Annotated in this window: 50 protein-coding genes and 1 pseudogene (1 of these 51 running past the window's edge); 22 read left to right on the forward strand and 29 right to left on the reverse strand. The window is 74.2% G+C overall.

Annotated features, from left to right (window positions below):
* From VG276_23030 to VG276_23110, 17 genes are all read right to left on the reverse strand, one after another.
* Positions 1–153 (reverse strand): Clp protease N-terminal domain-containing protein (locus VG276_23030; protein HEV8652183.1); only part of this gene is annotated, 153 nt, incomplete at its 3' end.
* Positions 154–396: 243 nt separating this feature from the next.
* Positions 397–1,917: a lysine--tRNA ligase gene (lysS, locus tag VG276_23035; GenBank protein HEV8652184.1), complete on the reverse strand. Its 1,521-nt coding sequence runs from the start codon at positions 1,915–1,917 to the stop codon at positions 397–399.
* A 751-nt stretch (positions 1,918–2,668) separates the two neighbouring features.
* Positions 2,669–3,289 (reverse strand): hypothetical protein, encoded by a 621-nt coding sequence (locus VG276_23040; GenBank protein HEV8652185.1) that lies wholly within the window; start codon positions 3,287–3,289, stop codon positions 2,669–2,671.
* A gap of 4 nt (positions 3,290–3,293) precedes the next feature.
* Positions 3,294–4,109: a type III pantothenate kinase gene (locus VG276_23045; protein HEV8652186.1), complete on the reverse strand. Its 816-nt coding sequence runs from the start codon at positions 4,107–4,109 to the stop codon at positions 3,294–3,296.
* Between the two features lie 174 nt (positions 4,110–4,283).
* Positions 4,284–5,123 (reverse strand): pantoate--beta-alanine ligase, encoded by an 840-nt coding sequence (gene panC, locus VG276_23050; GenBank protein HEV8652187.1) that lies wholly within the window; start codon positions 5,121–5,123, stop codon positions 4,284–4,286.
* Complete coding sequence (locus VG276_23055; protein ID HEV8652188.1) at positions 5,098–6,051, reverse strand: DUF2520 domain-containing protein; 954 nt, start codon at positions 6,049–6,051, stop codon at positions 5,098–5,100. Before VG276_23055 ends, panC begins: the two co-directional genes overlap by 26 nt.
* Positions 6,052–6,077: 26 nt before the next feature.
* A complete protein-coding gene (locus VG276_23060; protein ID HEV8652189.1) occupies positions 6,078–6,890 on the reverse strand; it encodes a methyltransferase domain-containing protein in 813 nt (270 codons plus the stop codon).
* Positions 6,891–7,385: a 2-amino-4-hydroxy-6-hydroxymethyldihydropteridine diphosphokinase gene (folK, locus tag VG276_23065; protein ID HEV8652190.1), complete on the reverse strand. Its 495-nt coding sequence runs from the start codon at positions 7,383–7,385 to the stop codon at positions 6,891–6,893. It lies immediately after the preceding gene.
* Between the two features lie 97 nt (positions 7,386–7,482).
* Complete coding sequence (gene folB, locus VG276_23070) at positions 7,483–7,908, reverse strand: dihydroneopterin aldolase (GenBank protein HEV8652191.1); 426 nt, start codon at positions 7,906–7,908, stop codon at positions 7,483–7,485.
* Positions 7,905–8,315 carry a nuclear transport factor 2 family protein gene (locus tag VG276_23075; GenBank protein ID HEV8652192.1) on the reverse strand — a complete coding sequence of 137 codons (411 nt, stop codon included), beginning with the start codon at positions 8,313–8,315 and terminating at the stop codon, positions 7,905–7,907. Before VG276_23075 ends, folB begins: the two co-directional genes overlap by 4 nt.
* A gap of 84 nt (positions 8,316–8,399) precedes the next feature.
* Positions 8,400–9,299, reverse strand: coding sequence for a dihydropteroate synthase (gene folP / locus VG276_23080; protein HEV8652193.1), 900 nt, complete (start codon positions 9,297–9,299; stop codon positions 8,400–8,402).
* 197 nt (positions 9,300–9,496) lie between these two features.
* Positions 9,497–10,147 (reverse strand): GTP cyclohydrolase I FolE, encoded by a 651-nt coding sequence (gene folE / locus VG276_23085; GenBank protein ID HEV8652194.1) that lies wholly within the window; start codon positions 10,145–10,147, stop codon positions 9,497–9,499.
* Positions 10,148–10,346: 199 nt separating this feature from the next.
* A complete protein-coding gene (gene ftsH / locus VG276_23090) occupies positions 10,347–12,236 on the reverse strand; it encodes an ATP-dependent zinc metalloprotease FtsH (protein ID HEV8652195.1) in 1,890 nt (629 codons plus the stop codon).
* A gap of 341 nt (positions 12,237–12,577) precedes the next feature.
* Complete coding sequence (hpt, locus tag VG276_23095; protein HEV8652196.1) at positions 12,578–13,123, reverse strand: hypoxanthine phosphoribosyltransferase; 546 nt, start codon at positions 13,121–13,123, stop codon at positions 12,578–12,580.
* A 105-nt stretch (positions 13,124–13,228) separates the two neighbouring features.
* Positions 13,229–14,407 carry a tRNA lysidine(34) synthetase TilS gene (gene tilS, locus VG276_23100; protein ID HEV8652197.1) on the reverse strand — a complete coding sequence of 393 codons (1,179 nt, stop codon included), beginning with the start codon at positions 14,405–14,407 and terminating at the stop codon, positions 13,229–13,231.
* A gap of 13 nt (positions 14,408–14,420) precedes the next feature.
* On the reverse strand, positions 14,421–15,506 hold the full coding sequence (locus VG276_23105) for a zinc-dependent metalloprotease (GenBank protein HEV8652198.1): 1,086 nt from the start codon (positions 15,504–15,506) through the stop codon (positions 14,421–14,423).
* A 152-nt stretch (positions 15,507–15,658) separates the two neighbouring features.
* Positions 15,659–16,288 (reverse strand): plastocyanin/azurin family copper-binding protein, encoded by a 630-nt coding sequence (locus VG276_23110; protein ID HEV8652199.1) that lies wholly within the window; start codon positions 16,286–16,288, stop codon positions 15,659–15,661.
* Between the two features lie 545 nt (positions 16,289–16,833).
* On the opposite strand from VG276_23110, the gene VG276_23115 reads away from it, so the two are divergent.
* Both VG276_23115 and VG276_23120 read left to right on the forward strand, forming a co-directional pair.
* Positions 16,834–19,107, forward strand: a complete 2,274-nt coding sequence (locus VG276_23115) for an ATP-binding protein (GenBank protein HEV8652200.1) — start codon at positions 16,834–16,836, stop codon at positions 19,105–19,107.
* Positions 19,108–19,184: 77 nt separating this feature from the next.
* Positions 19,185–19,436: a hypothetical protein gene (locus tag VG276_23120; protein ID HEV8652201.1), complete on the forward strand. Its 252-nt coding sequence runs from the start codon at positions 19,185–19,187 to the stop codon at positions 19,434–19,436.
* A 90-nt stretch (positions 19,437–19,526) separates the two neighbouring features.
* Here VG276_23120 and VG276_23125 read toward each other — a convergent pair whose 3' ends face one another.
* Both VG276_23125 and VG276_23130 read right to left on the reverse strand, forming a co-directional pair.
* Positions 19,527–20,291 (reverse strand): 3-oxoacyl-ACP reductase, encoded by a 765-nt coding sequence (locus VG276_23125; GenBank protein ID HEV8652202.1) that lies wholly within the window; start codon positions 20,289–20,291, stop codon positions 19,527–19,529.
* Positions 20,292–20,374: 83 nt separating this feature from the next.
* On the reverse strand, positions 20,375–21,805 hold the full coding sequence (locus tag VG276_23130) for a glutamine synthetase family protein (GenBank protein ID HEV8652203.1): 1,431 nt from the start codon (positions 21,803–21,805) through the stop codon (positions 20,375–20,377).
* Positions 21,806–22,064: 259 nt separating this feature from the next.
* Here VG276_23130 and VG276_23135 point away from each other — a divergent pair, with 259 nt between their 5' ends.
* Together VG276_23135 and VG276_23140 are read left to right on the forward strand one after the other, a co-directional pair.
* Positions 22,065–23,576, forward strand: coding sequence for an acyl-CoA synthetase (locus VG276_23135; GenBank protein ID HEV8652204.1), 1,512 nt, complete (start codon positions 22,065–22,067; stop codon positions 23,574–23,576).
* A 136-nt stretch (positions 23,577–23,712) separates the two neighbouring features.
* On the forward strand, positions 23,713–24,480 hold the full coding sequence (locus VG276_23140; GenBank protein ID HEV8652205.1) for a 3-hydroxybutyrate dehydrogenase: 768 nt from the start codon (positions 23,713–23,715) through the stop codon (positions 24,478–24,480).
* On the opposite strand, the gene VG276_23145 is transcribed toward VG276_23140, so the two are convergent.
* Positions 24,449–25,870, reverse strand: coding sequence for an MFS transporter (locus VG276_23145; GenBank protein HEV8652206.1), 1,422 nt, complete (start codon positions 25,868–25,870; stop codon positions 24,449–24,451). The genes VG276_23140 and VG276_23145 overlap by 32 nt on opposite strands.
* A gap of 305 nt (positions 25,871–26,175) precedes the next feature.
* On the opposite strand from VG276_23145, the gene VG276_23150 reads away from it, so the two are divergent.
* Positions 26,176–27,177, forward strand: a complete 1,002-nt coding sequence (locus VG276_23150; GenBank protein HEV8652207.1) for a lysylphosphatidylglycerol synthase transmembrane domain-containing protein — start codon at positions 26,176–26,178, stop codon at positions 27,175–27,177.
* 226 nt (positions 27,178–27,403) lie between these two features.
* On the opposite strand, the gene VG276_23155 is transcribed toward VG276_23150, so the two are convergent.
* On the reverse strand, positions 27,404–28,336 hold the full coding sequence (locus tag VG276_23155; protein ID HEV8652208.1) for a serine/threonine-protein kinase: 933 nt from the start codon (positions 28,334–28,336) through the stop codon (positions 27,404–27,406).
* Positions 28,337–28,679: 343 nt separating this feature from the next.
* Positions 28,680–30,521, reverse strand: coding sequence for an ABC transporter ATP-binding protein (locus VG276_23160; protein HEV8652209.1), 1,842 nt, complete (start codon positions 30,519–30,521; stop codon positions 28,680–28,682).
* Positions 30,522–30,918: 397 nt separating this feature from the next.
* On the opposite strand from VG276_23160, the gene VG276_23165 reads away from it, so the two are divergent.
* Positions 30,919–31,905: a cyclic nucleotide-binding domain-containing protein gene (locus VG276_23165; protein HEV8652210.1), complete on the forward strand. Its 987-nt coding sequence runs from the start codon at positions 30,919–30,921 to the stop codon at positions 31,903–31,905.
* A gap of 166 nt (positions 31,906–32,071) precedes the next feature.
* A pseudogene (locus VG276_23170) lies at positions 32,072–33,091 on the forward strand (adenylate/guanylate cyclase domain-containing protein).
* Positions 33,092–34,439: 1,348 nt separating this feature from the next.
* On the opposite strand, the gene VG276_23175 reads toward VG276_23170, so the two are convergent.
* The 3 genes from VG276_23175 to VG276_23185 all read right to left on the reverse strand — a co-directional run bounded on the left by VG276_23175 (position 34,440) and on the right by VG276_23185 (position 37,500).
* Positions 34,440–35,675: an MSMEG_0565 family glycosyltransferase gene (locus VG276_23175; protein ID HEV8652211.1), complete on the reverse strand. Its 1,236-nt coding sequence runs from the start codon at positions 35,673–35,675 to the stop codon at positions 34,440–34,442.
* Positions 35,676–35,800: 125 nt separating this feature from the next.
* A complete protein-coding gene (locus VG276_23180) occupies positions 35,801–37,363 on the reverse strand; it encodes a protein FdrA (GenBank protein HEV8652212.1) in 1,563 nt (520 codons plus the stop codon).
* A complete protein-coding gene (locus VG276_23185) occupies positions 37,360–37,500 on the reverse strand; it encodes a hypothetical protein (GenBank protein ID HEV8652213.1) in 141 nt (46 codons plus the stop codon). The genes VG276_23180 and VG276_23185 overlap by 4 nt, the downstream gene beginning before the upstream one ends.
* Before the next feature lie 148 nt (positions 37,501–37,648).
* On the opposite strand from VG276_23185, the gene VG276_23190 reads away from it, so the two are divergent.
* The 4 genes from VG276_23190 to VG276_23205 all read left to right on the forward strand — a co-directional run bounded on the left by VG276_23190 (position 37,649) and on the right by VG276_23205 (position 40,953).
* Positions 37,649–38,317 carry a hypothetical protein gene (locus VG276_23190; protein ID HEV8652214.1) on the forward strand — a complete coding sequence of 223 codons (669 nt, stop codon included), beginning with the start codon at positions 37,649–37,651 and terminating at the stop codon, positions 38,315–38,317.
* Positions 38,318–38,452: 135 nt separating this feature from the next.
* Positions 38,453–39,313 carry an amidohydrolase family protein gene (locus VG276_23195; protein HEV8652215.1) on the forward strand — a complete coding sequence of 287 codons (861 nt, stop codon included), beginning with the start codon at positions 38,453–38,455 and terminating at the stop codon, positions 39,311–39,313.
* Complete coding sequence (locus VG276_23200) at positions 39,297–40,472, forward strand: MSMEG_0568 family radical SAM protein (GenBank protein HEV8652216.1); 1,176 nt, start codon at positions 39,297–39,299, stop codon at positions 40,470–40,472. Before VG276_23195 ends, VG276_23200 begins: the two co-directional genes overlap by 17 nt.
* Complete coding sequence (locus VG276_23205; GenBank protein ID HEV8652217.1) at positions 40,426–40,953, forward strand: MSMEG_0567/Sll0786 family nitrogen starvation N-acetyltransferase; 528 nt, start codon at positions 40,426–40,428, stop codon at positions 40,951–40,953. Before VG276_23200 ends, VG276_23205 begins: the two co-directional genes overlap by 47 nt.
* 43 nt (positions 40,954–40,996) lie before the next feature.
* On the opposite strand, the gene VG276_23210 is transcribed toward VG276_23205, so the two are convergent.
* Positions 40,997–41,971: an AIR synthase related protein gene (locus VG276_23210; GenBank protein ID HEV8652218.1), complete on the reverse strand. Its 975-nt coding sequence runs from the start codon at positions 41,969–41,971 to the stop codon at positions 40,997–40,999.
* An 89-nt stretch (positions 41,972–42,060) separates the two neighbouring features.
* On the opposite strand from VG276_23210, the gene VG276_23215 reads away from it, so the two are divergent.
* The 7 genes from VG276_23215 to VG276_23245 all read left to right on the forward strand — a co-directional run bounded on the left by VG276_23215 (position 42,061) and on the right by VG276_23245 (position 50,000).
* Positions 42,061–42,855 carry a phosphosulfolactate synthase gene (locus tag VG276_23215; GenBank protein HEV8652219.1) on the forward strand — a complete coding sequence of 265 codons (795 nt, stop codon included), beginning with the start codon at positions 42,061–42,063 and terminating at the stop codon, positions 42,853–42,855.
* A complete protein-coding gene (locus VG276_23220; GenBank protein HEV8652220.1) occupies positions 42,852–43,736 on the forward strand; it encodes a hypothetical protein in 885 nt (294 codons plus the stop codon). The genes VG276_23215 and VG276_23220 overlap by 4 nt, the downstream gene beginning before the upstream one ends.
* Entirely contained in the window at positions 43,721–45,097 is a 1,377-nt protein-coding gene (locus VG276_23225; protein HEV8652221.1) for an adenylosuccinate lyase family protein, read from the forward strand. Before VG276_23220 ends, VG276_23225 begins: the two co-directional genes overlap by 16 nt.
* The gene (locus VG276_23230) at positions 45,088–46,077 is read left to right on the forward strand and encodes a pyridoxal-phosphate dependent enzyme (protein HEV8652222.1); all 990 of its coding nucleotides are present in this window, start codon (positions 45,088–45,090) and stop codon (positions 46,075–46,077) included. Before VG276_23225 ends, VG276_23230 begins: the two co-directional genes overlap by 10 nt.
* On the forward strand, positions 46,062–47,561 hold the full coding sequence (locus tag VG276_23235) for a lyase family protein (GenBank protein HEV8652223.1): 1,500 nt from the start codon (positions 46,062–46,064) through the stop codon (positions 47,559–47,561). The genes VG276_23230 and VG276_23235 overlap by 16 nt, the downstream gene beginning before the upstream one ends.
* Positions 47,562–47,644: 83 nt before the next feature.
* A complete protein-coding gene (locus VG276_23240; protein HEV8652224.1) occupies positions 47,645–49,081 on the forward strand; it encodes a DUF1116 domain-containing protein in 1,437 nt (478 codons plus the stop codon).
* A 148-nt stretch (positions 49,082–49,229) separates the two neighbouring features.
* The gene (locus tag VG276_23245) at positions 49,230–50,000 is read left to right on the forward strand and encodes a DUF2877 domain-containing protein (protein ID HEV8652225.1); all 771 of its coding nucleotides are present in this window, start codon (positions 49,230–49,232) and stop codon (positions 49,998–50,000) included.
* A gap of 2 nt (positions 50,001–50,002) precedes the next feature.
* On the opposite strand, the gene VG276_23250 is transcribed toward VG276_23245, so the two are convergent.
* Genes VG276_23250 through VG276_23260 form a run of 3 tightly spaced genes read right to left on the reverse strand, consistent with a single transcriptional unit; the run spans position 50,003 to position 52,155 of the window.
* Positions 50,003–50,491: an MSMEG_0572/Sll0783 family nitrogen starvation response protein gene (locus tag VG276_23250; protein ID HEV8652226.1), complete on the reverse strand. Its 489-nt coding sequence runs from the start codon at positions 50,489–50,491 to the stop codon at positions 50,003–50,005.
* Between the two features lie 38 nt (positions 50,492–50,529).
* Positions 50,530–50,817: a hypothetical protein gene (locus VG276_23255; protein ID HEV8652227.1), complete on the reverse strand. Its 288-nt coding sequence runs from the start codon at positions 50,815–50,817 to the stop codon at positions 50,530–50,532.
* Positions 50,818–50,820: 3 nt separating this feature from the next.
* Positions 50,821–52,155 carry an FAD-dependent oxidoreductase gene (locus VG276_23260; GenBank protein HEV8652228.1) on the reverse strand — a complete coding sequence of 445 codons (1,335 nt, stop codon included), beginning with the start codon at positions 52,153–52,155 and terminating at the stop codon, positions 50,821–50,823.
* 176 nt (positions 52,156–52,331) lie between these two features.
* Between VG276_23260 and VG276_23265 the strand changes: the two genes are divergently transcribed.
* The 4 genes from VG276_23265 to VG276_23280 all read left to right on the forward strand — a co-directional run.
* Positions 52,332–53,003 (forward strand): cupin domain-containing protein, encoded by a 672-nt coding sequence (locus VG276_23265; GenBank protein HEV8652229.1) that lies wholly within the window; start codon positions 52,332–52,334, stop codon positions 53,001–53,003.
* 153 nt (positions 53,004–53,156) lie between these two features.
* Complete coding sequence (locus tag VG276_23270) at positions 53,157–55,028, forward strand: glycosyltransferase family 39 protein (GenBank protein ID HEV8652230.1); 1,872 nt, start codon at positions 53,157–53,159, stop codon at positions 55,026–55,028.
* Positions 55,025–57,259, forward strand: coding sequence for a protein kinase (locus tag VG276_23275; protein HEV8652231.1), 2,235 nt, complete (start codon positions 55,025–55,027; stop codon positions 57,257–57,259). Before VG276_23270 ends, VG276_23275 begins: the two co-directional genes overlap by 4 nt.
* Before the next feature lie 255 nt (positions 57,260–57,514).
* Positions 57,515–57,671: the 5' end (the start) of an HAD-IA family hydrolase gene (locus VG276_23280; protein ID HEV8652232.1), read on the forward strand. It continues 3,062 nt past the right edge of the window; only the first 157 of its 3,219 coding nucleotides appear in the window; it begins with the start codon at positions 57,515–57,517; its stop codon lies beyond the right edge, outside the window.

A 57,671-nucleotide genomic window follows, 5' to 3' on the forward strand; every position in this document is an offset into this window, starting at 1 on the left:
CGACTCGAGCGCCTTGGCGGCGACGCCTTCGCCCTCGTGGATCAACCCGAGCAGGATGTGCTCGGTGCCGATGTAGTTGTGGTTGAGGAGTCGAGCCTCCTCCTGGGCGAGCACGACCACGCGTCTCGCCCGGTCGGTGAAGCGCTCAAACATGGCCAAACCCCCAGGGATACGGCGGCAGCGGTACCTTGCCGCCAATCGACTATAGCACTGGGCCTCGGGCATCCCGACGGTCGGTCTGCCCCAGCTGGACGTGCTCTGTCGATCGGGTCAACGCACCGGCGTCACCATCTGTTCCCGTATCGTCCCTGATTCATCGGCGCCCGGCCGGCCCACTTGATCGACGACCGGTGCTGTCGGGGTGTTCGCACGAGACGGGCCAACGGTTGCCCTGCGTCACAGCTCCTCGGGCCTGAGCTGCGGGAACAGCACGGCCTCGCGGATCGAGGAGAGGTCGCCGAGCAGCATGACCACCCGGTCCACCCCGATGCCGAGCCCGGCGTTGGGGGGCAGCCCGAGCTCCAGGGCGCGCAGGTAGGCCTCGTCGATCACCATGGCGTCCTCGTCGCCCCCGGCCTTGGCCAGCGCCTGCCGCTCCATGCGCCTGCGCTGCTCGTCGGGGTCGGTCAGCTCCGAGAAGGCGTTGGCGTACTCGTGGCCGAGGATGACCAGCTCGAAGCGCTCGGTCACGAACGGGTCGTCGCGGTGGGGGTGGGCGAGCGGCGACACCTCGACCGGGTAGTCGGTCACGAAGGTCGGCTCCACGATGCGGTGCTCGGCGTGCTTCTCGTACAGCTCCAGCACGAGCTTGCCCGTGCCCCAGCCGGGCTGGTAGGCCACGCCGTGGCGGTCGCACACGGCCCGCACCTTGTCGAGCGGCAGGTCGTAGGCGAGGTCGGGCTCGCCGATCGCGTCGCGGGTCACGTCGAGCAGCGTCACCTCCCGCCACTCGGCGTCGAGGTCGATCGTCCTGCCCTGGGAGGTGACGGCCCGGGTGCCGAGGGCGGCGTCGGCCGCCTCGCGGATGACCCCCCGGGCGAGCCGCATCATGTCGCGGTAGTCGGCGAACGCCTCGTTGGACTCGAGCATGGTGAACTCGGGGTTGTGGCGCGCGTCGATGCCCTCGTTGCGGAACATCCGGTTCAGCTCGAACACCCGGTCCACCCCACCGACGAGCAGGCGCTTGAGGTACAGCTCTCCGGCCACCCGCAGGTACAAGTCGGTGTCCAGGGCGTTGTGGTAGGTGACGAACGGGCGTGCCAGGGCCCCGCCTGGCAGCGGCTGCAGGATCGGGGTCTCCACCTCGACGTAGTCGCGCGCCAGCATCGACTCGCGCATGGCCTGCACCACCCGCGCGCGCAGGCGCATGGCGGTCCTGGCCGCCGGGTTCACGGTCAGGTCGACCTCCCGCTGCCGCGAGCGCACCTCGACGTCGGTGAGGCCCTTCCACTTGTCGGGCAGGGGGCGGAGCGACTTGGCGAGCAGGAACACCTCGGTCGCCTGGACCGACAGCTCGCCCCTGCGGGTGCGGACCACCGGCCCCTCGACGCCCACCCAGTCGCCCACGTCGAGGTCGGTCACGAGCCCGAACTGGTCGGTGCCGAGGGACCCGACGGTGAGCATGACCTGAAGCTCGTCGTCGCCCTGGCGCAGCGTCCAGAACGCCAGCTTGCCGAAGTCCCGCTTGAGCACGACCCGCCCCGCGACCCGGACCACGTCGGCGGACTCCTCCCCGGCCGCCAGCCCGTCCCAGCCACGGGCCACCTCGGCCAGGGTGTGGCTGCGGGCGAACCCGGCCGGGTAGGCGTCGACCCCGGCCGCGCGGAGCCGGGCGAGCTTGTCGCGCCGCGCCCGCTCGACCGCGGAGCGGTCGTCGTCGCCGTCTGCCGGCTGGGGCGTCGCGGGTGGCTCGGGCACGGCACTCCTTTCCGTCGGGCCCGTCGGGACATGAGCCGATCGGATCCGATGCTACTGGAATGCGCCAGCGGGATTCGGAGCCCGAGCGCGCCAGCGAGACTCGCGGCCCCGAGCGCGGCAGCGAGACTCGCGGCAGCGAGGTTCGGAGCCCGAGCGCGGCAGCGACGGCCGGATCAGGGTGAAGTACGTACGCACATCTTCGGGTTTGCGCCATCGCACCGCGGCATACCATATGACCATGACGGTGCGGGCGGGACGGAGGACGGGCCACCTCCCCCAGGACTGAACCTCCCGAACGGTTCTTCGGTCAGTCACGACCTCCCGCCCCACCGGTTTCCATGGTCCAGGTCTGGTCGTTCCATCCCCGCTGTTCGAGATCCCGCGGAGCTTGGTCGGTGTGGGGGAACTCGCTCTGCGTGGCGTGCCATGACCGTAGTCCTCGTTCGATGTGGGGGGAGCTCGCTCTGGCGGCGACTGTCGCCCTTGGTCTGCGCGCAGCGGCGTGTCCTGACCGTAGTCCTCGTTCGATGTGGGGGGAGCTCGCTCCCCCCACGGCCCCCCAAGAGCGCCTGTGCCATGGTTCGGGGGGATCCCGAAGGGCGCCTGTGCGTGGCCGGGCGGATCCCGCCGCCGCCACGGCCCCCCAACAGCGCCTGCGCCGTCGTGCCGGGGGCGCCGCGGGTGCACCAGGACACGCTCCCCCCACGGACCCCCATGCCTGTGCGGGTGGCCTGCCCTGCCGGGTGAATCCTCAGCGTGGGCGGGCACGGACCAGGGCGGCCATCGAGGCGAGCAGCAGAAGGGCGCCGAGCACCTGCCCGGCCGTGCCGAGCCCGAGCGCTCGCCCGTAGATGACGAAGACGAGCGCGGCGAACACGCCCAGGCTGGCCAGCCCGCCCACGCGCGAGCGGCGGCGGGCGCGGCTGAAGTCGGTCCTGCCCCGCCGGCCGAGGAAGCCGTCGAGGGCGCCCCTGGGCTCGTCCTCGTCGGCCAGGTAGAGCCAGACCTCGCCCGGTCCCTCGTCGACCAGGAGCAGCCAGCCCGGGCCGGGGGGCGGCCCGGAGGCCAGCTCGAGGATACGGTCGGCCCGCTCACCCATGGCAGGGACGCGCATGGCCCGGTCCCGGCCGGGTGTGGCCGCGACCACGACCCGGACCGGCAGCACGCCGCCCTCCCCCACCGCGACCCCGGCCGCCTCGGCAGCCCGGTCGAACACCGGGGCGTGCTCGGCGAGCCGGCGCCAGACCGCGACCCCCTCACGGCGGACCAGCCCCTCCTGCCCGGTGGGCGGCCCGAGCACGACGGCCTCGATCCCGAACGCGCGGAACGCGCGCGGGGAGAGCGGCCGCCCCTCGATGCGGTCGGAACGCACCGGCCTAGCCATCGCCGCCGCGGGCTCGCTCCCCGCGGACGGCGGATCCGGCCTCGGCGTTGCGGTCGAAGATGAGCCGCAGCCCGTGCAACGTCAGCCAGGGGTCGTGGTGCTGGATGGTCTCGCAGGCGTCGAGCACCGCGCCGGCCAGCCCACCGGTGGCCACCACCGTGGCCTGGCCGCCGAGCTCGGCCACGGTGCGCCGCACCAGCCCGTCGACCTGGCCGGCGAACCCGAACACGATGCCGGCCTGCAGGCTTTCGACGGTGTTCTTGCCCACCACCGACCGGGGCACGGCCAGCTCGACCCGCCGGAGCTGCGCGGTATGCTCGGCCAGGGCGTTCATCGACACCTGGATGCCGGGGGCGATGGCGTTGCCGAGCAGCTCGCCCCGGGCCGAGATCGCGTCGACCGTGGTGGCGGTGCCGAAGTCGACGACCACGGTGGGGCCGCCGTACAGGGCGAAGGCCGCGACCGCGTTCACGACCCGGTCGGCGCCGACCTCCCTGGGGTTGTCGGTCATGATCGAGAGCCCGGTGCGCACGCCCGGCTCGATCAGCAGCGGCTCGAACGGGCAGTAGCGCCGGACCATCTCGCGCAGCGCCTGGGTGAGCCTGGGCACCACCGAGGAGACCGCCACCCCGGACAGCGACCCCGGGAACTCGAGCCCGTGGTGGGCCAGGAAGCCGCTCAGCATGAGCGCGTGCTCGTCGGCGCTGCGCTCGGCCATGGTGGCCGCGCGCCAGTGCTGGACCAGCTTCTCCCCGTCGAGCACCCCGATGGTGATCTCGGTGTTGCCGACGTCGATGGCAAGCAGCACGCTCGTCCCTCCGGTCCGACGCTGCCGCGCGGGCCATGTTGGCCGCTTGCCCGACGGGCGGCAACCAGGTCGCGTCTGGCGGACCCACCCGATCATGGCACAGGCGCTCTTGGGGGGTCGTGGAACCTCGCGGGATCCGCCGGACCACGGCACAGGCGCGCCAGGCCGCCTGGACTACATCACGAGGTTGTCGATCAGGCGGGTGGGGCCGACCCGGGCGGCGACCGCGAGCACCTGGCCGGCCGCGGCCACAGCGGCCGGCTCGAAGGTGTCCCGGTCGACCAGGGCGACGTACTGCACCTCGACCCCTGGCGCCTGGTCGAGCAACTCGCGCGCTGCCTTCTCGACCGCCGTGGGCTCATGAACACCCGTGCGCCAGGCGGACCGGCCGGCCAGGAGCGCCCGGTACAGCACCGGCGCGGTGCGGCGCTCCTCCGGCGACAGGTAGGCGTTGCGCGACGACATGGCCAGGCCGTCGGGCTCGCGCACGGTCGGGCAGGCGACGATCTGGTGCGGGAAGGCCAGGTCGGCCACCATGCGCCGCACGACCGCGAGCTGCTGGGCGTCCTTCTCCCCGAAGTAGGCCCGGGCCGGCCCGACCAGGTGCAGGAGCTTGGCCACCACGGTGGCCACCCCGTCGAGGTGGCCGGGGCGCAGGGCGCCCTCCAGCCGGTCGGCCAGGGCGCCCACGCACAGCCGGACCGCGGGCGGGGAAGGCCACATCTCCTGCTCGTCCGGGGTAAACACCAGGTCGACGCCTGACGCCTCGCACGCAGCCAGGTCGGCGTCCAGGCTCCGCGGGTACCTGGCCAGGTCCTCGGCCGGGCCGAACTGCAGCGGGTTGACGAAGATCGACCCGGCCACGACGTCGTTCTCCGTCCCCGCGATGGCGAAGTTGGCCCGGTGGCCGGCATGCAACGCGCCCATGGTGGGCTGCAACCCGACCCTCGCGCCCGCTGCCCTGGCCGCGGCCAGGGCAGCAGCAAGCTCAGCGCTGGTTGTGACCACGCGCACGCCTGGCCACCCTCCGGAGCAGCTCGAGCCGCTCCCGCGACTCCTCGTTGTCGCCGTGGCCGTCGCCCTCGCCCCGCAGGGCGGCCTCGACCCGGCGCCGGGCCTCAGGGTCCAGGCGGCCGGCGGCGGCAGCCCGGTCGGCGACCAGCCGGGCGACGGCGGCGTAGACGTTGATGACCTTCTGCTTGCGGGCCAGCGACTCGGTGTGCATGGCGACCGTACGGCCGTCCCCGCGCACCCAGGGGCCGGACATGCCGGCCTGGCCGGTGGCCAGGGCCGAGTCCACGCCCGCGTGGATCAGGCCCGAGAGCAGCGCGGCCGGGTCGATCACCCCGCCCGCCCGGAGGATGTCGGCCGCGGTCGCGGCCAGCGCGGCCGTGCCGTTGGCGGCCAGCACGAGCGCGGCGTGGTAGCGGACGCGGCCCGACTCGGGCACGTCCATCGGGCGGCCGCCGAGCGCCATCACCACCTCGCGCCCGACCGGGTCCCCGGTGACACCCCAGACCGTGCCCGGCAGGCGGCCGATGGTTCCCTCCAGGTCGTCGTTGAAGATCTGGACCGGGTGGCAGGCGACGATGCGGGCCCCGGCGGCGGCCGCCGGGGCGAGCAGCGCCGGGCCGTCCACGCCGGCGGTGTGCATCACGAGCTGCCCCTCGGCGAACGCCCCCTCGGCGGCCAGCGAGGTGACCAGGGCGGGCAGCTCGTCGTCCTGCACGGCCAGGATCACCAGCCGCGCCCCGTCGGCCGCCTCGTGGGCCGAGGCCGCGGCCAGCCCGAGGTCCTTGGCCCGCTCGCGCCCGCGGTCCGAACGGACCCCGACGGTGACGTCGACGCCGATCCGGCGGAGGAAGGTGCCGAGGGCGAGGCCGACGCGTCCTGCGCCGATCACGGCGGCCGGCGAGAGCTGCACGGGTGCTGCGTCTGCCACGGGTTCCCCGATCCGAGCTAGAAGGACTACGTAGTATATCCATGCAATGCAGGACGAAGGGGCCGCCGCCGCCCGACGATATGGACGGTGTGGGCGCTCGAGCGATACGGCTCCCGGTCTGCCACCCGGCGCTCGAGCTCCAGCATCGCGGCAGCGCTGTCCGCCCGCACCTGGCCAGCGACGGCGCGGTCCGGTTCCTCGTCCCGGACCTCGGCGAACACGCCCACGCCGAACAGCCCGGCCAGGTCGAACCCGGCCTGGTCGAGCCAGGGACGCAGCTCGGCCGCGGTGTAGGCGCGCCGGGCGCCCGGCCCAGGCGACTCGCTCCTCGCCCCCCGGTAGGCGGCGCTCACCTCGGCCGCCTCCAAAGGGTCGTCGAGCAGGCGCAGGGCACCGGTGTAGTCGCCCCGACGGCCCGCCCGCAGGGCCAGCCAGTCCCGGTTCGGGAACGCCAGCGAGAGCATCCCGCCCTCGCGGAGCACCACAGCCAGGGCGCCCAGCAGCTCGGCCGGCTCGTCCACGCCGGCCAGGACGTCGTGGCAGAGCACGGCGTCGTGGCCGGCCGCGCCGAGCAGACCGGCCACCTCGGCCGCGTCCCCCTGGACGGTGGCCAGCCGGGCGCTCGCCTCGTTGCCCGCCGCCGCCGCCCGCTGCAGGCAGGTCGCCAGCATCGCCGCGCTGGTGTCGACCACCGTCACCTGGTAGCCGAGGCTGGCAAGGGGCACCGCGAGCTGCCCGGTGCCGCCCCCGGCGTCGACCACCCGGGCCGGAGGCGGCGGGAGGGCCGCCCGCACCTGGCCCATCAGCAGCTCGAACCGCACCCGGCCGCGTCCGGTCATCTACGCCTCCAGCTCGCCGACGGGCACGACGCCGGAGATCGGCCCGAGGCGGGCCAGGGCGTCGAGCGCCGTCTCACCGTCGGGGAACCGGGCGTACGGGTCGGCGTCGACCAGGGGCACGAGCACGAAGGCGCGCTCCCGGGCCCGGGGGTGGGGCACCGTCAGCTCCGGCGAGTCGACCGGCGGCCCGTCGTACAGGAGCAGGTCGAGATCGAGGGTACGGGGGCCCCACCGTTCGCTCCGCACCCGCCCGAGCCCGGTCTCGGTGGCGAGCAGGAGGTCGAGCAGCTCCCTCGGGCTCCGGTCGGTCTCCAGCACCGCCACCGCGTTCAGGTACGGGTCCTGCTCGGGCCCGCCCACCGGCACCGTCTCGAACACGCGGGAGACCGCCATCACGTGGGTGTGGCGGTCGGCGTCGAGCACCCGCACCGCGGTGTCGAGCGTGGCCAGCCGGTCGCCCAGGTTCGAGCCGAGCCCGACGTGGGCCCGTGTCATCGGCGCTCCTCCCTCCCACGTGGCCTCCGGGCAGCGCCCGCCGGGGCGCTCGGGCGCTCCTCCCTCCCACGTGGCCTCCGGGCGGCGCCCGCCGGGGTCACCGGACCGCCTCCGGGGCCGGGGTGCGGGCGCGGACCACCTCGACGGCCACCTCGGCGTCGACCGGCAGCGGGGCGTGCGGCTTGGTGACCCGCACACGCACCTCGTGGACGCGCTCGTCGGCCAAGACCAGCCCGGCCACGTCCTCGGCCACCGCCTCGATCAGCCGGCGGGGCCGGCCGGCGACCAGCTCGGCGACCCGTCCCGCGAGGTCGCCGTAGTGGACGGTCTGCCCGAGGTCGTCGGACCGCCCCGCGCCGGCCAGGTCGACGGCCAGCTCGAGGTCGATTACGAAGACCTGGCCGAGCTGGGTCTCGTGGGGCAGGCAGCCGTGGCGGCCGAACACGCGCAGGCCCCTGAGCACGATCCGGTCGGAGGGAGGCGGGACCGGCGCTCCCCCACTGGCGCTTCCGGCCGGTGTCATGGCGGCAGCACCGGGGAGCCGTGGTGGTGGACCATGCGCCAGGTGTCGTCGACCCGCCGGAACACGTTGGTCGCAAGCACCTTGGCCCCCTCCATCTCCTCCTTGGCCTGGGAGCCGGAGAGGATGTTCTCGGCACACGTCACCCAGGCCAGCTCGTGGTCGACCTGGACGTGCACGTCGGTGAGGAAGAACTGGATGTAGCCCGAGTTGGCGAAGATCGCCATCAGCGACCGGCTCACCTGGGGCCAGCCGACCATCACGTCCCAGCCGGGATGGATGCAGCGGACGTGGTCGTCCTGCTGCCAGCAGGTGGCCATCCGGTCGATGTCGAGCGCCTCGAACGCCTCGTAGAACGCCTCGTTGGCGGCGATCACGGCGGCCTCGTCGGCGGCGGACGCGGGGCTCACCGCGCCCACTCCGGCACGGCCCCGGCGGCGGACGCAGGGGTCACCGGGCCCACTCCCGCGCGACCCCGGCGGCGGAGGCAAGGGTCACCGGGCCCACTCCCGCGCGACCCCGGCGGCGGCACCGGCCCCTGCCATGAGCGCCTCGGTCATGCGCACCGTGCGGACGATCTGGCGCACGTCGTGCACGCGCACGATGCGGGCGCCCCGCTCCACCGACCACACCACGGTGGCGGCCGTGCCCTCGACGCGCTGGTCCATGGCGGCGCCGCCGAGGGCCCGGCCGATGAACCCCTTGCGGCTGGTGCCCACGAGCACCGGGTGCCCGAGCCGGGTGAGAAGCGGCAGCCCGGCGAGCAGCGCGTAGTTGTGCTCGTCGCGCTTGCCGAAGCCGATGCCGGGGTCGACCACGATCGCGTCGCGGGCCACGCCGGCCGCCTCGGCCGCCGCGCACCGCTCGGCCAGGAACGCCTCGACCTCGGCGACCACGTCGACGTAGGACGGGTCGTCCTGCATGGTGGCGGGGGTGCCTTGCATGTGCATGAGCACGACCGGAGCGCTCGCCTCGGCGGCGACCCCGAGCAGGTCGGGGTCGTCGCGCCCCGCGCTCACGTCGTTGACCAGGCTGGCCCCGCAGTCCAGGGCGGCCCGGGCGACCGCGGCCTTGCGGGTGTCGACCGAGATCGGCACGTCGGTGAGGGCGGCCAGGCGCTCGACCACGGGCAGGACCCGGGCCAGCTCGACCGGCAGGTCGACGTAGGCGGCGCCCGGGCGGGTCGACTCGCCGCCGACGTCGAGCAGGTCGGCACCTTCGGCGGCCAGCGCGAGGGCGTGGGCCACGGCCGCGTCCGTGCCGGCGTGGGCGCCCCCCTCCGAGAACGAGTCCGGGGTCACGTTCACCACGCCCATGACCAGGCAGCGGGTGGAGGTGGGCAGCACCCGGTCGCCCGCGCGCAGGTCGTGCGGGGCCTCGTGCGCGATCGGCAAGGACGGACCTCCCGGGATTGGCGGCCCGGCCATGATATCCGGGGGGGCGGGGCTCCGGACCGGGGCGGGCACCGCCCCGCGAGGGTGAGGCCAGCCGGGTGGGGCCAGCCGGGTCACGCCAGGCGGGCGAGGCCAGCCGGGTGGGGCCAGCCGGGTCACGCCAGGCGGGCGAGGCCAGCCGGGTGGGGCCAGCCGGGTCACGCCAGCCGGGTCACGCCGATCAGGTTCATGGCCTCCATCCGGGTCGAGAGGCTGTCCCGGAAGACCCCCCTGACCGCCGAGGTGACGGTGACCGCCCCCGGCTTGCGGACCCCTCGCATGCTCATGCACAGGTGCTCGGCCTCGATCACCACCAGCGCCCCCCGCGGCTTGAGGTGGCTGCAGAGCTGGTCGGCGATCTGCCCGGTGAGCCGCTCCTGCACCTGCGGCTTCCTGGCCAGCCCGTCCACCAGCCGTGCCAGCTTGGACAGCCCGGTGATCTGCCCCTCGGTGTTCGGAATATACGCAACATGCGCTTTCCCGATGAATGGGGCCAAATGATGTTCGCACATGCTGAACATCGGGATGTCGCGGACCATGACCATCTCGTCGTGGTCCTCCTCGAAGACCACCTTGAGGGCATCGGCCGGGTGGGTGCGCAGGCCGACCGTCATCTCCTCCCACATGCGGGCGACCCGGGCGGGCGTGTCCAGCAGGCCGTCGCGGCCCAGGTCCTCACCGATGCCCTCGAGGATGAGGCGGACGCCTCGCTCGACCTTGTCGAAGTCGAAGCGGCCCCGGGAGCCGGCCAGGTTGGCCGCCTCCTCGGTGAGCGAGCCGATCTCGCCGTGGCCATCGGTGTCGGTCATGCCAGCCATCCCCTCGCCAACGGAAGCACGGGCCCGGGGATCCCGAGCCCGTGCTTCACGCTACGCCCGTTCTACTGCGCCCGATCCTACGATCCACACCGGCCATGGCGCAGGCGCTGTTGGGGGGCCGTGGGGGGAGCGAGCTCTCCCCACATCGACAGAGGGCTCCGCGTCACCATTGCCATCGCTGAGCCATGTCCTAGTCCGCCGCTGACGAGTCCTGGGCGCGGGCGATGCCGGCCTCGTCGCGGGGGCGGCCGCCGTTCGAGCCGACGTGGCCGGGAGGCGGCGCCATGATCCCGCGGGGCGGCCGCTTGACGACCGGGGCGAGGATCGTGGCCAGCTCCTCCTTGCCGATGGTCTCCTTCTCCATCAGCGCCTCGACCATGGCGTCGGCCACGTCGCGGTAGGTGGTCAGGACCTGCTCGGCCTCCAGGTGGGCCTCGTCGATCAGCCGGCGGATCTCCTTGTCGATCTCGAAGGCGACCTGCTCGGAGTAGTCCTGCTGGTGGCCGAAGTCGCGGCCCAGGAAGACGTTCTCCTGCTTGGTGCCGAGAACCAGCGAGCCGAGCCGGTCGCTCATGCCGTACTCGCAGACCATCTTGCGAGCGACCTGGGTGGCCCGTTCGATGTCGTTGGAGGCGCCGGTGGTCGGGTCGAGGAACCACAGCTCCTCGGCGACCCGGCCGCCGAGGAGCATGGCCAGCTCGTCGATCATCTCGCTCCGGGTGACCAGGAACTTGTCCTCGACCGGGAGCGCGAGGGTCCAGCCCAGGGCCCGGCCCCGGGAGATGACCGAGACCTTGTGGATCGGGTCGGCGTTGGGCAGCGCGTGACCCACGATGGCATGGCCCGACTCGTGGTAGGCGATCATGCGCTTCTCCTTCTCGGAGATCACGCGGGTCTTGCGCTCGGGCCCGGCGATGACCCGGTCGATGGCCTCCTCGAGCTCCTCGCCGTCGATCTCCTTGCGGCCGTGCCTGGCCGACAGCAACGCGGCCTCGTTGACCACGTTGGCCAGGTCGGCGCCGGTGAAGCCGGGGGTGCGGCGGGCCAGCACCTCGAGTTCGATGTCGAGAGCGATCGGCTTGCCCCGGGCATGGACCTTGAGGATGTCGAGCCGGCCCTTGAGGTCTGGCCGGTCGACGGTGATCTGGCGGTCAAAGCGGCCGGGGCGCAGCAGCGCCGGGTCGAGAATGTCGGGCCGGTTGGTGGCCGCGATCAGGATCACGCCCGACTTCACGTCGAAGCCGTCCATCTCGACCAGGAGCTGGTTCAGGGTCTGCTCGCGCTCGTCGTGACCGCCGCCGAGGCCGGCGCCGCGCTGGCGGCCGACCGCGTCGATCTCGTCCACGAACACGATCGCGGGCGCGTTGGCCTTGGCCTGCTCGAACAGGTCGCGGACGCGGCTGGCGCCGACGCCGACGAACATCTCGACGAAGTCCGAGCCCGAGATGGAGAAGAACGGCACCCCGGCCTCGCCGGCCACGGCCCGGGCGAGCAGGGTCTTGCCGGTTCCCGGCGGGCCGAACAGCAGCACGCCCTTGGGGATCTTGGCGCCCATGGCCTGGAACTTGGCCGGGCTCTCGAGGAACTCCTTGATCTCCTGCAGCTCCTCGACGGCCTCGTCCACCCCGGCCACGTCCTGGAAGGTGATCTTGGGCTGGTCCTTGGTCACCAGGCGCGCCTTGGACTTGCCGAAGCTCATGACCCGGTTGCCGCCACCTTGCATCTGCTGCATCAGGAAGAAGAACAGCAGCAGGATGAGGGCGAAGGGCAGGAGCTGGAGCAGGATCTGGATGAACAGGGACTGGCCCCTGGGGTCGACCTTGGTGGGCACGTTCTGCTTGTCGAGCAAGGCGAACAGGTCCTTGCCCTGCAGCTCGGTGTAGGAGGACTCGAACTTCTTGCCGTCCTTGAAGGTGCCCTTGATCTTCTGGTCCTGGTCCCTGAGGACGGCGTCCTGGACCTGGCCCGCCTCGATCCTCGACACGACGTCGGAGAGCTTGACCTGCTGCACCGGCGGGGCGGCGGTGAAGTACCTGAAGAAGAGGAACACGAGCACGAGGATCAACAGCAGGTACGCCATTGGTCCTCGGAACAGCCGGTTCAGATTGGGCATCGTTGTGCGTGGGGGTTGGAGCTCCTAGACCGTGAGCCGCCGCGGACGCCGGCACACCGAACCCTCGTCCGAACCCCTGCCTCCTTCCGAGCTACGTCGCGGAGAGGTGCGCCGAATCGCAAGCTCCCCGGGCCATAGTGGCACGACCTTCGACATAAAGGAGCCCGGCGATCGCGCCACACCCCGGACAAGGCGCAGCTTTGAGCTGTACGGACTTGCCATCGTAGCATCGGCATCTCGGCCCGGCAACGACCAGCCGCGCGCGTTTGCGCTGGTCAGCGCGGGGATGCCCGGGGTCAGCGGGCGGGTCAGCGGCCTCGGTACACCTCCGGCTTGAGGGTGGCCACAAACGGCAGGTTCCGATACCGCTCGGCGTAGTCGAGCCCGTAGCCCACCACGAACACCGAGGGGATGTCGAAGCCCACGTACTTGACCTCGATGTCGGCCTTCAGCTGCTCGGGCTTGTAGAGCATCGCGCACACCTCGAGGGTGGCCGGCCGGCGGCTCCGCAGGTTCTTCAGGAGGTAGTTCAGGGTCAGGCCGGAGTCGATGATGTCCTCGACGATGAGCACGTCGCGGCCCTGGATCTCGCGGTCGAGGTCCTTGAGGATGCGGACCACCCCGGAGGTCTGGGTCGCCGAGCCGTAGGACGAGACCGCCATGAAGTCGAACTCGTGCGGGACCGTCAGGCAACGGGCCAGGTCGGCCATGAGGATGAAGGCGCCCTTGAGCACCCCGACCAGCAGCACGTCGCGGCCGTGGTAGTCCTTGGAGATCTGCGCTGCCAGGTCCCGGACCTTCCCCTGGACCTGCTCCTCGGTGAGCAGCACCGACTCGATGTCGTCTTCGAACACCCGCCTGCTCCTCGGACGAAGGGCCCTGACCGGGGCCCGATGCTTGACCTGACGGCGCGGCCATGGAGCGCCCGCCGGTCGGGGAACGCAAGCCTACCGGTTGCGTCAACCGCCCGGAACGGCGGGATCCACTGGGTCCCGCTCCGCACCCGGGCCGAGCGCGGGGAGCAGGATAGCGTCGCCCTCGCGCACGGCCCGGCCGCCGCCGGCCCAGGATGCCTCGCGCCCGGAAGGGGCGCCGCGGGCCAGGGCGAGCATGGCGTCGGTTGCGGCCGCGCCAGGGAGCGGCTGGCCGGCCCGCTGGGCGGCGGCCCGCACGACCCGGCGACCCAGGCCCAGCGGCAGCGCGGCAAGCGGACCGCACGGCAGCCGCACCCCGGGCGCCCCGCCGTGCCCCACCCCGCCCGGCTCGTCCGGCGGCACCCCGGGCGCCCCGCCGTGCCCGACCCCGCCCGGCTGCTCCCCAGAGGCCCCGCCGTGCCCCACCCCGCCCGGCTCGTCTGGCGGCACCCCGGCCGGGCCGTGGCCGGTGAGGGCGGCGAGGGCGGCGGCCGTGGCCGTCTCGGCCCAGTCGCGGTCGTCCCTGGCCAGCTCGGCGGTGCGGGCGAGGGCGGCCGTGGCACCGGGCCGGAGCTCCTCGAGCATGGGCAGGACCCGGGCGCGGACCGCGTTGCGGAGGAACCGGGGGTCGTCGTTGCTGGGGTCGACCCGCCAGGCGAGCCGGAGCGCGGCGCAGCAGGCCTGCGTCTCGGCCCTGGCGACCCAGAGCAAGGGCCGGAGCACCCGGCCGGTGCGGACGGCCATGCCGGCCAGCCCGTCCGGACCGGTGCCGCGCACGAGCTGGAGCAAGACCGTCTCGGCCTGGTCGTCCCTGGTGTGGCCGGTGGCCAGCCAGGCGCAGCCTGCCTCGCCGGCGGCGGCGTGCAGGGCTGCGTAGCGGGCGGCCCGGGCGGCGCCCTCGGGCCCGGCCGCCCGGTGCCTGGCCAGCTCGGCTGGGGCCACCGTCACCACCCGGACCGGCAGGCCCAGCTCGGCGGCGTGGCCTGCCACGAACGCCGCGTCAGCGGCCGAGCCGTCCCGCAGCCCGTGGTCGACGGTCACCACGTGCAGGCGCCAGCCGCGCGGCCCGGCCAGGGTGCGCAGGGCATGCAGCAGCGCGAGGGAGTCGGCGCCGCCGGAGACCGCCACCGCGACCGCGTCGCCTGGCGCGGGCGCCCCGGTCGCGGCCAGGGCCCGGGCGGCCCGGTCGGCCACCAGCCGGAGGGCGGCCGGCGCCTGCGCCATCGCTCCCTCGGTTCTAGCCCCGGCGGGCCAGGTAGCGGTCCGGGTTGCGGACCTCGTCCTTGGTTGGGAGCGCCTCGGGCGCCGCGAACACCAGGTTGACCGCATCCATGCCGCCCCGGTCGTAGAGGCTGCGGACGAAGCGCTCGCCGTTGGAGTACTGGTCGAGCTTCTGCCGGAAGCCGAGCACCTGCTGGAAGAAGCGGTCGGCCGGGCTGGCACTGTTGCGGCGGTCGCGCAGGGCCTGGTGCATCTCGTCGTGGCCGGGCACGAGCCTGGCCCCGAGCTGGTCCATCACCCACTCGCCGTGGCCCTCCAGCACGCTCATGGTCGCCTGCATGCGGTCCACGATCTCCCGCTGCTGGGAGGTGAGCAGGAAGTCGAGCAGCTCGATCCGGTCGCCGGCCACCGCCCGGCGGGCCACCGACTGGGCTCGCCGGCCGATGCGCCGCAGCGCCTCGTCGTCGATCTCGACCGAGCCCAGGTACTCGTCGAGCAGGCCCTGGATGTGGCCGGGGAGCCAGGGCACGCCGCGGAACTGCCGCCGGTGGGCGGTCTCGTGCAGGGCGATCCAGAGCCGGAAGTGGGCCGGCCGGAACCCGTACCGCCGCTCGGTGCCCGCGATGTTGGGAACCACGTACCAGACCGTGCCCTCCCCGTCGGTCTCGGGGCCGGGCACCGGCAGGTCGTACTGGCCCAACACGCGCTGCCCCACGTAGCCGAGCAGGGTGCCGGCCTGGGCGCCGGTCAGCGCCCTGGTGCCCGAGCGCATGGCCGACGGCACCGGCCCCTGGTCCTGCCAGGCCTTGCGGGCCGCGACCTTCTCGGCCACCGGGCGGAGCACCCGGCGCAGGGTGGCCAGGTTGGACTCGACCCACTGGCCGCGGTCGAGCGGCACGGCGACCGGCGGGGGCAGCTCGCCTCCGAGGCCGGTGAACTCGGCCACGGCCTGGTCGGCGGTTGTCGAGACGTCGGTGAACTGGCGGGACCAGGCCTCGGGGACCAACAGGGGCTCGCCGCCGGCCACCCGCCGGCCCACGCGGGCGGCCAGGTTCCAGTCGACGATGTCGGGGACGTCGGTCGGGGTCGCGGTCGAGACCACTGGTGCTCCAGGACGGCGAGACGGCGGGCAGCGTCCAGGCTACCCCTCGAAGCCCCGGTCCGTGCCGGTGGCCGGGGTCAGCTGCCGCCCCTGGCCTTCTCGGTGCCGATCGTGACGAAGCTCGAAGCCCCGTCCGCGCCGCCGTCCCCGGGTCAGCGGTTCTCGCGCCGGAAGCTGGGGGCGTAGCGGATGTAGCTGGCGAAGGCGAACAGGGCGAGCAGCACGCCTCCGGCGACCAGGCCGTACCCGGCGTAGTAGATCACGGGCCTGCCCGGCGGCGTCGGCGCGCCGGTGGACGGCGGGGCGACCACGTTGCTGCCGCCCCCGCCGTTGGACGGTGCGGTCGTCGTGGTCCCGGGGCCGCCCTTGCCGACCTGGATGGTCCCGGTCATGCCGAGGGCGTAGTGGATCTCGCAGAAGAACGGGTAGCTGCCCGCCTTGGGGAACTTGACCGTGCAGGAGTCGCCGACCTTCGACATCTGGGCGAGCTGGCACTTCGAGGCGTCGAACCGGTTGTCCTTGGCGGTCGGGGACCTCCCCGACCCGACCGGGTGGGTCGCCCCGCCCGCGACCTTGAAGGTCACCGACTGCCCGGGCTGGATCGTGAGCGTGGAGGGCACCCACTTGTTGTCGGCCGTGCCGTCGATCTCCTTGGCGCCCTGCGCCTGGGCGGACTGGGCGGCGACCGGGCTGGCGGCCAGTGCGAGCAGGACGGCGCCGAGGGCGGCCAGGACGGAGGCGAGCAGGACGAGGCGGGGAAGGCGGCGAAGAACGGTCGACATGGGCCTGCTTGCGCTCCTGTTCAGGTGGCTGGGTCGCGGTACAGCTGCTGGGCCGGGTCGCTGGTACAGCCGCGCGATCCTAGCACCACGGGCCGTCTCGGGGGCAACGGTCTGACCCTGTCGGGCCAGCTCAGAAGGGCTATCAAGGCGACCGGCGGCGGCTCCGATGACTGGGACGACCCGCTGCCACCGTGCCCGCTCGAGGACGGGCGGGGCGCGGCGCGGCCGCTCAACCCGGCGGCGAGCAGCGGGCTTGGAGGTGTCGCGGCGAGCTTGGAGGTGTCGCAGGTGCAGCCCACCAGGGCGCCCGAGGCCGGAGCCGCGCCTCCGGCCGCTCCGGCCGCTCCGGCCGCTCCGCCCGCCGTGGCCGCTCCGGCCGCTCCGCCCGCCGTGGCCGCTCCGCCCGTCCCGGCCGCTCCGCCTGCCGCTTCGCCTGAAGCGTGCAAGGCCCGGCCAGCCAGGAACTGGGTGATCAGCGACCGGTCCGCGGGCGGCCCGCCGCGGCAGTGACCGGCCTGCCGCCAAGGCCGCGGCGGTTCATCGCCATGGTGGTGGTGGCCGGCGCCGTGGCCACCGTCGCGGTCATCTCGACCGCCCCAGGGCGCTGGGACCGCGCCGTCGCCGGCCAGCTCGCCGTCCTGCTCGCCCTCACCGCCGCGTCGGAGCTGGGCGGCCTGCACCTCCGCCACCGGGGCGAGGTCGAGATGCTCACCCTCTACGAGGGCATGGTGGTGGCCAACATCGCCCTCCTGCCTGCCGGGCAGGCGATGGCCGTCTCCCTGGCCGGCTTCCTCGTGGCCCAGGTCGTGCAGGCCCGGCCCCTGGTCAAGGTGGCGTTCAACCTGGGCATGTACGCCACCGCGCTCGGCCCGGCGATCCTCGTCTACCACGCCGCGGCCGACCCCGAGCGCGTGCTCGCCACCCGCAGCCTGGGCGCGATGGCGGCTGCCGTGGCCCTGTTCGCGCTCCTCAACCTGCTGCTCATCAGCCAGCTCCTCGCGACCATCGAGGGTCGCCCGGTCAGGGACGTGGTGCGCGAGTCGTCGAAGACCTCGACCCTGGTCTTCCTGGGCAACTCCTCGGTCGGCCTCATCGCGGTCGCGCTCTGGCTGCACGCGCCGGTCATGCTGCCCTCGGTGCTGCTGCCGGTGGCAACGCTCCACCTCGCCTACCGCTCGGCCGCCCGCGAGACCGAGGAGCGCGACCGCTTCCAGCATCTCTACGAGGTGGGCCAGGCGCTGTCGTCCTCCCTGGTCCTCGACGATGTGCTGCCCGACGTGCTGCCGCGGGTGGCCGAGCTGTTCCGGGTCGGCGAGGCGCGCCTGCTGTTCGCCCAGGGAGCCGACCGGCCGTTCGGCGCGATCTACGGGGCTGGCGGCTTCTGCTTCGGCCCGGCCAGCGACGCCGACCTCGCCGCGCTCCGGCTGCTCGGGGACGCCACCACCCCGGTCATCGGGAGCGGTGGCCGGGCCCCGGCCGGCTGGCGCGAGGTGCTCGCGGCGCCGCTCGTCGCCCAGGGCAGGCACCACGGCATGATCCTGCTCGGCGACCTGGGCGGGCCCAGGCGGCGGCTGGGTGGGATGGCGGCCCGCTTCTCAGGCCGCGACCTGCAGCTGCTGTCCCCGCTGGCGTCGGGGCTGGCGGTCACCCTCAGCAACGCGACCCAGGTGGCCCAGCTCAAGGAGGAGAAGTCCAAGCTCGAGCAGATCCTCGGGCTCTCCTCCGACGGGATCCTGCTGCTCGACGGGAGAGGCCGGGTCCGGCTGTGGAACGAGGCCATGGAGCGGATCACCGGGGTGCCCGGGGACGAGGCGGTCGGGCTGGCCTACAACGAGTGGCTGGCCGGCCCCGACCCGAGCGGCACCCTGGTCACCCTCGAGGACCTCCTGGCCGGCACCGGGCCGGCCAACCCGCGGGCCTCGGCCGAAGTTCGCGTCCAGACAAGGGAGGGCCTGGAGCGGTGGCTGCGCTGCAACCACTCCCTGCTGTTCGAGGGCGGCGCCTGGACCACCGACGTGGTGATCGTCCACGACGTCACCGCGATCCGGCAGACCGAGCGGCTCAAGGCGGACTTCGTGGCCACGGTCTCCCACGAGCTGCGCACCCCGATCACGCCGATCAAGGGCTACGTCGAGCTGCTGCGGTCCAAGGGGCCCAGGCTGGCCGAGGAGAAGCGGCAGGAGATCCTGCGGGTGGTCGCCGAGCGGGCCGAGCACATGGCCCGGCTCATCGAGGACCTGCTGCTGGCGTCGCGCATCTCCTCGGGCCAGCCCGGCTCGGCAACCCCCGGCCTGCAGCTCGAGCGCACCGACCTGGCCGGCGCGGCCAGGAAGGCGGCCGCCGACTGGCTCCGCGAGCCCGCCTCCCGCCTCACCCTCGAGCTGCCAGGCGAGCCGGTGGTGGTCGAGGCCGACCCGATGCGGCTCTCCCAGATCCTCGCCAACCTCCTGTCCAACGCGCACAAGTACTCCCCGGCGGACCAGCCCATCGTGCTCGCGCTGGTGCGGGAGGGCGGCTGGGCGAGGGCGTCCGTGGCCGACCGGGGCCGGGGCATCCCCCGCGACGAGCTCGAGCGGGTCTTCGACAAGTTCCACCGGGTCGAGGACCCGATGACGATGACGACCGGCGGCACCGGCCTCGGGCTCTACATCGCCCGCGAGCTGGCCCGGGCGATGGGCGGGGAGATCCAGGTGGCCAGCGTGCTCCACCACGGCTCGACCTTCACCCTGCGGTTGCCGCTGGCCGAGGGGGCCCGGCCCGAGCCGCCAGCGCACGACCTTGACGCAGCGACTAAGATGCAGCGGTTGCGGACAGGCTGAGGGAGTCCCGTCCCGGACCGCGGAGGCACCCGCTGAGCTGGCAAGATCGCCCTTCCCGGGCGATGGGTGAACGAGGCGTGACCGCGGTCTCCTATGCCTTGATGGTCGCGATCGCCGTGCTGCTGCTCTCCGCCGCGCTCATCTACCTCCAGGGCGGCATCAGGTCGGCCCTGCGGGGCGGCGGCACCTGCGTGGAGCAGCCGAGCGGCGCCGGCTGCCTGCCCAGCCCGGGCGGCGGTGGCCCGGGCCCGCCAGGGCCACCAGGCGGATCGACCACCACGTCCACCCCCACCTCGAGCAGCACGAGCACCAGCACCACCGTTCCCTAGCCTGTTCGACGCCCTGGTCGCCGCCTCCGCCCCAGGCGGGCGACAGCATGCAGACACGCCCTACCCCGACACGCCCTACCCTGACACGCCCTACCCGGGCGTGACGTAGGCCGAGGTGAGCCCGCCGTCGACCAGGAACGTGCTGGCGGTGATGTAGGAGGCGTCGTCGGAGGCGAGGAAGGCCGCGGCGGCGGCGATCTCCTCGGCCTCCGCGAACCGGCCCATCGGCAGGTGCACCAGCCGCCTGGCCGCCTTCTCGGGGTCCTTGGCGAACAGTTCCTGCAGCAGTGGGGTGTTCACCGGCCCGGGGCAGAGGGCGTTCACGCGCACCCCCCGGCGGGCGAACTCGACGCCCAGCTCCCGGGTGAGGGCGAGCACGCCCCCCTTGGAGGCGGTGTAGGAGATCTGCGAGGTGGCGGCGCCCATGACGGCCACGAACGAGGCGGTGTTGATGACCGAGCCCCCGCCCCGCCGCAGCAGGTGGGGGATGCCGTGCTTGCAGCAGAGGAAGACCGCCTTGAGGTTCACGTCCTGCACCCGCTGCCAGGCTTCCAGCGTGGTGTCGAGGATCGAGGCGTCGTCGGCCGGGGAGATCCCGGCGTTGTTGAACAGGACGTCGATGCCGCCGAAGCGCTCGGCGGTCTCGGCGTAGACCCGCTCGACGTCCTCCTGGCTGGTCACGTCGGCGTGGACGTAGAGCCCGTCGACCTCGCCGGCCACCTGCTTGCCGGCGTCGTCGGCCAGGTCGACGACGCACACCCTGGCGCCCTCGGCCGCGAAGCGGAGCGCGCTCTCGCGGCCGATGCCGCTGGCGGCGCCGGTGATGACCGCAACCTTGCCGTGCAGCCGTCCGATCCTTACCAACCCCTTCCAGGTCCAGCTGCGGGGCCAGCGCCCCCGCATTCCCCCCTGTTCGGTGGGGGTTGCGCCCGTCGGGGTCACAGGCGCTCGAAGCCCCGGTAGCGCTCCCAGTCGGTGACCGCGGTGTCGAACGCGTCCAGCTCGACCCGGGCCATGTTGCAGTAGTGGTCGACCACCTCGGGGCCGAACGCCTGCCTGGCCACCTCGCTCTGGGCGAACAGCTCGCGCGCCTCGCGCAGGGTCGCGGGCACGGTCGGCTTGTCCGACTCGTAGGCGTTGCCGACGAACTCGTCCTCGAGCGACATGCCCTTGTCGATGCCGTGGAGGCCGGCGGCGACGATGGCGCTGATGGCGAGGTAGGGGTTGACGTCGCCGCCGGGCACGCGGTTCTCGAGCCGCAGCGAGGGGCCGTGACCGACCAGCCGCAGCGCGCAGGTGCGGTTGTCGCGGCCCCAGGCCACCGCGGTCGGTGCGAAGCTGCCCTTGGCGAACCGCTTGTAGGAGTTCACGTTGGGAGCCAGGAACAGGGTCAGCTCGCGCAGGCAGGCGAGCTGACCGGCCAGGAACTGCTCGCCCAGCTCGGACATGCCGTGACCCCGACCGTCCGGGGCACCCGTCCCGGGTCCCGCACCCGTCCCGGGTTCCCCGGAACCCTCCCCTGCGGCCATGACCGGCTCGTCCGTGGTGCTGCGGACGCTCAGGTGGATGTGGCAGGAGTTGCCCTCGCGCTCGTTGTACTTGGACATGAACGTGAGGCTGCAGCCGTCCTGGGCGGCGATCTCCTTGGCCCCGTTCTTGTAGATGACGTGCCCGTCGGCGGTGGCCAGCGCCTCGGCGAAGCGGAAGGCGATCTCGTGCTGGCCGTAGTTGCACTCCCCCTTGGCCGACTCGACCGTGAGGCCGGCGCCCGCCATCGAGTTGCGGATGCGGCGCAGCAGCGGCTCGATGCGGGCCGTTCCGAGCAGGGAGTAGTCGACGTTGTAGGCGTTGGCCGGCTCGAGGCTGCGGTAGCCCTTGCGCCAGGCGTCCTCGTAGCTGTCGTGGAACACGATGAACTCGAGCTCGGTGCCGACCAGGGCCTGCCAGCCTCGTTCGGCCAGCTCGGCGAGCTGGCGGCGCAGGATCTGGCGCGGGGAGGCGACCACCGGGCTGCCGTCCTCCCACTCGAGGTCGCACATGACCAGCGCGGTCCCCTCGTGCCAGGGGATGCGGCGCAGGGTGGTGAGGTCGGGCCGGAACACGAAGTCGCCGTACCCCTTGTCCCAGGAGCTCATCTCGTAGCCGGCAACCGTGTTCATGTCCACGTCGACGGCGAGCAGGTAGTTGCAGCCCTCGGCGTGGTGCTCGACCACCTCGTCGAGGAAGTGGGTGGCGGCCAGGCGCTTGCCCTGCAGCCGGCCCTGCATGTCGGCGATGGCGATCAGGACGGTGTCGATCCGGCCGGCATCGACCTCGGCCCGCAGCTCCTCGAGGGTCAGGCGCCCCTGCGCCCGGGTCCCGTCTCCCACGGTCTCCTCCCGTTCCAGGTCGCGCCAGGTAGGAACGGATCTTGTTGGCTGGCCAGCCGCGCTGTCAACGGCCGGCGGCCGGTTCGGGGCTTGCGCGAACCACGAGCCGGCGCCGAGGCTCAGGCGGGCAAGCAGGACGAGCAGGCGACCACCCGCGCGGTCCGGGCCGTTCCAGATCGCCCCGCACGGGGATGACCGAGGATACGGGAGGCCGCGGTGCGCAGCGCGGGAACGGCCGGCGCCAACAAGGGGGCACGCGATGACCAGCGAAGAGGGGCAGGGCTGGGAGATCCACCTGCCCCCGGGCGTGGACCCGGACAGCCTCGACCTGCTCGCCGAAGGGAGCCTGCCGGCCGCGTGGCGGCGGCGGGCCGAGGCGGCGCCTGGCCGGCCCTCGCTCTGGGACGCGGGCCGGGGCTGGACGACTCAGGCTGGGCTCCAGGAGGCCAGCCGGCTGGTGGCCGGGCGGCTCCACCGGGCCGGGCTGCGGCCCGGCGACCGCGTGCTGTGCAGCGCCGGGCCCTCGCTCGCGCTGGTCGAGGCCTACGTCGGCCTGCTCCGCCTCGGCGCCGTCGCGGTCCCGGTCAACACCGCCTACACCGAGCGCGAGATCGCCCACATCGTCGGCGACGCCGAGCCTCGCGCGGCCGTCATGGACGACGGCGAGCGGGCCGCCTGGGCCCGCCGGGCCGCCGGCGGCGACCTGCTGACCCTCGCGCCGGAGGTCGACCTGCCAGCCGGGGACCCCCCCGACCTGGACGCGGCCGGGCCGGGCGAACCGGCGCTCCTCTGCTACACCTCGGGCACCACCGGCGCGCCCAAGGGGGCCGTGCTCAGCCACGCCAACCTGCTGGCCGGCGCCGAGGCGCTCCGCCTGGCCTGGCGCTGGACCGAGGAGGACCGGCTGCTGCTGGCGCTCCCGCTGTTCCACGTCCACGGGCTCTGCGTCGGGCTCCACGGGACCCTGCTCGCGGGTGCGTCCGCGGCGCTGCTGCCCCGCTTCACGGCCCACGGGATGCTCGACGCCGCCCGGGAGCACGCGCCCACCCTGTTCTTCGGCGTGCCAACGATGTACACGCGGCTGGCCGCCTCCCCCCGGGTCGGCGAGCTGGCCCGGCTGCGGCTCTGCGTCTCGGGCTCGGCGCCCCTGCCACCGACGGTGTCCGAGCGGCTGGCCGAGCATGGCGGCCAGTGCATTCTCGAGCGGTACGGGATGACCGAGACGCTCATGAACGTCTCCAACCCCTACGAGGGAGAGCGGCGGCCGGGCACCGTGGGGCTGCCCCTGCCAGGCGTCGAGCTGCGGCTGGACGGCGGCCACGAGGGCGAGGTGATGCTGCGGGGGCCGAACGTGTTCGCCGGCTACTGGCGCAACCCGGATGCCACCGCCGAGGCGATCGACGCGAGCGGCTGGTTCCACACCGGCGACCTCGGCAGCTACGACGAGCGCGGGTACCTCCGCATCGAGGGGCGCACCAAGGAGCTGATCATCACCGGCGGCTACAACGTCTACCCGCGCGAGGTCGAGGAGCTGCTGCTCGAGCACCCGGCGGTCGCCGAGGTCGCGGTCGTGGGCACGCCGTCGGAGGAGTGGGGCGAGGTCGTCACCGCCTACGTCGTGGCCAGTGGCGAGCCGCCCGCGCCCGACGACCTGCTCGCCTTCACCGCCGACCGCCTGGCCTCGTTCAAGCGTCCGCGGAGCGTCCGCTACGTCGACAAGCTGCCCCGCAACGCCCTCGGCAAGGTGCTCAAGCACGAGCTCGGACGTTGAGGACACCTTGGTGTTCATGAGCCAGAACAATGGGAACGAGAACAGCAGCCCGAAGATGGCGCCGCCGAGGTACACGCGTGGCCGCGGCCCGGCGCGGGCATGGCTGCCAGACAGTCGACGGCGGAGGTGAGGCGGCATGAGCGAGGGTGGTGGGCCGGCGGCGGGAACCGTGGGCCTGCGAGGACGCACCGCGCTGGTCACAGGGGCGGCCAGCGGCATCGGAGAGGCCTGCGCGCGCCGGCTGGCCGCGGCCGGGGCCGAGGTGACCGTGCTCGACGTGGACCGGGCGGGCGCCGAGCGGGTGGCAGGCGAGGTGGGCGGCCACGCCCTGGTGGTCGACCTGGCCGGGCCGCTCGACCTCGACGTGGCCGCCGACGTCCTGGTCAACAACGCCGGGCTCCAGCACGTGGCCCCGGTCGAGGAGTTCCCGCCCGAGCGGTTCTCGCTGCTGCTGCGGGTCATGCTCGAAGCGCCGTTCCGGCTGGTCCGCGCGGTCCTGCCCGGGATGTACGAGCGCGGGTGGGGCCGGATCGTGAACATCTCCTCGGTCCACGGGCTGCGCGCCTCGCCGTTCAAGAGCGCCTACGTGGCCGCCAAGCACGGCCTCGAGGGGCTCTCCAAGGTGGTCGCGCTCGAGGGCGGGCCGCGCGGGGTGACCTCCAACTGCATCTGCCCCGCATACGTGCGCACGCCGCTGGTCGAGAACCAGATCGCGGATCAGGCCAGGATCCACGGGCTGGACGAGGAGGAGGTGGTGGAGCGGGTCATGCTCACCGAGCCGGCGATCAAGCGCCTGCTGGAGCCCGAGGAGGTGGCCGAGCTGGTGGCGTTCCTGTGCTCCCCGGCCGCCTCGTTCGTCAACGGCGCCTCGCTCACCATGGACGGCGGCTGGACCGCTCGCTGACCCCCAGGTCCGCCTCGGGAGCCTCGCCCGCACCAGCCTCGTCCCCCTGGTTCGGGACGCCCTGGCCCGGGCGCTGGCCGGGCGCCTGGGGCGCCCTGGCCGGTCGCAGGCGACCAGACAGCGGCCGCAGGCGGTCGGAGAGGGCCAGGCGGGGCGGGGCGGGGGCTCTCCCGGCCGAGTGCAGCAGCCCCCAGGCCGACAGGGCGAGGCCGCCGAGGCAGATCCACGCGAGCGCCCACAGCCCGGGGGCCGGGCCGAACGGGACGGCGGTGGCCACGGCCGCCGCCGCCACCCAGCAGAGCTGGAAGATCGTCTCGTAGCGGGCAAAGGTCCGGGCGCGCACGTGGTCGGGTGCCTCGTGCTGCACCAGGCTGTCGAACGCCAGCCGGCCGGCACCCGCCGAGAAGCCGACCAGGGCGGCGACAACGCCGGCGCGCAGCAGCCCGAAGCCGAAGGCCGCCCACACGGCGGCCACCACGGTCAGGGCCAGCGAGGCGAGCAGCTGCACCGGCTCCCGCAGCACCGCCCGGAGTGCCGGCGCGGTCACCGAGCCGGCGAACCCTCCGGCCGCCGCGGCGGCCACCGTGATCGCGAGCCCCTTGCCGCCCTGGCCGTCGGCCCGGAGCAGGAAGGCGAGCAGGAAGGTGGCGAAGCCGACCGCGGAGCGCAGCGTGGCCATGGCGATGCCACCGGCCAGCAGGCGGGGCGTGAGCAGCTCCTGGTAGCGCCGGATCCGTTCCCGCGGCCTGGCCTCACCCTCGCCCTCGCCGTTCGGCAGCCCGGTCGCGGCCAGCACGCCGGCAGCGAACACCACCGCGGCGGTCCACAGGGTGGCGCCCGTCCCCACCCAGTGGTTCAGCGCGAGCGCGGGGCCGGACGCGGCGGCGCCGGCGCCGACCGAGATGACCGCCACCCGGCCGTTGGCCCACATCAGGGAGCGGTCCGGGGGCCTCGCCTCCGGCACCAGGGCGCAGCGGCTCACGCCGTGCACGCGCGACAGCACGAGCAGGCCGAAGGCGAGCGGGTAGAGCGCGAGCTGCTGGACGCGGCTCGACAGCAGGACCGCGAGCACGACCCGGCCGGCCATGGCCGCCACGATCGCGACCCGGTAGGAGCCGGCCCGGCGGTCCAGCCACGGCCCCACCAGCGGCGAGAGCACCGCGAAGGGCGCCATCGTGAGGGCGAGGTACAGCGCGACCTTGGCCCGGGCCTCCCCCAGCGGCACCGAGAAGAACACCGTGTCGGCCAGGGCCACGGCCACCAGCACGTCGCCCGCGGCGTGGGCGGCCTGGGTCTCGAGCAGCCGCCGGAAGGCCCGCCAGCGCCAGCTCGCCGCCCTGGTCTGGCTACCGGGCGGTCGCGCCTCGGGCGTGCCGGCGGGCGGGGTCATGACCCCAGTATGGGGCGGCCCGCCCGGGCGCGGAACCCTCGGTCGCCGGGTCATGCCAGGGTCACCGGGTCTCCGAGGATGCCCCGGTGACGTCCTGCTGGGACTGCACCAGCCGGCCCTCCCCGTGTGCCGCGGTCGATGCCCCTCCTGGTATTCTCCCCGACCCGGCCGACACCGCGCCCGCTGAGCAAGCCAGTCGAGTAGTGATGAAAGGGTGCCGGAGGGCGGAAAGTGACGATGTGGTGAGTCGAGGCACGTACCGGTCAAGAAGCTGGGCGAGGCGGGCAGCGGGCCGCTGGAGCGGCATGCTGGCGCGGCGCCACCCGGGCGTCCAGGCCCCCCGGCCGGAGCCGCCGGTCCGCATCCGGCCGGCTACCGTGCTGCTGCTGCTCGGCGGCCTGTTCGCCGTGCACCTGCTGCTGCCCCAAGTCGGGGAGCTGCGCCAGACGCTCGACGCGCTCGAGCACGCGCGCTGGCCCTGGCTGGTGGCCGCGCTGGCGGCGGCGGCGATGAGCTACCCTGCCGCCGGCCTGGCCCTGGTGGGCTCGGCCGGCCAGGAGCTGGCGCTCGGCCGCACCACCGCGGTGCAGCTCGCCGCGTCGTTCGCCAACCCGATGGCGCCCGCCGGTCTCGGCGGCGCCGGCCTCAACGCCCGCTACCTGGAACGCGCCGGGCTCAGCCGGGCCCAGGCCACCGCCGCGGTCGCGGTGAACCTCGCCGCCGGCGCGCTCATCCACGTCGCCGCCCTGCTGGCCGCGGCCATCCTGACCGGCCACGCCCGCACCGGCGAGGTCCGCCTGCCGAGCCGCTGGCCGGTGCTCGTCGCCGTCGTCACGGTGCTCACCCTGGCCGGCGTGGTGGTGGTCTGGTCGCCGGCCCTGCGCCGGCGTGTGCTGCCGCGGGCGGTGCGGGCACGGGTGCTGTGGCCGGCATGGACGGGGGTGCGCAGCCTGGGCGCGACCCTTCGCCGTCCGGGCAAGGCGACCCGGCTGCTCGGCGGGTCGGCCGGCGTGACCGCCTGCTACATCCTCGCGCTGTATGCCAGCCTGGAGGCGTTCGGCGCCCACCTCCCCCTGGCCAGGGTGGCCGTGGTCTTCCTGGGCGGCTGGGCGGTCGCCTCGCTCAGCCCAACCCCGGGTGGGCTGGGGGCGGTGGAGGCCGCGCTGGTGGCCGGGCTCACCGCGGTCGGCGCGCCCGCCGGGCCGGCGATCGCCGGTGTGCTGACGTTCCGGCTGCTGACGTTCTGGCTGCCCGTGCTACCGGGCTGGCTGGCCTTCCGCGCCCTGCGGGCCCGCGGCACCGTTTGAGGCTGAGAGCCTGCAGCTTGGTGCTGCAGATCCGGGACTTGCCCTCGCAGCGGACGGCATCGATGCGGGCACCGTCCTCCGCCACCACGCAAGGCAGCGGTCGTCACCGTCGCCACCTCAGGCGGCGCACTGGGGGTCCGGCAGCGGCGCGGGAAGGGCCTCACTCGCCTGCCGCTCCCGGTCCACGTCTCGGTCTCGGGGGTCCGGCAGCGGGGCGGAAAGGCCCTCACCCTCTGGGCGGCAGCAGCGCGGTCGCCCAGCCCGGCCACACTCCCTCGTCACCAGGAGGCAGCAGGGCGGCGAGCGCGCCGAGAAGCGCCGCCGCGGTCGGCGGCCGCCGGGTCGGGTCGGGGTCCAGCAGCCGCCACAGCAGGACGTCCAGCTCCACGGGCACCCCGCTGTGCACCTCGCGCGCCCGCGGGCGCCGCGCGGCCAGCTGCGCCGGGCGGCCATGTCCGGCCAGCTGCGCCGGCCGGACATGGCCGTCCTCGGCCCGCCCCGCCTCGTAGGCCGGCTCGCCGGTGACCACCTCGTACAGCACGACGCCGAGGGCGAACAGGTCCATGCTCGCCGCGGTCGGCTCGCGGCGGCACTGCTCCGGCGCCATGTAGTCGACCGTTCCGCGCGCGCGGCCGTATGGGGCAGGGCGGCCGAGCTCCCGGCACAGCTCGAGGTCGATGACGACGGGACGCCCCTCGCGCAGCACCACGTTGCCGGGCTTCAGGTCGAGGTGTGCCAGGCCACAGCCGTGCAGGTAGTGCAGCGCGCCGGCGATCTGCATTCCGACAAGCACCGTGTCGATCGGGCTGAGCGGTCCCGCGTCGTCGACGAGGTCGCCCAGGGTGGGGCCTTCGACGTACTCGAAGAGCAGGTGCGGGCGGGCGGCGTCGAGCCGCCGTGCCAGCGGTCGCTGGAGACCGGGGTGGGCCAGCCCGTCCAGGCGGTCGGCCTCGCGCCGCAGCGAGGCAACGGCCCGCGGGTGGCCGAGGAATGCCGGCTTGGGCAGCTTTGCCGTGACCGGGCTCCAGTGCGCGACCGACCAGGCCAGCCACGTCTCGCAGCGTCGCCCGTCGCCAAGGCGCGCCCAGGCGTGCAGCCCGGGCTCGATCTCCTCGCCCTCGGCGAACGCCCACGGCTCGGCTTCCTCCGTGGCGCCCACCGCCGCTGGAGACCCCGGGACGCTCACCACGCGGGCGTCCGGCGGCGCCGACGCAACGGCCGCGGAGCACCGGGACCTCGGGTCATCTCGGGTCATCGTCGTCAGTCGAGCACCCGGACCGAGTTCGGCAGGCTCAGCAGGCGCCGCGGAGCGCCGAGAGCTCGGGTCATCGTTGTCAGGGACGTGCACCGTGCACCTCCGGGAGGACCGGGGCCGGCGACACGGGAGGCCGCCGGCCCCGGTTTGGACCGTCAGTCGCAGGACTGCGACCGGCTGCTGCAGGACCTGCTGGTCGTGCTGGTACGCCAGCCGCAGCCAGCCGCGTGCACCTGGGCGAGGCCCTTCACCCCGCCACTCCGGAAGGCAGACGACACCGAATCACCTCCTTCCCGGTCTGTTGGCCTGCGGGATGTGACCCGTCGCTCGGGACGGGGTGCCAGAGGGCCCAGAGGCGGGCGTACGCGCCGCCCTCGGCCAGCAGCTCGGCCGGCGGCCCCTGCTCGACCACCCGGCCCTGATCGAGGACGACGACGCGGTCGGCGGCCGCGGCGAGGGACAGCCGGTGCGACACCATCAGCACGGTCCGGCCACGGGCGATGCGCGCGAGCGCCTCGACGACGAGCGCCTCGGCGGCGGCGTCCAGCCCGCTGGTCGGCTCGTCAAGCAGGAGCAGGTCGGCGCGGCGCAGCACCGCCCGGGCGATCGCGATCCGGCGCCGCTGCCCGCCGGAGAGCAGGCCGCCCGCCTCCCCCACCGGCGTGTCGTAGCCGTGTCGCAGATGCCGCGCGAACTCGTCGACCAGCGCCTCCTTCGCCACGGCGAGCAGTTCCTCGTCGGTCACGTCCGGACGTCCGAAGGCGATGTTGTCCCGCACCGTGCCGTCCATCAGCCACGGCTCCTGCGGGACCAGGGCGACCCGGGCCCGCAGCGCGGCCGGCGCGCAGGCCGACAGGTCGACGCCGTCGACGAGGACAGCGCCGGAGTCCGGCTCGTAGAGGCGGAGCAGGACGTCGAGCAGGGTCGACTTGCCACTCCCGGACGGCCCGACGACGCAGACCGTCTCGCCCGTCCGGACGGTCAGCGACACCCGCTGCAGCACCGGCACCCCGGGCGTGTAGGCGAAGGAGACCCGGTCGAGCCGCAGCTCGCGGCGGAACGGTGGAACCGGCAGCGGGTGCGCCGGCTCGGCGACGGCCTCGTCGCTTCGCAGCACCTCGAGCAGCCGCTCGCCGCTCGCGGCTCCGCGCGCCACCGTGCTCGACATCCGGGTCAACGACCGGATCGGGCCGTAGAGGCTGGCCAGGTAGGACAGCACCACGAGCAGGGTGCCGAGGGTGATCCGGCCGCTCTGCACGCGCTGCACACCAAGCCACAGCACCGCCCCGCTGCCGAACGCGAGCGCGAGGTCGGCCAGGGGGGAGAACCGGGCCTCCACCTTGAGCGCGTGCAGCGCCGCCCCGGTGCTCGCCACGTTGTGCCCGGCGAACCTGTCACGGGACAGCGCCTCCTGGCCGAACGCCTGCACCACCCGGACGTTGCGGAGAAGGTCTGCGGCGCTGGCCGACAGCCGCCCGCTCGCCGTCCGGGCCGCCCGCTGGGTCGCACGAACCCGGCGCCAGCGCACGACGGCGAGCCCAGCGAGCAGCGGGGTGACCACCAGGGCGGCGAAGGCGAGGACCGGGTCGACCCGCAGCAGCACGACCAGCATCCCGAGCAGCAGCAGCACCTCCGGGACCACGACCGTGAACCCCGCGACCAGGTAGTCCTCGACCCGGTTCACGTCGCCGACCAGCCGGGTCACCAGCTCGCCGCTGCGGTTGCGGTCGTGGAAACGGAGCCTGAGGCTCAGCAGCCGGTCCATCAGAGCCTGGCGCAGGTCGGCGCCGACACGCTCCGCCGCCGCCCCCGTCAGGATCCTGATGAGGTAGCCGACCAGGCCAGACACTCCCACCAGCAGCACGGAGCCGCCGGCGGCGGCACCGCTGAGCGCGGCAGGCGACAGGCCGGACAGAGGGGACAGCCAGCCCGGGAGCGGATGGTCCCCGAGCGCGTTGTCGATCGCAAGCTTCAGCGGCCACGGCCTGGCCAGTTCGAGCAGGATCTCGGCCAGGGTCAGCCCGATCGCCACCGCGAGCGATGCGCGGTACGCCATCAAGTACGACCACAGGGACGCTGGGCCCCTCATCGGAACCACCTCCAGCAGCTGACACCCGGCCCGGCACTCGCTGATGTGCAACCCGGCGAGCCCGGCCAGGCCGGCGAAGGCCGCGGGATGGGGTCGCACCGAACCGACCCAGACCCTGAGCGTGAGAGCTCGTCACCAAGGCCATCGGTTCTTCCCGGCACGACCCTGAGGGCCCGCCACCACGGCCATCGGTTCTTCCCAGCCTGACCCTGAGGGCCCGCCACCACGGCGGCCGGTTCTCCCGGGCACGACCACCGCCTGGGAGCTGGCTCCCGGTTCGGATGAGGCCGGGAGCCCTCGCGACCGCCCTCAGCGGGCCTCCTCAAGCGTGACCAAAACGGTGTTTCATGGAGGCCGGTGGCGGCAGGGGCCGGCGTTCGGCGGAGGAGTTGCTGGCATGAGAATGGAATCCTCGGTGGTGTCCGTCTCCTGGATCCCGTGGGGCGCTGTCGAAGGGATGGTCAAGGTCCCTTTCGAGATGGGTGTCGCCCACTACGACATGCCGCCCCCGGACCGGCTCACCGACCTCCAGGCGCTGCTGGCCTCCAGCGCCGTCCGGTTCGCCAACGAGCTGCGGGCCTGGGTCGAGATGGACGGTGGCAAGGTCACCGGGTGCGGGCACGTCGGCAAGGGGCACATGGGGTCCACCAGCATGCGCGTGGCCGGCCTGGGCGTGACCTTCCCCGGGGTCAGCTTCCCCGACCTGCGCGGCGAGCCCGAGGTCCGGGAGGACGCTGTGCGCTTCACCCAGACGGTCGGTGGACGGGCCGGCATGCCGGCGCCCCGCCGCGTCCGCCGCAGGCCGTTCGCGCAACTCGCCGCGCCGACCGTCTGGTCGACCCTCGCCCTGACCATCTACGCGGACGGGTCCTCGGACTTCGAGGTGGTGGGGGCGAGCCCGTTCCCCCGCCACTGGATCTACGACCACGACGGCCGGCTCGCGGCCAAGACCGGCTTCATCGACTTCGAGACCTGGTACCGGGAGTCGTTCGGCGACAAGAGCCCGTGGGGTGACGAGGAGTCGCCGGTGATCGTGACCGCGGTGGAGAGCGCCCTGGAACGGGAGCTCTCCCGCCTCATCATCGGGTCCGACCCGCCGTTTCGGCGGCTGTCGCCCGGGGAGGCGCTGGTCGAGCAGGGCGAACCGGGCGAGGAGCTGTTCCTGCTGTTCGACGGCATCCTGTCGCTCGAGCAGGACGGCCGGCCGGTCGTCGAGATCGGCCCTGGAGCGATCCTCGGCGAGATGGCGCTGCTCGAAGGGGGCCGTCGCACGGCGACGCTGCGCGCCGTGACCCCGTGCCGGGTCGCGGTCGTGCACGGCGACCGTGTCAACCGGGAGATGCTCACCGAGCTCGCTCGGCGGCGCCGCGGGGACGCGCCCTGACCGCGGTGACAGCCTATCCTGGTGCTCCTCCGTCCAGCGACAGCCGTGGAGGGCGGGCGTGACCTGCGCGAACTGTGGAGAGGTCAACCCCGGTCAGGCGCGGTTCTGCCTCAACTGCGGTGCGCCGCTGGGTGCCGGCGGGCGGTGGCGCGGCGCCCGCAAGGTGGTGACCGTCGTCTTCAGCGACGTCACCGGCTCGACCGCGCTCGGCGAGCGGCTCGACACCGAGTCGCTCAGCCGGATCATGGCCCGCTACTTCGACGCGATGCGGACGCTGGTCGAGTGGCACCACGGCGTGGTGCAGAAGTTCGTCGGGGACGCGGTCGTCGCGGTGTTCGGCGTCCCGATCGTGCGCGAGGACGACGCACTACGGGCCGTCCGGGCCGCCGCAGCCATGCAGGACCACCTTGCGGAGCTGAATGCCGCCCTCGCCCGGGACTGGGGTGTCGGTCTGAGGATCCGCATCGGGGTCAGCACCGGGGAGGTGATGGTCGGCGACGCGCGCCTCGGCGGCGCGCTGGTGATCGGCGACACGGTCAACCTGGCCACCCGGCTCGAGGCGGCGGCCAGGCCTGGGGAGATCCTGCTGGACCGGAGGACCTGGCACCTGGCCCGCGACGCAGTGGTGGTGGTCGAGGTGACGCCCGAGCAGCTCGCCGGCAGTGGCATCCCCGGCGCTGCCTACCGGCTCATCGACGTCTCGCCCGACGTCCCTGGCCACCTCCGCCGCCAGGACAGCCCGCTGGTCGGCCGTGACGACGAGCTCCGGCTCTTCGACTGGATCCGCCGACGGAGCACCAGGGAGTCCACCTGCCACCTGCTCACCGTGCTGGGCGCCGCCGGGGTGGGCAAGTCGCGCCTGGTCGCCGAGGCCGTCGGCGCTGCCGGCAGGCAGGCCACCGCCCTGGTCGGGCACTGCCCCCCCGACGCCGAGGGCAACACCTTCTGGCCGATCGCCGAGGTCGTCCGTGGGGCGGCCGAGGTCAAGAGCGCCGACTCGCCCGACGAGGCCCAGGGCAAGCTGACCGAGCTGCTCTCCGACGCCCCCGACGGGCCACGGGTCGCGGGCCGCATCGGCCGGCTCATCGGCCTGGAGGCGACGCCGCTGCCGGCGGAGGAGACGGGCTGGGCCGTCCGGCGGTTCCTCGAGGTGCTGGCCAGCCGCAAGACCCTGGTGGCCCGCCTCGACCACCTCGACGGCTGGGAGCGGGCGGTGCTGGAGCGGGGCGCGGTCGTCGGCGAGGTGTTCGAGCGGGCGGCAGTGGTCGAGCTGTCACCGTCGGACGTCCGACCGGCCGTCCCGGACCACCTGCTCTCGCTCATCAGGAAGGAGCTGCTGCGCTCGGCCCGGTCCGGGCTGTCCGGCGGGGAGGCGTTCCGGTTCCGCCACCTGCTCGTCCGCGACGCCGCCTACGGCGCCATGCCCAAGCAGGCCAGGGCCGACCTGCACGAGCGCTTCGCGGCCTGGCTGGAGCGAACCGTGGGCGAGCGGGTGCGCGAGTACGAGGAGATCATCGGCCACCACCTCGAGCAGGCCTACCGCTACCGCTCCGAGCTGGGACCGACCGACGCCGGGGCGCGAGCCGTCGCCGCCCGGGCCGCCGGGCAGCTGGCCGCAGCCGGGAACCACGCCTTCGCACGGGCGGACATGCCGGCAGCGGCCAACCTTCTCGGCCGCGCCGCCGCGCTGCTCCCGGACACCGACGCGGGGCGCCTGGAGCTGCTTCCGAACCTCGCCCGGGCGCTCACCGACAGCGGCAGGTTGTCCCTGGCGGAGGCGACGCTCACGCAGGCGACCGAGCTCGCCCGCGCCACCGGTGACCGCCGCGCCGAGGCCCACGCCGAGCTGGGGCGGTACTGGCTGCGGTACTACGCCGGGCGCGGAGGCTGGCTCGAGGACACCATGCGTGGCGCGGAGCAGCTCATCCCGGTCTTCGAGCGGCTCGGCGACGACGCCGGCCTCGCCAAGACGTGGCGGCTGCTCTCCGAGGTGCACCTGACCCGCCTCCACATCGCCGCCAGCGAGGCGGCGGCGGCGCGCGCCGTCGAGCACGCCCGGCGGGCCGGAGACGAAAATGCGGAGGCGTCCGGCCTCGGCCACCTCGCCGTCGCCGGGGCATGGGGACGCAGGCCCGTGCCTGACGGCATCCGTCGCACCGAGGCCATCCTGGCAGAGGCCCGGGGCCGCCGGGACGTCGAGGCCGCCGCGTTGAAGGGGCTTGCCGGCCTGCGGGCGATGAGCGGCGACTTCGACGCGGCCAGGGAGCTCATGGCCCGCCACCGGGCGATCATCCAGGAGATCGGGCGCAAGCTGGTGCTCGGCGGGAGCGCGCAGATGGCCGCCTACGTGGAGATGCTGGCCGGCGACGCCCGCGGTGCCGAGCGGGAGCTGCGCCGTGGCTACGAGATCCTGGACTCGGCCAGCGACCGCGCCTACCTGCCGGCCGTGGCCGCCATGCTCGCCCACGCGCTCGAAGCCCAGGGCCGCTACCAGGAGGCCGAGCGGTATCTCGAGCGAGCCTGGGCCATGGCGGTCAGCAGGCGAACTGCCAGGCTGCCCACCGGTCGGCGAGCCGTGCGTAGACGGCCTCGTGCTGGCAGGCCGAGTCCTCCCAACGGAACCGGGTCGCCACCCGCCGCCCCGCCGCACCGAGTCGCGCCCGCAGCTCGCTGTCGGTCGCCGTCGTGCGCATCGCGTCCGCCAGTGCGGCGACGTCGCCCGGGGCCACCAGGAGCGCGTCCCTCCCGCCGACCAGGTATTCGCGGAACACGGGAATGTCGGTGGCGATCACGGGGAGACGCGCGGCCATCGCTTCGAGCACCACCAGGCCCCAACCCTCCTTGAGGGAGGGGAACACGAACGCGTCGGCTGCCTGGTACCAGCAGGGAAGCTCCTGGTCCGGGACCGTGCCGAGCAGGACGACGTCCCGGCCCAGCTCGAGTCCTGACGCCCGAGCCCGGGTCAGGACGCGGTCGCGGTAGGCGGCGTAGTCCTGGAACGAGTGGCCGCCGACGACCGCGAGCACGGGCGAGGGCTGCAGGGTGCGCCGCAGCGCGGCCATTGCCTCGATGAGCTCGGCGGCGCCTTTGCGTGGCTCGATGCCGCCGACGGTGAGGAAGAGGAAGCGGCCCTCCGCGCCCACCCTGGCGCGGAACGGACCTGGGTCGAAGGCCGGCACCCGGGCGAAGCGCTCGGCGTCGACCCCGTTGCGCACGACCTCGGCCGCCACGCCGTACTCCTCCTCGAGCACCCGCCGCCACCAGTGGCTCACCACGAGGACGTGGTCGGGCTCGAGGATGGCCCGGCGCTGGCACTCGACCAGCGCCTGCGTGGTGAAGTCGTCGACGTGGTGGACGGTCCGCACCACCAGCACCGGCGCGCCGAGGTCGCGGACGCGCGCGGCGGCCCGGGCCGAGATGCAGTCCTGGGCGTGGAGGATGCGGGAGGCGGGCTGCAGGGCGGCCAGCCCTTCGGCGAGGACGTCGACCGACCGGAACACCCGCTCCTCGAGGTCGGGTGCTGGCGGCGGCGTGGGGATGATGGTGTGCTGGACCGTCGTGGGCCGGAAGAAGCCGGCCTCCGGGTCGCCGAGCGCCACGACGCGCACGGGCATGCCGAGCCGGTGGAGCGCCTCGGCCAGCTGCAGCGTGTGCACCACACCGCCCCGGGGCCTGGTCGAGTACGTCACCAGGACGACGTCGGCGCTGACCGGGCGCTCCTCCTGCTCCCGACCGGGCCCCGGCCCGCCCGCCGACGTAACGGGGGCCACCCCCGCTGGCCTCACGGGAACCCGCCCGCCGGCGTCACGGGGCCCGCCCGCCGGCGTCACGGGACCCCGCCCGCCGGCGTCACGGGACCCCGCCCGCCGGCGTCACGGGGCCCCGCCCGCCGGCGTCACGGGGCCCCGCCCGCGGTCTCGGGGCGACGGGCGGCGACGGCGGCGGCCACGACCGCGCCGCGGGCCGCCGTCGGCACCACGATGCAGCCGGCGTCCAGCAGCTTCCGGCACTGCTCCCAGCGGCCCTGCGGGTCGCGGTCGGTGCCGAGGACGTAGGCGACCACCTGCGGCCCGCCGCGCTGGGCCATCACCTCGGCGCAGGCCGGGGCCAGCACGCCGGCCGGATCGGGATGGACGCCGTGACCGAGGACCACGTCGACGAGCACCACTGCCGTGGACGGGTCGCGCCCCTCTCGGAGGATGGGCTCGGTGCGCGCGCCGGGGTCGAGCATCGGGTGTGGGCGGCCCCTGGTGAACTCCTCCTCGCCGACGTCGAGGCAGATGTGGCCGGCCGGCGGGGCCGGGAGGCCCCAGGCCGGCCGCAGCGGCGTGTTGGAGTGGACGGGCCCGAGCCGGGCCGACAGCACCACCATCGCCTCGTAGCAGAGGGTGCCGCCGGAGAACACGCCCCGCACCGCACGCCGGCCCGGCGCGAGCCGCGCGCAGGCACGCCCGGCCGCCTCCGCGAGCCCGGCCCCGGGGTCGGGGCACGACCTGCCGAGCTTGGCGAGGACGTCGAGCACGCCCCGCTCGGCGGTGGCGGCCGCCGTCACCCCCCGCCGCTCCGGGATCGGCGCGTCGAGCCCGATCAGGACGGCCACCAGCGGCTTGGTGCCGGCCGTGTCGAGCACGGCCGCGGCCACGTCCTCGTCGGGCGGCTTGGACACCAGCAGGATCGCCTCGGTGGCCTCGTCGCGCTCGAGGGCCTCGATGGCGAGGCGGGCCATGCGCCCACCGACCTGGCGGGAGAGGTCGCGGCCGCCGACGCCGATCACGTGGGAGACGCCTGCGCCCCACCGGTCGAGCAGGCTCATGACCTCCTGGGCTCCCGTGCCCGCGGCAGCCACGATCCCCACCGGGCCCCGGGCGACCGCGTTGGCAAACCCCAGCCCGATCCCGCCCAGCATGGCCGTGCCAGCGCCCGGGCCCATCACCAGGCGCCCGGCCGCCTGGGCCCGGGCCTTGAGCGCCGCCTCCTGCTCCACCGGCACGTTGTCGCTGAACAGCAGGACGTGCAGCCCGGCCGACAGCGCCTTGTGAGCCTCGAGCACCGCGTAGGGGCCGGGCACGGAGACGACCGCCGTGTTGGCCCCCGGGAGCAGGGCGAGCCCCTCGTCGAGCGTCCTCGGCCGCGGCTCGCGTCCCGCCTGGCACCCGCGTCCCGCCTGGGGCTCGCGCCCGGGCTCGCCGAGGAGCGCCCGCTCGGCGGTTGCCAGCGCCGCCCCGGCGGCCTCGGCGGAGGCCGCCCGCACAGCTAGCACGAGGTCGTTGGCACCGACCGTGGGCAGCTCCCCGGACCCGAAGCCCTCCGACTCGAGCATCTGGAGATTCGCCGGGGTGCCCATCAGCGCCCCCGCCCACGCCACCCCCGGCGTCTCGAGCATCGCCCGGGAGCCGGCCATCAGCCGGACCGAGTCGAGGTAGGTGGCCGGGTGGACACGGGTGCGCGCGACCGTCACGCGAACTGCCCGTCCCGCAGGTGGCCCTCGGCCTCGTCCGCGGTCATCGCGTTGGCCTGCTGCTCCTCGAACGTGCCAGCTTGATCGGCGCGGGTCAGGGCGTTGCCGCCCAAGGCCAGGACGACGGTCTGCTTCATGCTGGGCACGTCCTCGTTCCCGCATGGAGGCGCGCACGGTCCGTGGCGACCAGGCCCGGCCTCTTGATCGACGATAGCGAACGCAGCGTTTAGGATAGTTCACGCAAGGAAGCTGGCACAACGGTTCCACGCCGCTGCTGGAGGCGCGATGATCCCTGCCATGCCTCCCGACCCTGCGAGCCCCCAGGGCGAGGTCCCGGACGAGGTCGTGCGCCGCTGGCGTGCTGCCGAGGAGCAGCTCTACCCGGTCGTCATGACCCGGCCCGACCTCTACGAGCGCAGCATCCAGCTCGTGCGGGCCGTGGCCGACGAGCTGCGGCCGCTCACCACCCCGGCGGCGCTGCTGGCGGCGTACGCGGGCGCCGCCGAGCTCGTGGCCGTCGTGATCCAGCGACAGGACCTGGCCGTCGAGGGCCTGGACTTCGGGCTCGCGACCGACGCCGCGTTCAGCCTGCGCTACCGCGAGGTCCTTGGCGAGGTCGCCCGGGAGCAGGCCATGGAGCGGGTCCGGGCGGCCAGGGAGCGGGGCGACGAGTGGGTGCTCCTGCACGAGAGCGGCACGCTCGCCCACGCACCGGCGGTGCCCTACCGCCGACTCGAGATGCGCCTCCGGGACGGCGCCGGCCTGCACATGTTCGTCCAGCAGGACCCGGCCACGGCCGGGCCGCTGTACGGGGTCGAGGCGGTGCAGCTCGACCCCCACACCGGCGACTGGCTGACCGACGCGGCCCCCTGGGCGCGGTCCGAGACGTTCGGCCAGCCGGAGCCCTGGCGGCGGCTGGCCGAGGAGCTGCGCGGGCGCCGGCAGAACCCTTGACACCCTCCGCACCAAGCCCCCGACACCCTCCGCACCAACCCTTGACACACCTTCCGCACCGTGGAAGATTTCCTTTAGTAGATGCCACTCTTCCAAAAGTGATCGGCCCGGGCCGGTCAAGTGAGAGGTGGGCACATGGCCAGCGAGCGAGTCCCCCGGCGAGTGATCGACGGCCATAGCCACATCGGAGAGATGGCGGCGTGGCGCTTCTACGACCTGAAGGAGCCGGTCAAGCCCACGGTCTACGAGTTCGCCACCACCGGGGACTACATGGCCCACCTGGACCGTCTCGGCGTCGAGCGGGCACTGGTGATCTCCAACTACGGGATCCCCCAGCAGGAGCAGCCGTTCTCCCTGAACCCGCTCGTGCTCGACTCGGTGCAGGCCTCTGACCGGCTCTGCGGTGCGCTCTGGGTCTCGTTCCTGCCGCAGAACAGGGAGCGGACCCTCGAGGCGCTGAAGCACGCCGGCGAGGCGCGCGTCGTCGCCCTCAAGACGACCTTCCTGCTCGGCGGCAACCCGAACCCGGAGACCTGGGACGAGGAGACGGCCGCGCTGGCCGAGGCCTGCTTCGCCGCCGCCGAAGAGCACGACCTGGTGTTCCACTTCCACACCAGCCCCGGCGGCGCCTCGGACATCAGCAACTTCATCCCGCTGGTCGAGCGGTACGGCAGGCGGGTGAAGCTCTACCTCGTCCACTTCGGCGGCGGCGTCAGCGGGCACATCCGGCTGGTGCCGCGGTTCCTGGACTGGGTCGAGGAGGGGTACAAGGTCTACACCGACACCACGTGGTGCATCGGCTTCGGCCCCCGCTGGCTGCTCAGCGAGATCGAGCGCCGCGACGTCGGGCACGACCGGGTGATCTTCGCCTCCGACGAGCCGTGGAGCGACTTCTGGGGCGAGTACTGGAAGATCGCCGGCGCCCGCGCCAGCTCGGAGCTGAAGGAGCGGGTCTTCCACCAGAACTTCGAGGACCTGTATGGGCACCGGTGGTGACGCCCGGCCGGACCGCCTGGAGCGCGCGAGGCCCGTGGTGACGCCGGAGCTCGGCCGCGTGATCACCGAGCTGCAGAGCGAGGGCTTGCGGATCGAGCAGCCGGTGGAGGCCCGGCGGGGCGGCGCCGGGCCCTCCGACGCCGGGATGATCTGGGTCGAGGGCATCCCGGTGACCGTCCCCGTGAGTGCCGACTACGTCGCCGGCTCCCCGTTCGTGCTGCGCCGGGAGGACCAGGGCTGGGGGATCTACCGCCGCGGGCAGCGGGTCGCCTCCGCCGACCCGCTCGAGCGGCCCCGCTTCTACGACCTCAGCACCGCCGACGGCATCCCGTACTGGAAGATCGCACTGCTCCACCTCGACTCGCTGGCCAGCACCGTGCTGCAGACCTGCGCCTACTGGGGCACCGACGACCAGTGCCACTTCTGCGGCATCGAGCTGTCGCTCGAGGCCGGTCGGACGATCGCGGTGAAGCGCCCGGAGCAGCTCGCCGAGGTCGCCGTGGCCGCCAAGGCGCTCGACGGCGTGGTCGACGTGACCCTCACGACCGGCAGCACCCACGGCCCCGACCGGGGCGCGCGGTACCTGGGCCGCTGTGCTCACGCGGTCAAGCAGGCGAGCGGGCTGCCCGTCGAGGGGCAGTTCGAGCCGCCCGCCGACCTCGGCGTCCTGGACGAGGTCCACGAAGCGGGCCTGGACTCGGTCGGCATGCACGTGGAGTCGTTCGACCCGCAGGTGCTGGCCCGGATCGCGCCGGCCAAGGCCCGCACCGGCATCGACGGGTACTTCCGGGCCTGGGAGCGGGCGGTCGAGGTGTTCGGCGCAGGCCAGGTCTCGACCTACGTGATCCTCGGCATGGGCGAGGACCCCGGGGTGACCGTCGAGGGCTGCCGGCGGGCCATCGACATGGGCGTCTACCCGTTCGTCGTGCCGCTCCGGCCCGTGCCAGGCAGCCTCATGGAGCACTGCCGGCCCCCCACCGCCGACGACATGGACGCCGTGTACCGCCAGGTGGCCCCCTACCTGGTGGCCCGGGGGGTGGCGTCGTGGGACGTCCGCGCCGGCTGCGCCCGTTGCCAGGCGTGCTCGGCCATCTCCATCCTGGAGCGGGACCTTGCCAGCGACCAGCGCACCCATCTCCCCATTCTCGACGTGCGCTGACCTCGAGGCGGCCGTCGGCGCGGACGCGACGGTCGGCTGCCGCCTGGTCGCCACGACCGCCGAGCGCGAGCTGCACCTGCGCATCCGGGCGGAGGTCTTCGTCAACGAGCAAGGCCTGTTCGCCGTGACCGACCGGGACGCCCACGACGACGACCCGGGCACGCTGCACGTACTCGGGCTGTGCGGCCCCGTGGCCGCCGGCGCCGTGCGCCTGTACCCGCTGGACGAGCCGGGGCGCTGGAAGGGCGACCGCCTGGCCGTGCTGCCCGCGCTCCGCAAGCACGGCCTCGGGGCGCCGCTGGTGCGGTTCGCGGTGCGCACGGCCGGCGAGCGGGGTGGCCGGGAGATGCTCGCCCACGTGCAGCTCCGCAACGTCGCCTTCTTCGAGCAGCTCGGCTGGCACCGGCTCGGCGAGCCGGCCGACTACTGCGGCCGGCCGCACCAGCGCATGCGCATCGGCCTGCGACCGCCCCGCACCTGAGCTGGAGGCGGCCCGGCCCGCACCTGAGCGGGAGGCGGCCCGGTCAGCGCGGCACCCGGGCCCGGGTTCCGAGGCCCGTCACCGTCTCGCGGTGCAGGTCCAGGACGAGTGCCTCCGCCCCGCCGAGGCGAGCCCGCAGCGCCCCCGAGCCGTCCAGGACGGCGACCGGCTCGCAGGCGAGGCCACGGTCGAGGAACGGCGCCCGGCAGGCGTCCACCTTGCCGGGCGGCGCGCAGAGCAGGAACGCGAAGGCTGGGAAGGCGACGAGCCAGCGGGCCAGGGACACCCCGGCCGGGCGGGGCAGGGCGTCCAGGTCGACGGTGGCGCCCAGCCTGCCGTACTCGAGCAGCATCGCAAGCGAGCCGAGCAGCCCCGCCATGCTGACGTCCTTGGCCGCCACGCAGGCACCCGACTCGGCCACGCGGGGCAGCAGGCGGACGTCGTCGGCGACGGCGGCGCCGCGCTGCGGCAGCGACGCGAAGAACGGGAAGTCCTCCCGCATCGTCCCGTCCAGGCAGCAGGCGACCAGCAGGGTCTGGCCGGGGGCGGCCGCGCGCACCGACAGCACGCGTGCCGCCCGGCCGAGGCCGAACGCCGAGATCCCCGGCGGGCCGTCCCGGATCGTGAGGTGGCCCCCCACCACGGGCACCCGGTACAGCTCGGACGCGTGCCGCATGCCCTCCAGGGCGCGCCGGGCGAGCGGCTCGGAGGCGACCACGGTGTCCACGATCGCCAGCGGCCAGGCCCCCATGGCGGCCAGGTCGTTCACGTTGGTGAGCACCGCGGCGACGCCGGCGGCGAACGGGTCGGCCTCCACGAAGCGGGTCAGGAGCGCCTCGCCTCCGACCACCAGCGAGCAGGCTCCGTCGCTGACGACGGCCCCGTCGTCACCCGGCCCGCTGCGCCAGTCCGTGGGCCCGAGCACCTCGGTCACCAGCCCCAGCGGGGACTTGCCGCGCAGGCCGGCGTGCGCGCGGACCCCGTTCACGACCTCCTCGAGCAGCGCCGCCGCTCCCATCCCTGCTCCTCCCCGGCGTGCGCGCACGCCTCTTGAGGAAGATCCCATGACCGTCTTGAGGAAGATCACATGCCCGTTTACTATACGAAATGATGGCCAGCACCGGCTTCCTCGACCTCCCGCCCCGCAGTTCCAAGCCTCGACAGGCGGGGGTCACCCACGTGCTCGACAAGGGCCTCCCCCTGGCCGAGATGGAGCCGCTCCTGGCCATCCTCGCCGACCACGTCGACCTGTGGAAGCTGGGCTGGGGGACCGCGTACCTCGACCCGACCGTCGGTGACAAGGTCGCCCTGCTGGCCCGGCACGACGTGCGCGCCTGCGTCGGCGGGACCCTCCTCGAGGTCGCCTGGGCCCAGGGCAAGGCCGAGGCCTGCCTGGCCTGGGCCTCCGGGCTCGACTTCCCCTGCGTGGAGGTGTCCAACGGCGCGGTCGGCATGCCGCTGGCCGAGAAGCGACGGCTGATCGCCGAGGCCGCCGAGGGCTTCACGGTCCTGGCCGAGGTCGGCGCGAAGGACCCGAGCGTCCCGGTCTCGCCCTCCGGCTGGGCCGCGGAGATGCTCGGCGACCTCGAGGCCGGGGCGTCCTGGGCGGTGGCCGAGGGGCGCGAGAGCGGCACCGTCGGCCTGTACCGGCCGGACGGCTCGGTACGGGAGGACGTGGTCGACGCCGTGGTGGGCGCCGTCGGCCTGCGCCCGCTGCTCTTCGAGGCCCCGGCAAAGCACCAGCAGGCCTGGCTCATCCGCCGCTTCGGCTCCGACGTGAGCCTCGGCAACGTGCCGGCCCCGGAGGTGCTCGGCCTGGAGACGCTCCGCCTCGGGCTGCGGGCCGACACGATCGAGCTGGCGCGCTCGCGCGGCACGGCCATGAGCGCGGCGGGGCCGTGAGGAACCTCGTCCCCGGCCGCTACCGCGACGTGTCGGTCGCCAGCGTCGACGGCAGCCTCAGCGCCGAGAGCCTCGGGCGCCACTTCCTCGGCCGCGAGGCCTACCGCCGCACCCGCTACGTGATCGCCCGCCGGGGCCCCGAGGCGGCCCTGGTCCAGGTGACCAAGGCGTCCGAGGTACCGCTGCTCTCGCCGATCGTCGGCGTCCGGGTGCTCGCCCCACCCGGCGAGTGCGCCGTGGTCGACGCCCCCGAGGTCGACACCGGCGTCCCCTCCCAGCTCGCGCGGGCCGCCCGCGAGCTGGCCCCCGGCGCCCGCTGCGTGGTCGTGCAGGGGCGCTACCGCCACGTCAGCTTCATCCTCGACCCCGACCCGATCCGGGTCCGCGTGGTCGAGGTCGTCCCACCGGAGCCGCCGAAGCTGCTGGACCAGGCGCGCCGGGTGCTGGAGATGGCCGAGGACCTCCCCCCGATCGAGCTGCTCCCGGTCCTCACCGACCTCACCGAGCTGGCCGGGCGGCGGCCCGCCCGGCGCTACCTGCTCCCGTGCCGGGGCTCGGGCATCCGCATCGACGGCGCCGAGACCAGGTTCCTGGACGAGCGGCCCGCCAGGGAGGAGTGGGTGCTCCTCGGCTGCACCCGCTCCCGCGAGCTGCACGGATGGTTCTACGGAGAGGAGGCCGAGGTGGTGGACATGTGCCCCCGCCGGCTGGCCGGACCGGCCGGGACCACCCCCGTGCTCACCAAGTGCTGCCTGCTCGAGGAGCACGTCGAGCGCGACGGCGCCCGCGTGACCGTCCCCTGGGGCGCCTCGCTCGACCTCGTGCGCGAGGGGCTGGCCCGCATCGCGGCCATGGCGGAGCCGGCATGGTCGCCCGCCTGAGCGACTCCGAGCTGTACGCCCACCTGTGGGGGACCGGCGAGCTGCGCGCGGTGTTCGAGGAGCGCGCCCGCCTGCAGTCCTGGCTCGACATCCTGGCCGCCCTGGCCCAGGCCCAGGCCGAGCTTGGCATCATCCCGGCCGAGGCCGCCGCGGCCGTCGCCAGGTCGGCGTCGGTGGACCGGCTCGACCTGGCGTTCGTGGCCGCCGAGACCCGGCGGACCTCGCACTCCACGCTCGGGATCATCCGCGGCCTGGAGCGCGTGCTGCCACCCGAGGCGCACGAGTACGTCTACTACGGCGCGACCGTCCAGGACGTCACCGACACCTGGACGGCGCTCGCGGTACGCAGGGTCGGCGCGGTCGCCTGGCGCGACCTGCGCCGGATCCGGGCCCACCTGGTCGACCTGGCGGAGCGGCACCGCGACACGGTCATGGCCGGGCGCACGCACGGGCAGCCGGGCGCCGCGGTCACGTTCGGGTTCAAGGCCGCCTCCTGGGCCGACGAGGTCCACCGGCACGTCGCCCGCCTGCGCGAGGGCGCGTCCCGCTGGCTGGTCGGCCAGCTCGCCGGCGCGGTGGGGACGGTGGCGTTCTTCGGCGACCAGGGGCTCGCCCTGCGGGCCCGCTTCTGCGCCCGCCTGGGGCTCGCCGACCCGGGCATCTCCTGGCTCACCTCCCGCGACCGCCTGGCCGAGTTCGGCCACCTCCTGGCCATGGTCACGGCCACCCTGGCCCGGATCGGGACCGAGGTGTACGAGCTGCAGCGGCCCGAGATCGGCGAGCTGCGCGAGCCGGCCGGGCACGAGGCGGTCGGGAGCATCACCATGCCCCACAAGCGCAACCCGGAAGGCGCCGAGCACCTGGCCACCCTCGCCCGCCTGGTCAGGGCCCAGTCCGGCGTCCTGACCGAGAGCATGGTGGCCGAGCACGAGCGCGACGGGCGGGCCTGGAAGGCGGAGTGGCTGGCGTTCCCCGAGGCCTGCCTGCTCGCGGGCGCCGCCCTCGAGCAGGCCGAGCGGCTGCTGGCCGGGCTCGAGGTGAACACCAGGGCGATGGCGGCCAACCTGGCCGCCGGGCGTGGCTACCTCGCTTCCGAGCAGGTCCTGGCCATGCTGGCGCCCACGGTCGGCAAGCACCGGGCCCAGGCCCTGCTCCAGGAGGCGCTGCGGGCGGGGTCGGCCCTGGGCCAGCCGCTCGGGGACGCCCTGCTGGCGAGCGCGGCGCTGCGGCCGCACCTCGACCCCGACGCCCTGCGGCCGCTCCTGGCCGCCCCCGACGCCGGCTCCGCCGCCGCCATGGCCGACGAGGTCGTCCGGCGGATCCGCGCCGACGGGCAGCGCGAGGCGGGCGGGTGGCCGTGAACCCGTCCGGCCGCTTCCGGCTCGCCACGCTCCCGACGCCGCTGGCCCGCGCGGCACGGCTCGAGCGGGCGCTGGGCGCCCCGCCGCTGTATGTCAAGCGCGACGACCTCACCGGGTTCGCGCTCGCCGGCAACAAGGCCCGCCAGCTCGAGCTGCTCGTCGGTGACGCGGTCGGCCGCGGCTGCGACGCGCTCGTCACCGGGGCCGGCCCCGGCTCGAACTTCTGCCAGGCGGCGGCGCTGGCGGCCCGGGTCGCCGGCCTCGGCTGCGTCCTGGTCATGTACGGCGCCGAGCCGGCCTCGCCCCATCCCAACCTCGCGCTCGCCCGCGCCTCCGGGGCCGAGATCCGCTTCACCGGCCGCCCGGAGCGCGAGTCCGTCGACCCGGTCCTGGACGAGGCGGCGGCCGAGCTCGAGGCCGAGGGACGCCGGCCGTACCTGGTCCCCCGCGGCGGGTCCAGCGGTGTCGGCGCGGCCGGCTACGCCCTGGCCGCCACCGAGCTCGCCGCCCAGCTCGACGCCGAGCGGGTCGCGCCAGAGCTGGTCCTGGTCGCCGCCGGCTCCGGCAGCACCCAGGCCGGCCTGGTCGCCGGCACGGTGGCCGGGGGCCACCCCTGGCGGGTGGCGGGCGCGTCGGTCAGCCGCCCGGTGGCCGAGTGCGCCGACCAGGTGCTGCGGCTCGCCCGCGCCGCCGCGGCACTCCTCGGCCAGCCGGCCGCGGAGGCCCGGCACGTCGAGGTGTGGGACGCCCGCGGTCCCGGCTACGGGATCCCCTCCCCGGAAGGCGAGCGGGCCGCCCGGGTGGCCGCCGACACCGAAGGCCTCCTGCTGGACCCGGTGTTCACGGCCAAGGCGCTCGCCCTCCTGCCCCGTCTCGTGCACGACGGCGTCCGCGGTCCGGTCGTCTTCTGGCACACCGGCGGGACTCCCGGTGCGCTCGCGCACCTGACACGAGGAGGTGGGCGGTGCGGCAACCGGTGAGCAGGGGGCTGGGGCCGGCGGCGGAGGCGCCCGCCCCGGAGCTGGTCGAGGCCGGCTTCGCCCTCGAGGTGGCCGACGCGCCGCTGCTCCACCACGGGCTGAACCTGGCCGACATGGCGCACGTCCTGGACCTGCGCGCCCGCCGGGTGATGCCGGAGGAGCCGGCCCGCCGGCTGCTCCGGCTCCTGCTCGTCGCCCACCAGACGCCGGCCGCCGAGTTCCCCTACGACCCGGTCCACGGCGAGGTCTACAACTGCCGCGAGCGGTTCTTCGTCGAGCGGCTCGGCGACGACGCCGGCTGGCTGCACGCCGGGCGGCCCCGGCGCGAGGCCGGCCGGGTGGCGCTCCGGCTGCTCCTGCGGGTCCTCGTGGCCGAGCTGGTGTCGGACACGGCCGCGTTCGCCCGCGCGGTGGCCGGGCAGGCCGGCGAGCACGCCGAGACCCTCATGCCCGACCAGACCTACCTGCAGCAGGCGCAGCCGTCCACGTTCGGCCACTACGTGCTCGCCTTCGCCTACCCCGCCCTGCGCGACGCCGAGCGCCTGCTGCAGGGACTCGACTGGGTCGACCGCAGCCCGGCCGGCGCGGGCTGCGTCAACGGCAGCCGGCTGCTGGCCGACCGGACCCGGCCGGCCGACCTGCTCGGCTTCCCCGCCGTCATCGAGCACACCCGCGACGCGATGTGGCAGACCGACGGCCTCGTCGACTTCCTGGCCACGTCGGCCAGCCTCGTCACCAACCAGAGCAAGCTGGCCGAGGACCTCGAGATCTGGGACAGCCAGGAGTTCGACTTCGTCGACCTGGCCGGCCCCTACACCCGGGCCAGCGTGCTCATGCCGCAGAAGCGCAACCCGTACGCGCTGTCCATCGTCCGGGGCGCGGCCGGGATCCTCATCGGGCGCCTCTCCGGGTTCCTGGCTGTGGTCAAGACGCCGTCGGCACGCAGCGACAACCTGATCTTCGCCTACGGGGAGGTGCCGCGCTCCCTCGAGCTGGCCGGCAGGATCACCCGCCTGACGACCGGCGTGGTGGCGAGCCTCACCGTGAACCGCGAGCGGATGCGGGAGGTGCTCCTGTCCGGCTTCTGCCAGGCCACCGACCTGGCCGAGTTCGTCATGCAGGCGTGCGGGGTCGACTACCGCACAGCCTACCTGGTGGTCGGCAGGGCGGTCCGCCAGGCCAGCCGGCAGGGGCTGCGCGGGATCGACCTGACCGGCGAGCTGCTCGACGCGGCGGCGCGCGAGCAGATCGGCCGGCCGCTCGGGCTCACCGGTCGGGACCTCGCCGAGGTCCTCGACCCGCGGGCGATCGTGCTGACCCGGCTGGCCCCCGGCGGCGCCGCACCGGAGGTCGTGCGGGGCATGGCCCGCTCCTGCACCGAGGCCGCCGACCGGCTCCTCGCCGTGGCCGCCGGGCACGCCGAGCGCTTCCGCCTGGCCGAGGAAGCCCTGCTCAACCAGGCGCGGGAGGTGGCTCGTGGCTAGGCGGGTCCGCCACGACGAACTCGAGCTCCGGCTGCCCGCGCAGCCGGTACGCCCCTTCCCAGCGGGCCGTCACCTCCATCACCGTGAACGCTAACCCCCCGCCCCGGCGCGATCCAGTCCTGCTCCCCGGCGAGGTGCGGGTCGTCAACCTCGGCCTGCCGGTGTTCGGCGACGCGGTCCGGGCCCAGGGGGCGGCCGCGGTCGACGTCGACTGGCGCATCCCCGCCGGCGGCCACCCGGAGCTGGTCGCCGCCCTGGAGCGGCTCTGCGGGCCCCTCTCGGGCCGGGTGGAGACGGCCAACCGCGAGGTGGTCCGCCGGCTCGACGAGGGGACGCCGGCCCTGACCGGGATCGCCCCGGCCGCCGAGGTGGTCCCGGGGGTGGACGCCCGGACCGTCCTGCACTGCGGCCCTCCCCTGGACTGGGAGGACTTCTGCGACCCGCTGCGCCGCTCGGTCCGGGCCTCGGTGCTGGCCGAGGGATGGGCGTCCTCGCCGGAGGATGCCGAGCGGCTGGTGGCCACGGGACGCGTGCGGCTCGAGCCGGCCAACCATCACGCCGCGGTCGTGCCGATGGCGACCACCCTCGGCCCCTCCGCTCCCGTGTTCGTGGTCGAGAACCACCAGGGCGGGAACCGCGCGTTCTCCGGGCTCAACCAGGGGCCGGGCGCGACGGCCTGGTTCGGGATGGACGCTCCAGCGGCGGTCGAGCGGCTGGTCTGGCTGCGCGACGTCGCCGCCCCGGTGCTGGGCGCCACGATCGCCGGGACCGGGCCGGTCGAGCTGTTCCCGCTGGTCGCCCAGGGCCTACAGATGGGCGACGACGTCCACATGCGGACGCAGGCGACCACGAACCTGCTCCTGCGCCACCTGCTCCCGCAGCTCGTGGCGGTCGACTCCCCGCTCCTGGTCGAGGTGGCCCGGTTCCTGTCAGGCAACCACCTGTTCTTCCTGAACCTGGCCATGGCCGCGGCCAAGGCGGTCGCCGACTGGGCCGGCCAGGTCGCGGACTCGAGCGTGGTGGTGGGGATGGCCCGCAACGGCACCACGTTCGGCATCCGGCTGGCCGGCACCGACGGCGACGCCTGGTTCGTCGCCCCCGCCCCGCCGGTCGGCCGGGCGCTCTACTACCCGGGGTTCGGCCCGGAGGTGAGCGCGCCCGACATCGGCGACAGCGCGGTCCTCGAGCTGGTCGGGCTGGGCGGGCCGGCGGCGGCCGCGTCCCCGGCGGTGGCCGCCTTCCTGGGCGGGACGATGGCCGACGCGGCGGCGGCCACCGAGGCTGCGGACCATGTCTGCGCCGGCCGGAGCAGCCGCTTCAAGCTCCCGCTGCTCGACTTCCGTGGCGCCCCGATCGGCGTGGACGTGCGCAAGGCGGTGGAGCTCGAGATCACCCCGTCGATCAACACCGGCATCCTCCACGCCACCGCAGGGACCGGCCAGGTCGGCGCCGGGATCGCGGAGGCGCCGATCGAGTGCTTCCGCCGGGCGCTGCTCGCCCTCGACGAGCGGCTGCGGTGACCAGGGCGGGCGCACCGGGAGCCCTGGCCCGGCTGGTGGGCGCGCCAGGCCGCACCGCAGGCGCACCGGGAGCCGCACCTGGGAGGGAGGTGCGCCGCTGCGCAGGCTGGGCGTACCAGGAGCCGCACGTGGGGAGGCGGGTGCGCCGGTGAGGGCCCTCCTGGCCGGCGCGGCGGCGGCCCGCGCCCTGGCTCCCCGGGGGGACGGGGTGGTCGTGGCCTGGTTCCCGAAGGCGACCTACGTCCGGATGCCGGGAGGGCTCCTGGCCCTGACCGCCCCGGCCGTGCCCCCAGGACCGCTGCACATGGTCCTCGACGCGCCGCTGGCGGCACGGCCGGGAGCGCCGGTGACCCGGTCGGGGAACCGGCTCCTGGTGGGCCCGGCCTGCGTCGAGCTGCACGGCGTCCGGACGTGGGCCGGGCCGCTGCCAAGCCCCGTTGAGGTGCGCCGCAGCGCCGGGCTGGTGATCGAGGCGGCGTCGGGGACGGCGGCCGGTTCGGCCCTGCTCGCCCACCCGTACCGGGAGCCGGCCCTGCACGCGCTCGAGCGCCTGCGCGCGGAAGACCTGGCCGGGGCGGTCGGGCTGCTTGCCGGCCTCGGGCCCGGGCTCACCCCGGCGGGCGACGACGCCCTGGCCGGCATGCTGCTGGCCCGGCGGGCGCTCGACGGCCCTGGCGCCGAGGCCCGGCTCCGGTCGGCGCTCAGGGCCGCCAGGACCAGCGCGTTGAGCCTGGCGTTCCTTGGCTGCGCCGCCGCCGGGCAGTCCATCGACCCGGTGCACCAGCTCCTCGGGGCCGCCGCGCGGCGGGACCCCGGGACGGCGGTGACGGCGGCCAGGGCCCTCGCAGAAGTCGGCGCCTCGTCGGGCGCCGACTTCTGCTTCGGGCTGCTGGCCGTCCTGCCGGCCGGCGCTGGGTAGGCTCAGACCGTCCAGGTGTTGAGCTGGAAGGCCCCGGCCCGCCAGGCGGCCAGCGCCGAGTCCAGCACGTCGAGCGGGTTGAACGCCTTCACCCCTTCGATCAGGTCGTCCTCCCGGAACCCGTACAGGGCTCCCATGGCGAAGCGGCAGGCGTAGACGTGGGCGCCCTCCTTGAGGAGGGTCTTGATCTGGTTGTTGATGGCCAGGTTGCCGGGGAAGCCTTCCTTGCCCACCGACGGGTAGCCACGGGTGGCCGACGCCATCAGGACGCCCGGCCCGTAGAGGACGACGTGGACGTCGAAGCCCTTGCGGACCAGGCGGGTGGCGGTGAGGAGGTTCACCAGGCCGACCGAGCCCTCGTAGGGAACGGTGTGCATGAACACGAAGGCCTTCTCGCCCGGGTTCGCCTGGATGTCCTCGAACACCTTCTCCTCGGTGTTGTAGAGGTAGGCCCCCTCCTCGGCCCGTGGCGTGTCGACGGTCTTTGGCATGGTGTCCGCTCCTCCTGCTCGGGGTCGGGATGCTCTGGCTAGGCGGTGGGCTGGCGGCGGACCGGCCGCCGGGCCACCCCGCCTGAAGCGCGCGAGGCCTGCCAGCGGCGACGATGGCTGCCGGGGAGTACCTGGATGACGGACCGCCGCAGCCCCCATGGAAGGCGCCGGTAGACGGGTACGAACACGCGCCGCCAGAAGAAGGGGCCCAGACCCGCTTCCTGCACCGGCCCCGGGCGGTCCAGGTACCGCCGGGCCAGGTCGGCCTGCGCGCGCTCGAGCAGGTAGCGCTCGGCGTTGGCGCGCAGCCACTGCGAGAAGCTCACCCATCACCTCCTGATTGACGCCAGGCCGTTCTGGGCGGCCAGGGCGATCGGCTCGTTCAGCGCCCCGATGGGCGGCGAGTAGACGTTCTCCATCCAGGCCAGGTCCTCGAGGGTCACCCCGGTCTTGATGGCCATGGCCAGGAAGTCGGCCCGCTCCTTGATCCCCTCCTGGCCGACCAGCTGGGCGCCGATCAGCCGCAGGCTGCCCGGCGAGGCCAGCAGCTTCACCCGGAGCTTCTTCACCCCCGGGTAGTAGCGGGCCCGGGAGATGCCCTCGGCCACGCCCATGACGAACGGGATGCCGAGCGCGGTCGCGGTCGTCTCCCCGAACGAGGCGCCGCCGATCATCCACTTGCCGGCCACCATCCCCCAGGGCACGTAGACCGGCTGGTAGGTCCGGGTCCCACCGGCGGCGCCGGACCCGGCCACCTTGCCCTGGGCGTACGCGTGGCTGCCGGACAGCCCCTGGATCGGGATGTTGGTGATCCCGTGGGGCAGCTCCACGCAGTCGCCGGCCGCGAACACGCCCTCCACCGACGTGGCCATGCGCTCGTCGACCACGACCCCACCGGTGGAGCCGATCTGGACGCCGGCCCGGCGGGCGAGGGTGTTGTTGGGCTGCTTGTGGGTGCACACCACCACGACCTCGGCTGGCAGCTCGCCCTCGGAGGTGGCCACCGCGCGCACCCTCCGGTCGCCCACGAACGCCGTCACCCGGGTGTTGAAGTGCGTCTTCGCGCCGAGCTCGGCCCACGACTCCTCGACCGGCCGCATGATGTCGGGGTCGGCCGCCTCGGCCAGCGGCCACGGACGCGGGTCGACCAGGTGGGTCTCGATGCCGCGATGGGCCAGAGCGGTGACCATCTCGAGGCCGAGCGGCGACGCCTCGACCACGACCGCGACCCGCACGTCGTCGAGGACCCGGTCCCATTCCATGGCCTGGCGGATGTTCTTGACGTAGTACAGGCCCTCGAGGTCCGACCCTGGGACGCCCGGGTCGGCGTAGTCGAAGCCGGTGGCCAGCACCAGGCGATCGAAGGGGACGTCGCCCTCGCCCTCGACGGCGACCCGTCTCTGCTCGAGGGCGAGGGCGGTCACCCGGGTCTCGTAGTGGATGTCGATGCCGGCCCGCTCGTAGGCCTCCTTGCCCTGCAGGAACAGGGACTCGAAGTCGGCGATCTCGCGGCCGTGGACGTAGGGGATGCCGCAGGGGCTGTAGGCGGCGTCCTCGTACTCGGTGTAGACGGTCACCCGCGCATCCGGGTCGACCTGCTTGGCGCTGCCGGCAGCTCCGATGCCCGCGGCGCCACCCCCCACGATGACGATCTGCGGCGCCATCCTCGCCCCCAGGGGTCACCATTTCGGCAGCTGGTACATTCGACAGTTGGTACATGTGCGACAGTTGGCACACGTGCGACAGCTAATTCACCATGATGAACGCAGCATCGCCTATACTACTCGGTGCATCCAGAGCGTCAAGGAGCGAGGTAGCCTTGGGTGGAGAAGACGTGCGGGTGAGCGCCGACGGAGCAGCCGCCTCGCCGAAGCCGGGCCGGGCCCGTGGAGCCGCGCGGGCCGCCGTCAGGGCGCGCAGGTCGGCGTCGGCCGGGCGGGACGACCAGCTCGGCCAGATCATCGAGTCGATCGGGCCGAAGGTCCGCCATCTCCGCCAGCTCAAGGGCCTGTCGCTCCAGCAGCTCGGCGAGCGGTCCGACATCTCCGCCGCCGCCATCCACAAGATCGAGCGCAACGGGATGGTCCCGACCATCACGACGCTCATGAAGCTCGCCGTCGCCCTCAACCGGCCCCTGTCGTACTTCGTGGAGGAGGACACGACCGCCGACGGCCCGGTGGTCTTCATTCCCGCCGGCGAGCGCAAGCCGGTCTTCACCTCCAAGGCAGGGCTCGAGCTGCGCAGCATCACCGGCCCGTACGGCCGGTTCTTCATGGCCGGGGCCGCGGCCAGGGTCCAGCCCCTGGCCGACAGCGGCGAGAAGCCGATGGAGCACCCCGGCGAGGAGCTCGTCTTCCTGCTCGAGGGTGCGCTCGAGCTCGAGGTCGACGGCGAGACCTACCGGCTCTCCGCGGGCGACTCCCTGCACTTTCGCACCGACCGCCCGCACCGCTGGCGCAACCCGCGGCAGCAGGAGGCCCGCGCCGTCTGGATGGCGCTGCGCCCCATGTAGCCACGGCGGTGAGACGGCGCCCGCCAGACCATGACCGCCCACTCGTGGCGGCCCGCCCGGCTCCCTTGTCGCACATGACGCCTGATGCGATGGTAAGCGCGCGATGAGCCACCACCTCGACGTATCGCTCAGGGAGCTGATCGAGGCCGAGGCATGCGACGGGAACGACGCCAAGTCGTCAGGGAGCTGATCGAGGCCGAGGCATGCAACGGGAACGAGGCGCGTCAACGGGAACGAGGCCAGGTCGTCTTGGAGTTGCCGACCAGGGAAATGACCCCCGAGCATGACAAGGGAACGGCCGGGGGGACGTGGGCTCCCGATCGCATCGCGCTGCGGTCGCCCATCGCGGCGACCGCCATCGTCGTCTTCCTGCTCGGCCAGATGGCGGTTGCCATGTCGCTGTCCAGCCGGGGCGACACGGCGACCTATGACGAGCCTGCGGGCCTCGCGGCCGGTATCGCGTACACGAACCAGCACGACCTGCGGCTGAACTACGAGCATCCGCCCCTGGCCAAGATCCTCGCCGCCCTGCCGGTCGCCCACAGCGGCGTGAGGCTGCCGTCGACCGCGGAGTTCGGCGCCGGGGACCAGTGGGAGCTCGGGCGGCGGATCCTGTTCGACAACGGCGCCGGCCCCGGCGGGGTGCTATGGCTCGCGCGCCTGCCCATGATGCTGCTCACGCTCGCCTTCGCGCTGGTGGTGTACGCGTTCGCACGCGACCTGTTTGGCGCGTGGGCGGCGCTGGTCCCGTTGGCGGTGGTGACACTCGACCCCAACCTGGTGGCCCACGGGCGGCTGGTGACGACCGACGTCCCGGTCGCCGGCTTCCTGCTCCTCACCCTTTGGCTCTTGGCGAGGGCCTCGCGAGCGCCGTCGCCGTGGGGGCTGCTGGTGGCGGGCGGCGCAGCCTACGGCCTGGCGCTCGCGTCCAAGTACTCGGCGCTGGTGCTCGCGCCGGTCGTGGTGCTGCTCGCTTTCCTCGTCGGCACCCGCGCATCGCGGCCCTGGCTACGGCGGCTGGCGCGTGGTGCGCTCGCGGCCGCCCTTGTGGTCGCGGCTGGCCTCGCGATCGTCTGGGGCGTGTACCTGGCCGTGGACCCGGGCCTGCGCTTCTCCGTCGAGCAGCCGCAGGCCCCCGGGGTCCTGGCGTCCACCGCCCGGCTGCTCCCCGTCCCCAAGCCGTACCGGGCGGGCGTCGAGTTCCAGATCATCGCCGACAAGAGCAGGCGCCCCGCGTTCCTGTTCGGCCGGCACTACGACGGCGGGCTGCCCGTCTACTACCCCGCGCTCCTCGCAGTCAAGAACCCGCTCGGTACGATCGCGCTCTGGGCGCTCAGCGCACTCGTGGCGCTACGCTCGCCCCGGCGCCGGGACCTGGTGCTGTTCGTGCTCCTCCCAGCCGCGTGGGTCCTGGGGGTCGGCATGCAGTCGAACACCAACATCGGCTACCGCCACATCCTGCTCGTCCCGCTGGTCCTCGCGGTCGCGACGGGGACGGTGGCGGCCACCGGACGCAGGGCCTGGACGATGGCCGTGCTCGTGCTCCTGCTCGCCACAGCCGTGAGCACCTGGCGTGCCCACCCGTTCTACCTGTCCTATGTCAACGAGGTGTTCGGGGGACCGGCGCACGCCCACGCCCTGTTGAGCGACTCGAACGTCGACTGGGGCCAGGACGCCGCGCGGCTGGGCCGCTACCTGCGGGAGCACCACCTGGACGGCCGGGTCTCGCTGCTCTGGTCCAGCAGCGTCCCACCCGCCGAGTACGGCATCCGGGCGCGTGACCTGTGCACGATCCCACCGGGCGAAGTCCGCGGGGTGGTGGTCGCGTCGGTCACGGCGCTGAACAGCATCTACGGGGCGAAGTTCGACTTCCTCCGGCTCGGCTACCGGCCCGTCGCCGAGGTCGGGCGCTCGATCCTCGTCTACGACGTCGACGGGTCTGGCCCGCCGCGCGGCGACCTCGCCCCGCCGAGATGCCCCGTCCACGACCTCATGTGGCCGGCCCACCAGGGGCGGCGGCCGTGACCGCCGCGTCGCCACGGCCCGGCGACCCTTCGCGGGTCGGCCCGTACGTCGTGCTCGAACGGCTCGGCCACGGCACGAAGGGCACCGTCTACCTTGGCCAGGCGGAGGACGGTAGGCTCGTCGCCCTCAGGACGATCCGCCCCGACTGGGCGCGGGACGACGAGTTTCGCGCCTGGTTGCGCCTTGCGGCCCACGCCGCCCGCCAGGTGGGGCGGCTCTGTACCGCCCCGGTCCTGGAGATCCAGCTCGACGCCGACCCTCCCTACCTTGTCACCGAGTACGTGGACGGCCCCAGCCTGCAGGCCTTCGTCGACGAGAACGGGCCGCTCGCCACCACGGCCCTCGACGGGCTCGCGGTTGCCACAGCCGCGGCGCTGATGGCGATGCACGCCGCTGACGTGGTGCACCACGACCTCAAGCCTACGAACGTGCTGCTCTCCCCGCAGGGTCCCTGGGTTGTCGACGTCGCGATCGCCAAGGCGTTCCAGTCCGCAGTCGCCCTCGGCCGCACCGAGCTGGCCGCCACGCCCGGCTTCCTCGCCCCTGAGCAGGTGCTTGGGAGGCAGGTGACGGCCGCCGCCGACGTCTTCGCCTGGGGCGGGGTCATCGCCTTCGCCGCGACGGGACGGCCGCCCTTCGGCTCAGGCCCGCTGGGGGACGTGTCGCACCGGGTCGTCCACGAGGAGCCCCGGCTCGACAGCATGCCCGGCCCCCTGCGCGAGCTGGTCGCGGCCGCGATGCGGAAGGAGCCGAAGGCCCGCCCGGTGGCCCGGGACCTGTTCGAAGCCCTGACCGGCGGTACCGCCGCTGGCGACCCGCGCGCGGTCGTCCGGCAGGTGCTGGAGCACACCTGGAGCGAGGTCGGTCGCAGTGCCGCCGCGACGGCCAGCCCGAGCGCGGCACCGCAGCGGCCGGCTCCGCGCACGCCTGTCGGCCCCCCGCCCGCACCCGCCGCGGCCGACCCCGTGCACGCGCCCGCCGCACCCGCGTCCGCCGCGGCCGACCCCGCGCACGCGCCCGCCGCACCCGCGTCCTCCGCGGCCAGCCCCGCGCGCGCACCCGCAGCGCCCGCGGCCAGCGCGGCCGACCCCGCGCGCGCACCCGCAGCGGCCGGGTCCGCGCCCGCGGCCGGCGACGCGGCGAACCAGGCGACCCCCCCGGCTGCGACTGCCGCCCCGGCCGGCGCGGACCGGGAGCGGGGCGCGGACCGGGAGCGGGTGGAGTGGACCCAGCCACAATGGACGCCGCGCCTGGGGCGAAGACACCGTGGGTGGCCGCGGAGGCTGCTCGCGTTCGTCGCCGGCCTCGCGGTGGTCCTGGCGGCGCTCGTCGTCCCGGGCTGGCGAGACATCGTGGGCAGGGTGACGGCACCCCGGTGGCACCGGCTCGCCGACTTGCCCATCCCCGTGGCGGCCGCCGGGGTCACCGCCTTCCAGGGGCGGCTGTGGGTCGCCGGCGGCATCACCACGCGCGACAACCAGCCGCAACCGGTACGTGACGTGCAGGTGTACGACCCGAAGGCCAGGCGCTGGAGCGCCGGCCCCAGCCTGCCGCGGCCGACGAGCTTCGCCCCGCTCGTGTCCACCGGGACGGCGCTGCTCCTGGTCGGTGGCCTGGTGTCGGACGGCTCCACCGCGACAGTCCTCCGCCTCGACGCGGCTGGCGGCAGGTGGGTCGAGGACACGCCGTTGCCCTCGCCGCGAGGCGCTGGCGCCGCTGCCTGGGACGGGTCCCAGCTCGTGTTCGGGGGCGGCGTGCGGCGTGACCACAAGGCCGCTGACGACGTGTGGGCCATGAGGGAAGGGACCTGGAGGCCGATCGGCAGGCTGCAACGGCCTCGCGAGCAGCTCGCTGCCGGCACAGACGGCCGCGGCAACGTCTGGTTCCTGGCTGGCCGCGACCCCAGCCTTGCCGGCCACCAGAACCTTGGCACGGTCGACGTCGTGAAGAGCGGCCGCGTGCACCCGGCCCCGCAGCAGGTGACCCCCGTGCATGGCCCGAGCGCCGTGTGGTGGCCGGGCACGGGCGTCTGCCTTCTCGGTGGACAGCTCGCGAGCGGGTACTCCGGGCGGGTGGAATGCCTCGGCCGGCAGGATCGCGAAGGGCAGCTGCCGCCGTTGCCGGCGCCCCGGGCTGGGCTCGGCGCCGCCGTGATCGGCGACGTGGTCTACGTGGTCGGGGGCTACGGACTCGGCTTCTGGGGCAGCCCGCGGACCGAGTCGTTCCGGTGACCGCCCACCGGGAGGTCCTGATGGGCATTGACACCCCCGTCAGCTCACCGTCAACAGCGGCGATACCATCGGCGTGAGGACGGAAAGCCCGCGGCGTGAGGAACGGAGAGCCCGTCGAGATCCGGGTCCCGGCGGTGGTGGCGCACTGGCCTCACGAGCGCAACGACCGGGGGTGGCGGACTGGCCTCACGAGAGCAACGACCGGGTGGTGGCGCACTGACCCCCTACGGGAGGAACGACCAGGTGGTGACGGTCATGGCGTACCAAGGTGCGATCTTCGACGTGGACGGCGTCCTGGTCGACTCGCCACACGAGCTGGCCTGGCGCGAGGCGCTCAGGCAGCTGATGGACGGCGACTGGCGCGACATCCGCGACCAGACGGCCTACACCCCTGAACGCTTCACCCCCACGG

The organism is Actinomycetes bacterium (assembly GCA_036000965.1).
In the GTDB taxonomy this organism is placed as follows: Bacteria; Actinomycetota; CALGFH01; order CALGFH01; family CALGFH01; genus DASYUT01.

Bases quoted from the DNA above. Each gene is read 5' to 3' on its own strand.
- VG276_23060 (HEV8652189.1), bottom strand. From the start codon at position 6,890: ATGACCGGACGCGGCCGGGTGCGGTTCGAGCTGCTGATGGGCCAGGTG.
- folK (HEV8652190.1), bottom strand. From the start codon at position 7,385: ATGACACGGGCCCACGTCGGGCTCGGCTCGAACCTGGGCGACCGGCTG.
- folB (HEV8652191.1), bottom strand. From the start codon at position 7,908: ATGACACCGGCCGGAAGCGCCAGTGGGGGAGCGCCGGTCCCGCCTCCC.
- folE (HEV8652194.1), bottom strand. From the start codon at position 10,147: ATGACCGACACCGATGGCCACGGCGAGATCGGCTCGCTCACCGAGGAG.
- ftsH (HEV8652195.1), bottom strand. From the start codon at position 12,236: ATGGCGTACCTGCTGTTGATCCTCGTGCTCGTGTTCCTCTTCTTCAGG.
- tilS (HEV8652197.1), bottom strand. From the start codon at position 14,407: ATGGCGCAGGCGCCGGCCGCCCTCCGGCTGGTGGCCGACCGGGCCGCC.
- VG276_23110 (HEV8652199.1), bottom strand. From the start codon at position 16,288: ATGTCGACCGTTCTTCGCCGCCTTCCCCGCCTCGTCCTGCTCGCCTCC.
- VG276_23115 (HEV8652200.1), top strand. From the start codon at position 16,834: ATGGTGGTGGTGGCCGGCGCCGTGGCCACCGTCGCGGTCATCTCGACC.
- VG276_23135 (HEV8652204.1), top strand. From the start codon at position 22,065: ATGACCAGCGAAGAGGGGCAGGGCTGGGAGATCCACCTGCCCCCGGGC.
- VG276_23140 (HEV8652205.1), top strand. From the start codon at position 23,713: ATGAGCGAGGGTGGTGGGCCGGCGGCGGGAACCGTGGGCCTGCGAGGA.
- VG276_23145 (HEV8652206.1), bottom strand. From the start codon at position 25,870: ATGACCCCGCCCGCCGGCACGCCCGAGGCGCGACCGCCCGGTAGCCAG.
- VG276_23150 (HEV8652207.1), top strand. From the start codon at position 26,176: ATGCTGGCGCGGCGCCACCCGGGCGTCCAGGCCCCCCGGCCGGAGCCG.
- VG276_23160 (HEV8652209.1), bottom strand. From the start codon at position 30,521: ATGAGGGGCCCAGCGTCCCTGTGGTCGTACTTGATGGCGTACCGCGCA.
- VG276_23165 (HEV8652210.1), top strand. From the start codon at position 30,919: ATGAGAATGGAATCCTCGGTGGTGTCCGTCTCCTGGATCCCGTGGGGC.
- VG276_23185 (HEV8652213.1), bottom strand. From the start codon at position 37,500: ATGAAGCAGACCGTCGTCCTGGCCTTGGGCGGCAACGCCCTGACCCGC.
- VG276_23190 (HEV8652214.1), top strand. From the start codon at position 37,649: ATGATCCCTGCCATGCCTCCCGACCCTGCGAGCCCCCAGGGCGAGGTC.
- VG276_23195 (HEV8652215.1), top strand. From the start codon at position 38,453: ATGGCCAGCGAGCGAGTCCCCCGGCGAGTGATCGACGGCCATAGCCAC.
- VG276_23200 (HEV8652216.1), top strand. From the start codon at position 39,297: ATGGGCACCGGTGGTGACGCCCGGCCGGACCGCCTGGAGCGCGCGAGG.
- VG276_23210 (HEV8652218.1), bottom strand. From the start codon at position 41,971: ATGGGAGCGGCGGCGCTGCTCGAGGAGGTCGTGAACGGGGTCCGCGCG.
- VG276_23215 (HEV8652219.1), top strand. From the start codon at position 42,061: ATGATGGCCAGCACCGGCTTCCTCGACCTCCCGCCCCGCAGTTCCAAG.
- VG276_23225 (HEV8652221.1), top strand. From the start codon at position 43,721: ATGGTCGCCCGCCTGAGCGACTCCGAGCTGTACGCCCACCTGTGGGGG.
- VG276_23250 (HEV8652226.1), bottom strand. From the start codon at position 50,491: ATGCCAAAGACCGTCGACACGCCACGGGCCGAGGAGGGGGCCTACCTC.
- VG276_23260 (HEV8652228.1), bottom strand. From the start codon at position 52,155: ATGGCGCCGCAGATCGTCATCGTGGGGGGTGGCGCCGCGGGCATCGGA.
- VG276_23270 (HEV8652230.1), top strand. From the start codon at position 53,157: ATGCGACGGGAACGACGCCAAGTCGTCAGGGAGCTGATCGAGGCCGAG.